The organism is Ramlibacter sp. GCM10027632, assembly GCF_042675325.1.
Lineage (GTDB): Bacteria > Pseudomonadota > Gammaproteobacteria > Burkholderiales > Burkholderiaceae_C > Ramlibacter.
On the sequence record NZ_JBHTGW010000004.1, the window covers coordinates 221,957 to 279,336 of the forward strand.

Sequence of the window (57,380 nt, forward strand, 5' to 3'; positions counted from 1 at the left end):
CATGGATGGAGCACGGGCCGATGACGACCAGCAGGCGGTCGTCGGTGCCATTCATGATGTCGTGGATGCGCCGGCGGGTGTCCGCGATCAGCTTCTCGACGGGCGAGCCGCTGATCGGGAAGAACCGGATCAGGTGTTCGGGAGGAGGCAGCACGGTGATGTCCTTGATGCGCTGGTCGTCGGTCTGGCCGGTCTTGTCGACGGGGTGCGCATACCAGGCGTCGCTGGCGGGGGTGGACTTCGCGGACATCGGGGGCTCCTTCCTCAAGTGTTCAAAAAAAGAAATCGGATCAAGGGGACGAAAAAAAACCGCCGGTGGGGACCGGCGGTTTTTTCGGGATTCCTGTGTGCGTCTTGCTTCTGGGTACGCTCAGGTCTCTCGGCCGCCGGTGGGGCTGGAGAAAAACCAAAAGTAGCCAAAAAAGAAAACGCTGCTGCGAGGCATGGGGGGGCAATCTACCACAGGTTCCTGACGCGGCCGCGTCAGGCCGTTCCGCCCACGGTCAGGCCGTCGATGCGCAGCGTGGGCTGGCCCACGCCCACCGGCACGCTCTGGCCCTCCTTGCCGCAGGTGCCCACGCCGCTGTCCAGGCGCATGTCGTTGCCGATCAGGCTCACGCGGGTCAGCGCGTCGGGGCCGTTGCCGACGATGGTGGCGCCCTTGACCGGGTAGAGGACCTTGCCGTTCTCGACCCAGTAGGCCTCGCTCGCGGAGAACACGAACTTGCCCGAGGTGATGTCGACCTGGCCGCCGCCGAAGTTGGTGGCGTACAGGCCCTTCTTGATGGAAGCCACGATCTCGTCGGGCGACTTGTCGCCGCCGAGCATGTAGGTGTTGGTCATGCGCGGCATGGGCACGTGGGCGTAGCTCTCGCGGCGGCCGTTGCCGGTGGGCTTGACGCCCATGAGGCGGGCGTTGAGCGAGTCCTGCATGTAGGCGCGCAGGATGCCGTCCTCGATCAGCACGTTGCGCTGGGTGGCATGGCCCTCGTCGTCGACATTGAGCGAGCCGCGGCGGTCGGCGATGGTGCCGTCGTCGAGCACGGTGACGCCCTTGGCCGCCACGCGCTGGCCGATGCGGCCGGAGAAGGCGCTGGAGCCCTTGCGGTTGAAGTCGCCCTCCAGGCCGTGGCCGATGGCCTCGTGCAGCAGGATGCCGGGCCAGCCCGAGCCCAGGACCACGGTCATCTCGCCGGCGGGCGCGGGGCGGGACTCGAGGTTGGTGAGGGCCGCATGGACCGCATGGTCCACGTATTGCGTGACGCGCTCGTCGTCGAAATAGCCCAGGCCGAAGCGGCCGCCGCCGCCGTGCGAGCCGACCTCGCGGCGGCCGTTCTGCTCGGCGATGACGGTGAGGGACAGGCGCACCAGCGGGCGCACGTCGGCGGCCAGGGTGCCGTCGGCGCGGGCCACCAGCACCACGTCCCACTCGCTGGCCAGGCCGGCCATGACCTGCACGACGCGCGGGTCCTTGGCGCGGGCCATCTTCTCGGCCTTCTCGAGCAGTTTCACCTTGGCGGTGCTGTCCAGGGTGGCGATGGGGTCGAGCCCGGGGTAGAGGGCGCGGCTGGCCGCGACCTTGCGCGCCGGCACCTTGACCCGGCCCTTGCCGGCGGCCGCGCCGATCGCGCGCACGGTGCGCGCGGCGTCCAGCAGCGAGGCCTCGGAGATGTCGTCGGAATAGGCGAAGGCGGTCTTCTCGCCGCTGACCGCGCGCACGCCCACGCCCTGGTCGATGCTGAAGCTGCCGGTCTTGACGATGCCCTCCTCCAGGCTCCAGCCCTCGCTGCGGGTGTACTGGAAGTACAGGTCGGCGTCGTCGACGCGGTGGCTGCGGATCTCGGCCAGCGCGCGCGCGAGGTGGGACTCGTCCAGGCCGAAAGGCTCCAGCAGCAGGCCGCGGGCGGTGGCCAGGCGTTCGAGGGTGGGTTCGCGAGAGATCATCGGGTGATTCCAGGAAGGTTCGGGGCCGCGACACGCGCGGCATGGCCTCAAGTCTGCACGAGGCGCTTGGAACGTGCGATCGACATGAGGATGCCCAGCGCCAGGCCCAGGGTGACCATGGCCGTTCCGCCGTAGCTGATGAAGGGCAAGGGCACCCCCACCACCGGCAGGATGCCGCTGACCATGCCCATGTTCACGAAGGCATAGGTGAAGAAGATCATGGTCACCGCCCCGGCCAGCAGCCGCGAGAACAGCGACGAGGCCTCCAGCGCGATGGTGAAGCTGCGCAGGATCAGGAAGATGAAGCCGGCGATCAGCAGCAGGTTGCCCACCAGCCCGAACTCCTCGGAGTAGGCGGCGAAGATGAAGTCGGTGGTGCGCTCGGGGATGAACTCCAGGTGGGTCTGCGTGCCCTGCATGAAGCCCTTGCCGAAGAGGCCGCCCGAGCCGATGGCGATCATGCCCTGGATGATGTGGAAGCCCTTGCCCAGGGGGTCGCGGGTCGGGTCCAGCAGGGTGCACACGCGCTGCTGCTGGTAGTCGTGCAGCAGCGGCCAGTCCACGCCCGGCGCGCACAGCTGCGGCTCGAACACCACCAGCAGCAGGATGCCCACGCCGCCCAGGACCACCGGCGGGATGATCAGCTTCCAGGGCAGGCCGGCGAAGAAGATCACCGACAGGCCGGCCGCCATCACCAGCAGCGAGGTGCCCAGGTCCGGCTGCTTCATGATCAGGCCCACCGGCACCGCCAGCAGCACGCCGGCGATGAGGAAGTCGAGCGGGCGCATCTGGCCCTCGCGCTTCTGGAACCACCAGGCCAGCATCAGCGGCAGGCCGATCTTGAGGATCTCGCTGGGCTGGATCACGACGCCCACGTTGACCCAGCGCCGGGCGCCCTTCTTGGTGATGCCGAACAGGGCCACGGCGATCAGCAGCGCCACCCCGATGAGGTAGATCGGCACGGCCAGGGTCATCAGGCGCTGCGGCGGCACCTGCGCCACCACGAACAGGATGAACCCGGCGATCAGCATGTTGCGGCCGTGGTCCATGAAGCGCGTGCCATGGTCGAAGCCGGAGGAAAACATGGTGACCAGCCCGGCGCACGCCAGCAGGAAGATGGCGAAGGCGAGCGGGCCGTCGAACCCCTCCAGCAAGGGCGCGGCGCGCCGCCAGAGCGGGGGTTTCTCGAACACGGCGGACATAAGCCGAAATTATCGCCGCTGGCATGATCGCCCCCATGACCTTCCACCCCCCGGGGCCTTCGCCCCAGCCGCCCGTGACGCATTTGCTGTACCTGCACGGTTTCCGCTCCTCGCCGCGCTCGGCCAAGGCGGTGAAGGTGGCGCAGCGGATCGCGCAGCGCCACCCCGGCGTCACGTGGTGGTGCCCGCAGATGCCGCCCTCCCCGCGCGAGGCGATGGCGCAGGTGATGGCGGGCATCGCCGGCTGGCCGCGCGCCACCCTGGGCGTGATCGGCTCCTCACTCGGCGGCTTCTATGCCACCTGCGTGGCCGAGGCCACCGGCTGCCGCGCCGTGGTGCTCAACCCCGCGGTCGACCCGGCACGCGACCTGGCGAAGTACATCGGTGAGCAGACCGCCTGGCACGACCCGGCCGAGCGCTTCTTCTTCGAGCCGCGATTCGTCGATGAACTGCGCGCCCTCACGCCGGGGCCGGGCGTGGGGGCCCCACTCACGCGCCTGGAGCGCTACTTCGCCGTCATCGCCCGGGGCGACGAGGTGCTGGACTGGCGCGAGATGGCGGCCCGCTACGCCGGCGCCCGCATCAAGCTGCTGCCGGCCGGCGACCATGCCCTGAGCGATTTCGACGACCACATCGACGAGGTCTTCGCCGCCCTCGGCCTGGGGCCGGCCGCCTAGGTGGCCCATGGGACAATCCGTCCCATGTTCGTATTGTTTGAAGAAGCCGGCAAATTCCAGGCCGGCCGGGTGCTGTCCGAGGCCGAGGCCTCGGCGCAGGTGGAGCTGGAGACCGGCAAGCGCGTCAAGGTCAAGGCCGCCCACATCCTGCTGAAGTTCGAGAAGCCCTCGCCCGCCGACCTGGTGGCGCAGGCCCAGGCCGTGGCCCAGGAGATCGAGCTGCAGCTGGCGTGGGAGTTCGCCCCCGAGGAGGAGTTCGGCTTCGCCGACCTCGCGCGTGATTATTTCAGCGCCAACGCCAGCCTCGAGCAGCAGGCCGGCGCCCTGTTCCGGCTGTTCGAGGCGCCGCACTATTTCCGCCGCGCCGGCAAGGGCCGCTTCCGCAAGGCCCCGGCGGAGGTCGTGCAGCAGGCCCTGGCCGCGATCGAGAAGAAGAAGCAGCAGCTGGCTCAGATCGCCGCCTGGGCCGGGGAGCTGGCCGAGGGCCGCTGCCCCGCCCCGATCCGCGAGCAGCTCTATCGCATCCTGTTCAAGCCGGACAAGAACGCGCCCGAGTACAAGGCCGTGGTCGAGGCCGCCCGCAGCACCCACCTGGCGCCGCTGGCGCTGCTGCAGCGGGCCGGTGCGATCGAGTCGGCCTACCAGTTCCACTGGAAGCGCTTCCTGTTCGAGCACTTCCCCAAGGGCACGGGCTTCCCTGCCCTCACGGCCCCCGCGATCACCGAGGACCTGTCGGTGGCCGCCGGCGTGCGGGCCTACTCGATCGACGACTCGCACACCACCGAGATCGACGACGCGCTGTCGGTGCAGGGCCTGGGCTCGGGCACGGTCACCGTCGGCATCCACATCGCGGCGCCGGGCCTGGCGCTGCAGCCGTCCACCCCGGCGGACGCGGTGGCGCGCCAGCGCCTGTCCACCGTCTACATGCCGGGCTACAAGATCACCATGCTGCCGGACGACGTGGTGCAGGCCTACACCCTGCAGGAGGGCCGGGACTGCCCCGCCGTCTCGCTGTACGTGCGTTTCGACGAGGCCACGCTGGAGATCCAGGGCAGCGAGACGAAGCTGGAGCGCGTGCCGATCGTGGCCAACCTGCGCCACGACCAGCTCGATGACAGCGTCACCGAGGCCTGGCTGACGGACCCGGCCCATGCCGGCGACGCCGTGCCGCCGGTGGCGGCGCAGGCGCGCGAGCCGCTGATGTTCCTGTTCCGCCTGGCGCGCGAGCTCAAGGCCCGGCGCGAGGTGGTGCGCGGCAAGCCCGAGACCTTCAACCGGCCCGACTACACCTTCCGCCTGGAAGGCAACGACGGCGCCGAGCCCACCGGCGCGGAGGCCGTGCGCATCGGCGTGCGCCGCCGCGGGGCGCCGCTGGACCTGATCGTGGCCGAGGCCATGATCCTCGCCAACAGCACCTGGGGCCAGTGGCTGGCCGACCTGGGCGTGCCCGGCATCTACCGCAGCCAGGCCAGCCTGGCGCCCGGCATGAAGGTGCGCATGTCGACCAAGGCCGCGCCGCACGCCGGCATCGGCGTGAAGTGCTACGCCTGGAGCACCTCGCCCCTGCGCCGCTACACCGACCTGGTGAACCAGTGGCAGATCATCGCCTGCGCCCGCCACGGCCGCACCGCCGCCCTGGCCGCGCCCTTCAAGCCGAAGGACGCGGAGCTGTTCTCCATCATCTCCGGCTTCGACGCCGCCTACTCCGCGTACAACGCCTACCAGGCCGGCATGGAGCGCTTCTGGACGCTGAAGTACCTGCACCAGAACGGCATCACCGAGCTGGTGGCCACCGTCTTCAAGGAAGGCCTGGTGCGCGCCGACGAGCTGCCCCTGGTGCTGCCGGTGATGGGCGCCAACGGCCTGGCGCGCGGCGCCAAGGTGCGGGTGAAGCTGGGCGAGGTCGACGAGATCGCGCTGGACGTGCACGGCACCGTGATCGAGCGCCTGGACGTGGAGCCCGCCGCCGATGCGGCGCAGGAGGACGCCGAGGACGACGAGGAGGCCGTGGCCGGCCCGATCGCCATCGCGGTGGACGTCAACGAGGCCGAGCCCGCGGCCGATAATCCGGCCTCGTGAAGCTCAAGCCCAAGCTCAGGTCCCTGACCACGCTGCAGGTCTCGCTGGCCGTTTCGGTGGCGGCCCATGCGGCCCTGCTGGCCGTGCGCTTCGTCGACCCCCAGCGCTTCGACCGCATGTTCCAGGACACGCCGCTGGAGGTGATCCTGGTGAATGCCCGCGGCAACGAGAAGGTGGACAAGGCCCAGGCCATCGCCCAGGCCTCGCTGGCCGGCGGCGGCGAGGCCGCGAAGGGCCGCGCCACCTCGCCCCTGCCCGCCTCCGCCCTGACCGAGCTGGGCGACGCGCCGGAGGAAGCGCAAAAGCGCGTGGAGGCGATGCAGCAGCAGCAGCAGATGCTGCTGGCGCAGGTGCGCCAGGCGCTGGCCAGCCTGCCGGTGCCCGACCCGCGCCAGCCCACCGACAACCCCGAGGGCCAGGCGCGCGAGGAAAAGCGCCGCCAGCTGGTCAAGCTGCTGGCCGAGATCGAGCGCCGGATCAACGAGGAAAACGCCCGCCCCAAGCGGCGCTACGTCAGCCCCTCGACGCGCGAGGAGGTCTACGCCGTCTACTACGACGCGCTGCGCCGGCGCATCGAGGACCGCGGCACGCAGAACTTCCCCGAGATGTCCGGCCAGAAGCTGTATGGCGAGCTGACCATGCTGCTCACGGTCAACCACGACGGCCGGGTGCTCGCGGCCGAGATCGTCGAGGGCTCGGGCAACGCCGCGCTGGACCGCCGCGCCCTGGGCATCGCCCGCGCCGCCGGGCCCTTCGGCCGCTTCAGCGACGGCATGCGCCAGCGGGCCGACCAGATCGTGGTGGTCTCGCGCTTCCGCTTCACGCACGACGAGACGCTGGAAACCAAGCTCACCAGCCGCTGACCCCCGGCCCCCCAAAAGAACCGCACAAGACAGACCCGCGAGGAACGACCATGGACCGCTTCTGCGTGATGGGCAACCCGGTGGCGCACAGCAAGTCGCCCTGGATCCACCACCGCTTCGCCGAACTCACCGGCCAGCCGATCGACTACCGCCACCACCTGGTGCCGCTGGACGGCTTCCAGCAGGCGGTGCGCGACTTCCGTGCCCAGGGCGGCCGGGGCTGCAACGTGACGGTGCCCTTCAAGTTCGACGCCTTCGCCGTGCCCGGCGTGCGCCACTCGGCCCGCGCCGAGCTGGCCGGCGCCTGCAACACGCTGAAGTTCGACGGCGAGCAGGCCTTCGCCGACAACACCGACGGGATCGGCCTGGTCCATGACATCACCGTCAACGCCGGCGTGCCCCTGGCCGGCGCGCGGGTGCTGCTGGTGGGCGCCGGCGGCGCGGCCTGCGGCGTGCTCGGCCCCTTCATCGAGGCGCGGCCCGCCGCCATCACCGTCGCCAACCGCACCCTGGACAAGGCCCAGGCCCTGGTCGAGCGCCACGCCGCGCTGGCCGCGGCCCAGGGCGTGCCGCTGCAGGCCTGCGCGCTGGACGACGTGGGCGCGGCCTATGACATCGTGGTCAACGGCACGGCCAGCAGCCTGGGCGGCGCCGAGGCGCCGGTGCCCGCGCGCGTGCTGCGCCCCGGCACGCTGGCGGTGGACATGATGTACGGCCCCGCCGCCGAGCCCTTCCTGGCCTGGGCCCGCGCCCATGGCGCAGTCGGCCGCGACGGCCTGGGCATGCTGGTGGAGCAGGCCGCCGAGTCCTACGCCATCTGGCGCGGCGTGCGCCCGCCCTCCGGGCAGGTGCTGCAGGAGCTGCGGGCCACGCTGGAGGCGGCGGCCGCATGAAGGCGCTGGCGCGCTGGCTGCTCCTGGCGGCGGCCGCCTTCCTGGCGCTGCAGCTGTATTTCGTCGGCCGCATCGCCCTGATGGCGGTGGTCGACCCGCAGTCCACCGCCTTCCAGCGCTCCGAGGCCTGGCGCATCGCCACCGAGAAGGGCCGCCTGCCCTGGCGCCAGCAATGGGTGCCCTACGCGCGGATCTCCGACAACCTCAAGCGCGCCGTCATCGCCGCCGAGGACGACAGCTTCGTCAACCACGAGGGCGTGGACTGGGAGGCGATGGAGAAGGCCTGGCAGAAGAACACCAAGGCCGAGGAGCAGGCCGCGCGCCGGGCCCAGCTCGCGCCCAACCGCGCCCGGCCGCCCAAGGTGGTGGGCGGCTCCACCATCACGCAGCAGCTGGCCAAGAACCTGTTCCTCTCGGGCGAGCGCACCCTGCTGCGCAAGGGCCAGGAGATCGTGCTGACCTTCGCGCTCGAGCGCCTGCTGTCGAAGGAGCGCATCCTGGAGATCTACCTGAACTCGGTGGAATGGGGCGAGGGCGTCTTCGGCGCCGAGGCCGCCGCGCAGCACTACTACCGCAAGCCCGCGGCGCGCCTCACGGCCTACGAGGCGGCGCGGCTGGCGGTGATGCTGCCGCGGCCGCGCTACTTCGAGAAGCTGCCCAACTCCGGTTACCTGGCCAGCCGGGCCTCGGTGATCGTGGGGCGCATGCCGAACGCCGAGCTGCCCTGAGGCAGCCCCGAGGCCGCCCTGAAGCCACCGGGCGGCCAGCCTGAGGCGGCGCCCCCCGGCCGGTGCCGCTCGCCGCCCGGCGAACCCGCCCCCGGTCACGACACGCCGCCCCCCGGCTTCCCCTGCCCCCCGGCCTTGGCAGGCGCCCCGCCGCTGCCCAGCACCGTGGCGACACGGTCCGTGACCGCCTTCATGTCGTACAGCGAGGGCGCCTGCTTCGGCCGCCAGGCCCGCCGCCCCGGCGCCAGCCACCAGCGGGCCTCGTCCAGCCGGAAGGCGTCGCGGGCCACATAGCCGGTCCGCGTCACCTGCCACGACAGCGCCTCGAAAAGGGCCAGGGCCGCGGCCGCGCCCTCACGGGACTCGACGCACCAGCCCGGCTGCGTCGCCGCCTCCCTGCGCTGCAGGGCGGCGATCTCGGCCTCGAGGTCGACCACGCCGAGCGCCCGGGTGGCGGCCGCGCCGCCCCAGCCGTCCTCGTCGTCGATGACGAGCACCGGGTCCTTCTTGCGCTGCAGCAGGGCCACGACCTCCTCGTGCCGGCGGCGCTGGCGCGCCAGGTCGCCGGCGGGCAGCAGCGCCCCCAGCTTGCGCAGCAGCCGGTCGATCGGCAGGTGCAGGATCGCGTCGCGGGCGTCGGCGTCGATCAGCCGCGGCGGGTCGGCGCGGGAGTACCAGGGGCAGCCGCTGGCGGCCACCTGGCGGCCGAAACTCAGGTCGTGGTCGAACGCCGTCACGCCGGCCGCGCCCTCGGCGTCCTGCCAGGCCACGTAGTTGCCCGGGTTCGGGTCGACCTCGCCGATCAGGGTATGCAGCCACTGCAGCCGGGTGAGCTCCCGGCGCAGGCGCGGCGCGCCGTAGTCGATCGCCGCCACGGCCCTGCGGGGCTCGAGCGCGACGGACCCCAGGCCCTTGCGTTCCGCGCGGTGCCCGTTGGTCAGGCTCAGGTGGTCCCGGGCCAGGACGCTCCCCAGCCACCCGAGGTCCTGCGCCAGGGTGGCGAGGGCCTGGGGGCGGCCCCGCAGGCGGGCGAGGTCGGCTGCAGGCAGCGTGAGCTGCAGGGCCCCCCGGACCTCGGGCGACTGGCCCGCCGCGAACGACATCAGCAGGCCCGGGATCGGCTTGCCGCCCTGCTCGCAGGTGGCCAGCGCGGTGAAGGGCAGCAGGTCGAAGCCCAGCGCCCGGTCCACCACGAACGCGGCGACGTTGCGCTCATTGCGCCGGGGCTGCGCCCCGTCGATGCCGGCGAGGCGGAAGGCCTCGGCGACGGCCTCGCCGGCGGGCGATCCGCCCGGAGGGGGCGGCGCCGCGGCCGTCCCGGCGAAGGGCCGGAACACCGCGCCGACGCGCTCGCTGCCGTCGAGGAACTCGATGCGGTAGACCCGGTTGTTCTCCCCCGCGCCCAGCTCACGGACCTGCGTGACGACGCAGGTCTCGTCACCGACCCGCAGCAGGTCCCGGCGCGGGGGCGGGACCTTGCCGGCCGGCGACGGCGGCGGCCGCGGCGGCGCGGCCGCCGGCAGGGACCTGGCTTCGCGCGCGGCCCGGAACGCGGTCCCGGGTCGGGCCGGGTCCTTGGCTTCGGGCTTGGCTTCGGGCTTGGCTTCGGGCTTGGCTTCGGGCTTGGCGTCCGGCTTGGCTTCGGGCTTGGCTTCCGGCTTGGCTTCGGGCCGCTGCGTCACGGTGCGGGGCATCGCGACGGAGGGCCGCGGCAGGCTGGAGGACGGCGGCTGCGGCACGCCGGGGGGGTGGGGCGGCGGCCGGGGCGGCAGCACGCCGGAGGAAGGCGGCTGTGGGCGTGGCACCTCGGGGCGTTGCGGCTGGGGGCGGGGCGCGCCGGAGGACGGCGGCAGGGCGCGGGCTGGCGCGGAAGACTTCATCGAGACCGCTCCCTCAGCCGGACCCTGCCCCGTCCTCCGACCGGGACGACTCGCTGCTGCGGCGCGGGCTGTCCGGGGTCATCGGCGTGGGTTCGCCGGAGCTGGACACGGTGACTTCGCCCGTGACCTGCAGCGCAGCCTGGACCGCACTGCCCTCGGCGCCATGGCCCTGCGCGCCGGCCGGCTGCGGCGGCAGGTGCCAGGTGGCCACGCTGCGCACCAGCGCCCCGCCCTGGCCGATGGGCCCGGCATCCTCCTCGTCCGACGCTTCGCCCGGGAGGCCGTTCGTGCCGGACTCGCCGTTCGCGCCCGGGGTGCGGAAGGCGGACGCCTCGGGTGCCTCGGCGCCGTCGCTGTCCTCCTCCGGATCGCCCAGGTCGCCCAGGTCGCCCAGGTCGCCCAGCGACAGCGGCACGATCAGGCCCGCCTGGGTCGGCGCCAGCCGCTGGCGCACCTCACGCAGCAGTTGCTCCATCTCGGGCTCGGCCCGCGAGTCGAGCAGGGGAATGCGCAGGCGGCCGAGGTAGGCCGAGAGGGACCGCTCCAGCTGCTCCAGGTGGGCCGTGTTGGTCTTCTCGAGGCGCGAGAGCGCGGTCGCGAGGTTGCGCTCGCCGACCACGCCCTTCGCGTCGGCGGGAGCGGCCCGGCACTGGGCCCGGTGCCGGAGGTACGCCACCAGGGCCGCGCGCATCTCGTCGTAGCGCCCGCCGCGGTGGGTGCCGGGCAGGGCGTCGAGCAGGAGCGGCAGGTCGTCCCGGTCGAGGAGGTGGGCCAGCGCCGGGTGGACCTGGCTCGCACCCGCCAGCCCGCCCGCGACGCCGACGCCGACGCCGCCCGCCAACCCGCCCCCGCCGTGCTTCGACTCGGCGACCGCCGCGGACCGGGGGGAGGCCCCGCCCTCCTGCGGTGCGACGCTGACCTGCCAGCGGCCGAACGCCACGTCGGCCTCCCGCGGCGAAGCGGGCGGCGAGGAGGTCGTCAGGGGCGGGTGCTGGGTCGTCGTGCCGGGGCTGCTGGTCGTCGTGCTGGAACTGCTGGTCGTCGACGGCGAAGCCTGCGTGCCCGGGGGACGCACGCCGCGGGGGCTGTGGATCATGGTGTCCTTTCCGGGCGGCGGAGGGCCGCCCGGCGGACTTATAGGACCGTGCGGGGCCGGGCCCGGCAGCTGCCGGCCGATGCCCGGACCACCGGTTCCCCGCGTCAGTCCTGCGGTGCCTTGCGCAGGATCTCGACGACCGGCCGGGTCAGCACCTCGCGCAGCCCCCACCAGCCGGCGGCCAGGGCCAGCAGGGCGCCGGCCGCGCCGCCGGCCAGCGGCACCAGGGGGGAGGCGCGCCACTCGAAGTCGAACGCGTAGCGCGCCAGGGCCCAGCCCACCGCGCTGGCCACCCCGCTCGCCAGCAGGCCCGCCAGCAGTCCCACCCCGGCGAGCTCCGCGCGCTGCACCTGCCGCAGCAGCGAGGCACGGGCGCCGACGGCGCGCATCACCGCGAACTCGCGCGCGCGCTCCTCGCGGGTGGCGGTGACGGCCGCGAACAGCACCACCACGCCCGCCGCCAGGGTGAAGCCGAAGAGGAACTCCACCGCGCGGATCACCTGGTCCAGCACCGACTGCACCTGCGTCAGCGTGGCCGACATGTCCACGCTGGTGATGTTGGGGAAGGCCCGCACCAGGGCGTTGTCGAAGCCGCGCTGCGCCGGGGCCCGGAACGAGGTCATGTAGGTGGACGGCGTGCCCGGCATCTCGGCGACCGGGAACATCACGAAGAAGTTGGCGCGCATCGAGCCCCAGTCCACCTTGCGCAGCGAGGTGATGCGCGACTCGTGCACCAGCCCGCCGATGTCGAAGCGCAGCGTGTCCCCCAGCTGCAGGCCCAGGGTGCGGGCCAGGCCCTCCTCCACGCTGGCGCCATCGCGCTCCTGCGGCACCCAGCGGCCGGCCACCACCGGGTTGTGCGGCGGCTGCGCCGCGCTGTGGGAGAGGTTGAACTCGCGGTCCACCAGGCGGCGCGCGCGGTCCTCGGCGTAGTCATCGGGCGAGACCGCGCGGCCGTTCACCGCGACGAGGCGGCCGCGGATCATGGGGTACCAGTCGTAGCGCGCCACGCCGGCCGACTCGAGCATGGCGCGGAAGGCGGCGGCCTGGTCCGGCTGCACGTTGATCACGAAGCGGTTGGGCGCGTCGGGCGGGGTGGCGCGGCGCCAGCTGTCGACGAGGTCGGTGCGAAGCAGCACCAGCAGCACCAGCGCCAGCAGGCCCACCGCCAGCGCGCTGACCTGCACCACCGCGTAGGCCGGGCGGGCCGAGACCTGGCGCGTGGCCAGCACCAGCCAGCGCGGCGCGGTGGCCTCGTTGACCACCGCGCGCAGCGCCTTCACCGCCACCCAGCCCAGGCCGGCGAACAGCACCACGGCGCCGGCGAAGCCGCCCACCGCGATGGCGCCCAGCTTCAGGTCGCTGCTGGCGGCCAGCAGCAGGGCGGCGAAGCCCGCCACACCCAGGCCCAGCACCGCCAGCGAGGCCGGCTTCAGCCCGCCCACGTCACGGCGGATCACGCGCAGCGGCGGCACCTGCGCCAGCTGCAGCACCGGCGGCAGGCCGAAGGCGGCCAGCAGGGTCAGGCCCATGCCCAGGCCGAAAACGGCGGGCCAGGCGCCCGGCGGCGGCAGGCCGGCGTCGACCAGCCCCGCGAGCAGCCGCACGAAGACGAAGTGCACCGCCCACCCCAGCGCTACGCCCAGCGCGCTGGCGCCCGCCCCGACCACGCCGAACTCGAAGGCGTAGGCCAGCGCGATGGTGCGCTGGCGCAGGCCCAGCACGCGCAGCATGGCGCAGTCATCGAGGTGGCTGGCGGCGAAGCCGCGCGCGGCCAGGGCCACCGCCACCGCGCTCAGGAGCGCGGCGAGCAGGGCCACGAGGTTGAGGAATTTCTGCGCGCGATCGAGCACCTGGCGCATCTCGGGTCGGCCGCTGTCCAGCGACTCCAGCCGCAGGCCGCGCAGGTCCTGCGCCTTGACCTGGGCCTGGGTCCAGTCGGAGAAGCGGCGCACCGCGGCGTCGGGGCCGGTCACGGCCAGGCGGTAGGTCAAGCGGCTGGCCGGCTGCACCAGGCGGGTGGCGGCGAGGTCGGCCTCGCCGATCATCACGCGCGGCGCGAAGCTCATGAAGCCGGCGCCGCGGTCGGGCTCCGTCACCAGGATCCGCGCGATGCGCAGCTTCGCATCGCCGAGCCACAGGGGCTGGCCCACCTGCAGGCCCAGCGCGTCGAGCAGCGGCGCGTCGACCCAGGCCTCGCCCGCGGCGGGCACCTCGCGCGTGGGCTCGGCCGGCGCGTCGGGCGCGGGGGCCACGGTGAGGCGGCCGCGCAGCGGGTAGCCGGGGGGCACGGCCTTGAGGGCGACGAGGCGGCTGGCGCCGCCCTGCGCGTCGTCGGCGCGGGCCATGGTGGGGAAGCTCACCGTGGTGGCGGCCTGCAGGCCCAGCGCCCTCGCCTGCTGCGCGAAGGCCGGCGGCGCCGGCTGGTCGCTGGCGACGACCGCGTCGCCTCCCAGCAGCTGGCGCGCGTCGCGCGCGAGGCCGGCCTGCAGCCGGTCGGCGAAGAAGCCCACCGCGGCCAGCGCGGCGACGGCCAGGGTCACGGCCACGATCACCAGGCGCAGCTCGCCGGCGCGCAGGTCGCGGCGCAGCGTGCGCCAGCCCAGGCGCCAGGAGGAGGTCGAAGTCATGGGACTGAAGGTACCCCAAAAGCAATGGGGGCCGCAGCGGCGGGGGCGGCGCCGTCGGCCTGCGCCAGCGCCCGCCGCAGGCCCTGCGCCAGCGCCTCCAGCCCCGGGCCGGCCATGACCTCCAGGTGGGCGCCCGGCAGCGGCACGACCTCGATCGCGCCGCGCACGCGCGCCTCCCAGCCCAGGCGGGGGCCGGCGGCGAGCTGGCGCAGGTCGGCGTCGCGGGCCTTGAACAGCCACAGCGGGCCCGCCCAGTCACCGGGGTCGTGGCGCGCCTGCAGGCCCATGAAATGGCGGTACAGGGACTCCTCCACCAGCTCCGGCGGCAGCGGCTCGCCGCGCGAGCGCAGGGCCTCGGCCTGGGCGTGGCGGGCCAGCGCCGGGCGGGCCGCCCGCTGGCGGGCGACCCAGGCGCGGGCGTGCTGCCAGGGCCGGCGGCGGGCCAGCCACAGCTTGCGCCAGGGCGCGATCGCGGCGCGCGCGGCGGCGGGCTCGAGGGTGTCGATCATTGCCAGCAGGTCCACGCCCTGGCCCCGGGCCTGCAGCTGCCGCGCCATCGCGAGGGCCACCAGCCCGCCGCCGGAGTAGCCGACGAGGCGGTACGGCCCCCGCGGCGCCACCGCGCGCAGCGCCTCCAGGTACTGGGCCGCCATGGCCTCGATGGACGCCAGCGGGGGCAGGCGGCCGTCCACGCCCTGGGCCTGCAGACCGTACACCGGCTGGTGTGCGCCGAGGCGGTCGGCCAGCGGGCGGAAGTTCAGCACGTGGCCGCCGGCGCCGTGGACGCAGAACAGCGGCGGCCGGGCGGGGTCGCCGGGCCGCAGGGTGACGAGGGGAGACCAGGGCGGCGGGGTGGCGGCGGGTGCGCGTGCCGCATCGCAGGTTGCTGGCGCTACCGGGGCTGCGGCCCCGGCCTGTGCCAGCCGGCGCGCCAGCCCGCCCAGGGTCGGCGCCTCGAACAGGATGGACAGGGGCAGGTCCACCCCGAACTGCCGGCGCAGGCGCGCGAACAGCCGCACCGCGACCAGCGAGTGACCGCCGAGCGTGAAGAAATCGTCGTGCCGCCCGGGATCCGCGACACCGAGCAGGTCGCGCCAGATCGCCGCAATGCCCGACTCCAGCGGGGTGAGGGCGGCGCACGGCGATGCCGGCCCTTCCGACGGGGCAGGCATGCGAGCCGGAACGTCGGCGCGCGAAGCGGCGGCGGGCGCTGTGGGCGCTGTGGGCGCTGTGGGCGCTGTGGGCGCTGTGGGCGCTGTGGGCGCTGTGGGCGATGTGGGCGATGTGGGCGATGTGGGCGATGTGGGCGATGTGGGCGATGTGGGCGATGTGGCGGCCGGGGCGGGGGCGGATGCGCGGCCTGTCCCGGCGTCGGCCGTCGGGAGCTCCTGCGCCGCCTCCCGCGCCGTGGCGATCACGAGCGGCGCGCCGGCCGCGAGCGCGCGCTCGAACAGCGCGGGTGCGTCGCCGGCCCGCAGCCCCTCGCCGAGCCGGGCCCGCAGCATCGAGGCCGGCCGCGCCGCGGGCATCGCCAGCACCGCGGGGTCGACCGCACGCAGGCGCAGGCCCTGCAGCGCGGCCAGGAGCGAGCCGCCGGGCGCGAACAGCCAGGCATCGAACGACGCGTCGCCGCCTGCCCCGGCGCCGCGGAGGCGGACGCGGCACTCGAAGCGCGCCGGCAGCGGGGCCCGCAGGACTGCGCGCTCGAGCGAGACCGGCGCGAACAGGCGGCCCTGGCCGGGCGCCGGCAGCAGGTGCAGCCCGAGGGTGGCGGCGGCGTCGAGCAGCGCCGCGTGGCAGGCGAAGGTGTCGAGGTCGCGGGCGAACGCGGCGGGCAGCGCGAGCCGGCCCTCGGCCGCCCAGGGGCCGAGGCGCTGCGCCTCCAGGCAGTCCCAGCGCGGACCGAAAGCCAGCGCCACATGCCCGCCCTGCGGCGCGCGCCCGGGGACCCAGGGGCCTTCCAGCGGCGGTGGCGGTTCGCCCTCACCCTTGCCCTTGCCCTTGCCCTTGCCCTTGCCCTTGCCCTCGCCCTTGCCCTCGCCCTCGCCCTCGCCCTCGCCCTCGCCCTCGCCCTCGCCCTCGCCCTCGCCCTCGCCCTCGCCCTCGCCCTCGCCCTCGCCCTCGCCCTCGCCCTCGCCAGCGCCCTCGCCAGCGCCAGCGCCCTCGCCAGCGGCAGCGGCAGCGGCATCACCCCCGGGCGCCAGCAGCGCGCGCGCATGGACCCGCCAGCCGGCCTCGCCGGGGCCGCGGCTGCGGGCCTCGAGGGCCAGGCCCTCGCCGGCCGGGCGCAGCAGCACCTGCAGGCGGCGCGGCGCGGCGTCGAACGCCAGCGCGGCGTCGAGCGCGAGCTCGCGCACCGCCAGCGGGCCGGGGCCGCGCAGCGCGGTCCAGGCGGCCCGAGCCACCTCCAGCCATGCCACGCCGGGCAGCACCGGCCGGCCGGCGACCCGGTGCTCGGCCAGCGGCCACAGGCGCGCCGGATCGGGCTGCGACTCGAAGGCGAGGGCCCCCTCCACCGGCTCACGGCGGGCGCCGAGCAGGGGGTGGGTGGCGGCTGGCGGCGGCGGGGCCATCGCCGCCGGCGCGAGGCCCCAGGCGCGCGCCGCCATGCCGGTGTCGGCCCACAGGCCCCAGCGCAGCACCCGCCCGTCGGGCCGGGCGCGGGCGACGGCCTCGGCACAGGCGTTGGCGGCGACGTAGTCCACCTGGCCGGGCGGCGCGAGGTCCACGCTGGTGGAGGAGAACACCGCGAACAGGTCCAGCGGCCGCGGCAGCAGTCGGTGCAGCACCCACGCGCCGCCGGCCTTGCCCGCGAGCAGCCGGTGCATGTCGGCCAGGGGCTTGGTGGCCAGGGGCGCATCGTCCACCTCGCCGGCGGCGTGGAACACACCATGCAGCGTTCCCCAGCGCGCGGCGGCGCCCGCCAGCACCTGCGCCATGCGGGCCGGGTCGGCCACGTCGGCCGCCTCGACCTGCACCTCGCCGCCGTCCCGCGTGATGGCCAGCAGGCGGCGCAGGAGGCGGGCCAGCGGCGCATCGTCGCCACGGGCCGCCAGCACCGCCCACTGCGCCGGCGGCGGCAACGCGCGGCGCGACACCAGCACGAGCCGCGCATGGCAGCGGCGCGCGAGCCAGTGCGCCAGCGCGAGGCCGAGGTCGCCCAGGCCGCCGGTGACGAGGTACACGCCGGCCTCGCGAAGGCCGGCCCCTGCACCTACACCTGCACCTACACCTGCACCTGCACCTGCACCTGCACCTGCACCTGCACCTGCACTGGCACTGGCACCCGCACTGGCACCGGGGACAGCGCCGGGACCGCCGGCCACCGCCCTCGGCGCGGCCAAGCGTTCCCGGCGCGGCGTCCAGCGCTCGCCGTCGCGCCAGCCGGCGAGGGCCGGCCCTTCGACGCGGCCGGAGGCGAGGTCGGAGGCCTCGGCCAGGAGATGGCGCGCCGCACCCGCCGCGCCCGCTGCAGGATCGAGGTCGACCATGCGAGCCCCCAGCCCCGCGACTTCACGCGGCGCGACCCGGGCCGGCCCCAGCGCCAGCGCCTGCAGCGGCGACACGGGGGCCTGGCCCGCCACCGCCTGCGCCCCGGCGGTCGCCACCAGGAGCCGGGGCGGCTGCGCGAGGTCCAGCCACTGCAGGGCGCGCGCGAGCCGCACCGGGCCGTCGAACGCCTCGGCCCGCAACGGCAGCGGCTCCCCGGGCCGGCGCAGCGGCGCAAGGGCTCCGGCATGGACCACGATGTCGGGCAGTCGGCCCTCGGCCTGCAGTGCCTCCAGCACCTGCCGCAGGTCGTCCTCGCCGCCGGGCGCGATGCACCAGTGCGACGGGCCGAGGCGCACGAAGCCCCCGCCGTGATCGGCACGCAGCAGCTCGCGGCCCGGGCCGCGGAAGCGGCGGCCCAGCGCGCGCGCGAGCGAAGGTCCGGCACCGACGAGGAGCCAGCGGCCCCGGGGCGGCACGACGGCGGTCAGGTCCTCGCGCCCCCACCGCTCGGTGGACAGCCGGCTGGGCGGATCCCCCGCGGCGGGAGCGGTCGCGGCAGGCCCACCCGCCGGGGCGCCGCCGGCGGCAGGGGGACCGGCAGGCGTTTCGGCGGCATCGGGATCGGCATCGGCGCCGTCGAAGCCGGGACCGGACGGCTCGACGGGGGCCGGCGGCTCGATCCAGTGCCTCGTCGACTCGAACGCGCAGGTCGGCAGCGGCTGCCGCCGGCGCCGGCCCGTCCCCCCCACCGCTCGCCCGTCGATCGCGACACCGCGGCACCACAGCGCGCCGGCGCTGGCCAACATGACCGGCAGGTCCTCCCCGGGCGCACCTGCCGCACCTGCCGCACCTGCCGCACCTGCCGCACCTGCCGCACCTGCCGCACCTGCCGCACCTGCCGCACCTGCCGCAGCTGATGCACTGGATGCACGGGCCGCGGCCCGCGTGCTGGCGAGCACCTCGCGCGAGCGGCCCGGCCCCTGCGCGCGGGCGAGTGCGGCCAGCCCCTGCCCCGGCCCCACCTCCACCCACACCGCGCCCGGCAGCGAACGCCGCAGCAGCCGCAGCGCGCGGGCGAAGCGCACCGGCTCGCGCAGGTGGCGCGGCCAGTAGCCGGGTGGCAGGGCCTCGCCCGGCCGGACCCAGCAGCCCGTGACGGCGGAGAGGAACGGCCGCTGCGCGGGCCGCGCGGCGAGCGTGCGGGTGAACGCCTCCAGCTGCGGGAGCAGCGGCTCGACCGCGCGCGAATGCGCCGGCGCGCCCACCGGAAGCCAGCGCGCCTCGACGCCCTCGGCCTCGAGCTGCGCCGCCAGACGCGCCAGCGCCGGCCCGGGACCGCTGGCGGTGCACAGCGCGGGCGCGTTGAGGGCAGCGAGGTCCAGCCCCAGCGGCGCGAGGCGGGGCCGCAGCAGGGCCTCGGGCAGGGCCACCGCCAGCAGCCCGCCCGGCGGCGCGGCCTCGAGCAGGCGGCCGCGCAGGCAGGCCAGGGCCAGCGCGTCCTCCAGCGACAGCAGGCCCGCAAGGCAGGCCGCAGCCACCTCGCCCGCGCTGTGGCCGAGGACGGCAGCCGGCTGCACGCCCCAGTGCGCCCACAGGGCCGCCAGCGCGAACTGCAGGACGAACAGTGCGGGCAGCGCGAGGTGCGGCTGCTGCAGCCAGTGGGTCCCCCCTGCGGCCCCGGCACCGCGGCCATCCGCCCCGGGCCCCAGCAGCGCCTCGCGCACCCGCGGCCCGACCTCGGCGGGCAGCGCCCGGCAGCAGGACGCCACGGCCTCGCCGGCGGCCGGCCACGCCAGCAGGTCCAGCGCCGCGCCGGGGAACTGCGCTCCCCCGCCGGGCAGCAGGAAGGCCACGGGCGGGGACGCACCGGCCGGCGCGGCGGAAGCGGCCGGGACCCGCGCCCGCAGCGCCTCGCGCAGTCCCGCCGCGTCGCGCGCGACCAGGGCGACGCGGTGCGGGAAGGCCCGGCGGCCGATGCGGGTGGTGAAGGCCGCGTCGGCCAGCGCGAAGTCGGCCGGCGGGTCGTCCAGGAAGGCGCACCACTTCGCGGCCAGCGCCTGCAGCGAGGCCTCGCTGCGCGCCGACAGCGTGAACAGCTGCCAGGCCAGGGCGGCCTCGGCCGGCGCCTGCGGCGCCTCCTCCAGCACCAGGTGGGCGTTGGTGCCGCCCACGCCCAGCGAATGCACCGCCGCGCGCCGCACGCGCGGGCCGCGGGGCCAGGGGCGCGGCGCCACGGGCACGGTGAACGGCAGGCCCTCGTGCGCCCAGCGCGGGTTGGGCCGCCGGAAATGCAGTTGCGCCGGCCACAGCCCGTGGCGCAGCGCAAGGCAGACCTTGACCAGCGAGGCCGCGCCGGCGGCGGTGTCCAGGTGACCGATGTGCGCCTTCAGCGAGCCGAGCGCGATGGTGCCCGGCGCCGCCGCGCCATAGGCCTGCGCCAGCGCCGCGACCTCGATCGGGTCGCCCACCGCGGTGCCGGTGCCGTGGGCCTCGACCGCGTCGATGTCGGCGGGGCGCAGGCCGGCGACCGCCAGGGCCTCGGCGGCGCAGCGCGCCTGCCCGTCGACGCCGGGCGCCAGGTAGCCGGCCTTGCCACGGCCGTCGTTGTTGACGGCGCTGCCGCGGATCACGGCATGGATGAAGTCGCCATCGGCCAGCGCGTCCTCCAGCCGGCGCAGCACGACGACCGCGACGCCGCTGCCGAAGACGGTGCCCGCCGCGTCGGCATCGAAGGCGCGGCAGCGCCCGTCGGGCGAAAGGATCTCGCCAGGCGCGTGGCGGTAGCCCGCGCGGTGCGGCAGCTCGATGCTGGCGCCGCCGGCCAGGGCCAGGTCGCACTCGCCGGCCAGCAGGGCCTGGCAGGCCAGGTGCACCGCCACCAGCGAGGTGGAGCACGCGGTCTGCACCGCCACGCTGGGGCCGCGCAGGTCCAGCAGGTACGACACGCGCGAGGTGAGGAAGTCCTTGTCGTTGCCGGTGTGCCGCAGCAGGAACAGGCCCATGGACCGCAGCAGCGCCGCGTGGGGCAGCAGGTGGCGCGCGAAATACAGCTGCGCGCCGCAGCCGCCATACACGCCGATGGCGCCGGTCCCGCCGCCGAAGGTCTCGGGCAGGTGGCCCGCATCCTCCAGCGCCTCCCAGGCGCATTCGAGGAAGTGGCGGTGCTGCGGGTCCATCACCGCGGCATCACGCGGCGCCAGGCCGAAGAAGCCGGCGTCGAAGTCCTCCATGCCGGCCAGCGGCAGGCAGGCGCGCACGTAGGCCGGGTCGGCGGCCTCGGCGGGCGGCACGCCGGCGGCGCGCAGTTCGGCGTCGGTGGGGCGGTGGGTCGCGTCGCGGCCCTCGCGCAGCAGGCGCCACAGCGCCGCGGCGTCGGGCGCGCCGGGAAAGCGCCCGGCCAGGCCGATGATGGCGACGGCCCCGGCCGGGGCCTCAGGCGGCCGGGACATGGGCGCGGCGCTGGCGGCGCGCCTGGGCGCGGTCCTGGCCCTGCGCCACCGCCCCCGGGCCCACCGGTGCGCCCGCGGCCGGCGTGCCGCGCGAGGCGAGGTGCCGGGCCAGCGCGGCGACCGTGGTGTGGCGGAACAGGTCGGCCACCCCCAGCTCGCGGCCGGTGGCCTCGCGCAGGCGGCGCTGCACCTGGACCACGGCCAGCGAGTGGCCGCCCAGGTCGAAGAAATTGCAGTCGCGGCCGACCTCGTCGACGCCGAGGACCTCGCGCCAGGTGGCGGCGACGAGCCGCTCCAGCGCGCCAGCCGTCTCATGCGCTTCATGCGCTTCACGCGTGCCTTGCGTGCCTTGCGTGCCTTGCGTGCCTTGCGTGCCTTGCGTGGCGCGTTGCGCCAGCGCGAGCCGGTCGACCTTGCCGTTGGCATTGAGCGGCAGGCGCGCGACCACCGTGAGCGAGGCCGGCAGCATCGCCTCGGGCAGTTCGAGCGCGAGCCGGCGGCGCAGCGTGCGCGGCTCGGGCGGGCGGCCAGGGTCGCCCGCCGTGACCCAGGCCCGCAGCGACGGGGCCTGCCCGCCCTCCGCGCCGACGACGACCACCGCCGCCTCGCGCACGCCGGGCTGGCGCGCGAGCGCGGCCTCGACCTCGGCCGGCTCGACGCGGTGGCCGCGGATCTTCACCTGCTGGTCCAGCCGGCCGAGGAACTCGAGGCGGCCGTCCGGGTGGCGGCAGACGCGGTCGCCGGTGCGGTACAGGCGCCGCCCCGGGTGCGCCGGGTCGGCCACGAAGCGCTGCGCCTGCAGCGCCGGCAGGCCGACATAGCCGCGCGCCACGCCCGCGCCGCCGATCCACAGCTCGCCGGGCACCAGGGCCGGGCATTCCTGCCCCCAGGCATTGCGCACGTGCAGCGTGGTGTTGGCCAGGGCCTCGCCCAGCGGCACGAAGCCATCGGCCGGCCCCAGCTCGCCGACCTCGCCGCAGGCCGACCACACCGTGGTCTCGGTGGGGCCGTACATCTGCAGCACGCGGCCCGGCACCAGCGCGCGCAACTCGCGCGCCAGCGGCACCGGCAGCGCCTCGCCGCCCACCAGCAGCACCGACAGCCGCCGCAGCGCCTCGCGCCCCGTCTCGTCGGCCACCAGCAGCGCCGCCAGCGAGGGCGTGCATTGCAGGTGGGTGATGCCCTCGCTGCGCATCTGCGCGGCGACGTCCGCGACGTCCCCAACACCACCAACACCACCAACACCACCAACACCACCAACACCACCAACACCACCAACACCACCAACACCACCAACACCACCAACACTCGCAGCACCCGCAGCACCGTCCGACCCTTCCGCCCCCCCCGCAACCGTGGCACCCGCGGCACCCTCCGTCCCCTCCGCACCCGCGGCACCCGCGGCACTCCCTTGCGCATGCGAAAGCGGCGGCGGCAGGCGCCGGGGCCGCTGGGCCAGGGCCATCAGGCGGCGCAGGTCCTCGAGGTGGGCGAGCACGGTGTCCTCGGGCAGGCCGAAGTCGATGAGGCAGGCGATCTCGTCGACGCCCGCGGCACGGAGCCGGCGCACCAGCGGCAGGCAACGCTCCGGGCTGCCGATGAGGGCGCCGCCGTCGGCGTAGCGGCGGAACGCGTGTTCGAGCAGGGCCTCCATCTCGTCGTCCTGCAGCGGCTGCGCCTGCATCACCTCCAGCGGCGTGCGGCCGTCCGCGGCGGCGCGCTGCACGAAGGTGGGGAAGGTCCAAGCGGCTTGGCGCACCAGGTCCACCGCGTCGCGCAGGTAGGCCTTCATCGGGCCGCGCGCGGCCTCGCGCGCCGCCTCGTGGTCCTCGCCGACGAAGGCATGGACCATGAGCGTGACCTGCCCGCGCCCGGGATGGCCCGCGGCCCGCCGCGCCGCGCGGTAGGCCGCCACCTTGGCCGCGACCTCCTCCACCGTCTGCCCCAGCAGGTGCGTGAGCACGTGGCAGCCGGCGCGGCCCGCCGACTCGAAGGTGGCAGGGTGCGAGGCGGCGGTGATCCACACCGGCAGCTCGGACTGCACCGGCGCGGGCAGCGCGCGCAGGCGCAGCGCCTCGCCCTGCGGCCCGGCGCAGGCGAGGGCCTCGCCGCGCCACAGCGCGCGCACCGTGTCGACGCCCTCGAACAGCAGGCGCCGGCGCTCGGCGAAGGCCTGGGGCGCGAGCGCGAAGTCCTGCGGCTGCCAGCCCGAGGCGAAGGCCACGCCGGCGCGGCCGCCCGAGAGGTTGTCGACCACGGCCCACTCCTCGGCGACGCGCAGCGGGTGGTGCAGCGGCAGCACGCAGCTGCCGGCGCGCACCTTGACGCGGGTGGTGATGGCGGCGACCGCGGCGCCGGTGACCGCCGGGTTGGGGTAGAGGCCGCCGAAGGCATGGAAGTGGCGCTCCGGCGTCCACACCGCCTCGAAGCCGTGGCGGTCGGCGAAGCGCGCGGCCTCGAGCAGCAGGCGGTAGCGGTCGCCGCCGCCGGGCGCCTGCGAGGCATCGCTGGCAAAGTGGAATAGGCTGAACGCGGGGCCCGCCGGACGCCCGGGTGGGTCAGCCCTCGCCCCCTCGTGTGTCCCATGTGCCCCCTGTTCACCCTGCGCACCCCGCGTGCCCTGCGTGCCCTGCGTGCCCTGCGTGCCCTGCGTGCCCTGCGTGCCCTGCGTGCCCTGCGTGCCCTGGGTGTCGTGTGCCCCCTCGCCCGCAACGTCGTGTGCACTGGTGCGCGGGCCGGGCGCGAGGACCACGGTGAATCCGCGCGAGAGCGTCCACAGCAGTTCAAGCACGGCAATGTCGAACGACAGCCGCGTGACCGCGAGCCAGCGGCCGCCGCCCGCGTGCGGCACGCGCGCGTCCAGCCCGGCGAAGAGATTGAGCAGGCCGGCGTGGGTGACGGCCACGCCCTTGGGACGGCCGGTGGAGCCGGAGGTGTAGATCACGTAGGCCTCGTGGCCGCCCTCGACGCGCGGCCAGGGGACGCCTTCGCCTTCGCCCTCGCCCTCGCCCTCGCCCTCGCCCTCGCCCTCGCCCTCGCCCTCCGCTGCACCTGCACCTGCACCTGCACCTGCACCTGCACCTGCAAAGGGGTCCCGGCCGTCGTCCACGTCCCCCGGCACCACCACGGCCTCCTCCGGCACCCCCAGCAGGGCCGCGGCCTGCGCATGGCCCACGACCAGGCGCACCCCGGCATCCTCCCGCATCAGGCGCAGCCGCGGGGCCGGCTGGTCCGGGTCCAGCGGCACCCACGAAGCGCCGCAACGCAGGAGGGCCAGCAGGGACGCCACCAGGTCCGGCGTGCGGGTCAGGCACACGCCGACGCGGTCGCCGGGCCCGGCGCCGCGCGCGCGCAGCGCCCGGGCGAGCACCAGCGCGCGCCGCTGCAGCGCCGCCTGCGTGACGCGCTCGCGCCCCCAGGCGATGGCGGTGGCGCCGGGCCGTGACTGCGCGGCCCGGGCCACGGCCTCGTGCACGCCCAGGCCCATGTCCACCGCCAGCGCGGTGTCGTTGGCGGCCAGGCACTGCGCGGCCTCGATCGGCGGCTGCAGCGGGACCTCCCCCACCCGGCCGTCGGCGCGGGCGAACGCCTGCAGCCAGGCTTCCAAGTGGCGCGCCATCACATGGGCCACCGGCGGCGCGAAGGCGGCGGCGTCGACATGCAGGGCCAGCGGCTGGCCCGGCGCGGCGGCATGCAGCACCAGCGCCAGCCCGGGGACCGGGCCGCGCCCGCCCAGGCAGAGACCGGCGCGCAGCGGACCGGCGCTGCCGGCCGCGCGCCCCAGCCGCAGCGGCAGGTCACGCGTCATGGGGCCGGCGTCACGGGCGCGGGCGACGTGCACCGCGGCCCGCGCCCGGGCATGCCGCACGCGGCGCGCGGCCGGCGTGCGCAGCACCAGCGGCACCCAGGCCGAGGCCCAGGGCTCCAGGCCCTCGGCCTGGCCGGCGAGGACGGCATCGGTGTAGAACACCCCCACCGCATCCTGCCCGGTGAGCGCCGAGAGCCAGGCGCAGAAGGCAGCGACGGTGTCGCTGCCGGCCTCGGCCGCATCCAGCGGCAGGCGCAGCGGCGAGGGCAGGCCGGCCGGCGCGCCAGCCGCCGCACGCCGGTACGGCAGTTCCAGCGGCGGCAGGTCCTCGAGGGCGCGCCGCCAGGGCACCTCGGCCCGCGCCAGGCGCGGCTGGGCCTGGGCCAGGCGTTCGCGCAGCGCGGGATCCAGCGCGGGCAGCACCTGCCCCGCGGCCAGGCCCCGCAGCGGCGGCGACGGGTCCGCATCGAGCGCGCGCAGGCCCTCCACGCGCAGCACGCCCTGCGCGGTGGCCACGCGCAGGCCGCCGTCCTCCACCGCCAGCACCGTGCCGGGCACGACGCGCGGGGCCTCGGCCGCGCCGGCAGGCCCCGCGCTGGCCCGGCCCACCGCCAGCAGGCGCGTGCCGGTCCACAGCTTGGGCAGGGCCAGCGGGTTGGGGTAGTCCTCCACCGTCAGCCCGCGCACCAGCGCGCACAGCTGCGGCGCGCGCCAGCTCCAGTCGAGGGTGGCCAGGGCCGGCGGGCGCAGGTGGCGGCCGAAGCCGCTGGCGGGGCCGCGCTGCGGCGCGAGTACGGCCCCGCCCGCGGCGAGGTCGTCCATGAGCGCGAGGAAGGTGGTGAAGCCAGCCTCGTAGCAGCGCGCGTTCAGGCTCTGCGCGGTTTCGTCCGGTGCGAGGTCGAACAGCTGCTGGCGGGCGATGCGGCCGCGGTCCACCGCCTCCGTCATCTCGTGCCAGGTGACGCCGTGGCGGGTCTCGCTGCAGATCAGGGCCCAGTGCGGGGCATGCAGTCCGGCATAGCGCGGCAGCGGGCCATCGTGGAAGTTGAAGGCCTGCCGCGCCCGGCGCAGCAGCGCCGGCGGCAGCACGCGCAGGTTGGCGACGCTGAACAGGCAGTCGGCCTCGGGCAGGCTGGCGGCCTGCGCCAGGGGACCGGCCGGCAGCGCACGGCCCCGGGCCCAGCCGAGCACGGCCGCGTCGGCGCTGGCGACCGCCGCCACCGCATGCCCGGCCGCGAGCCAGGCCTCGGCGCATCGGACCAGGAGCGTGCCGTCACCGATGAAGACGGCCCGGATCGCAGCAGACATCGCATCGCCTCCCTGCAGGAGCGCGCATCGTAGGCATCCGCCCTGCCGGAGTCCGGGCCGCGCTTACAACTGGAAATGCCTTTTTGGTGAACCCTCGCCTGCTTGGCCGCTCTCGCCCGCGCCGGGCCTCGTTCACGTGCGGAAGTGCATGTTCTTGCCCAGCAATTGGCAAGGCCTTGTCCGACGTTTCGATACGCTTGTTGCCGACACGAGAATCCGGCCTCGGGCCACAGGATTCGCGGGCCCTCACTGCTTGCCCGCCATGACCCACCCTCCCGCGCCGTCCACGGCTGGCCTTCCTCCGCCCCCCATCCTGCGCTACGGCCAGGTCGCGCCGATGCCCGCAGGCGTGGAGCGCAACCAGTGGCCCTCCACCCCGCCCGAGGAGTTCGCCCAGCAGATGGGCTGGCTGCGCGAGGCCGGCTACACCGCCCTGGCCATGCGCGACCTGGAGCCCTACCTGCGCGGCGAGCGCAGCGGCCGCGTGGTGGGGCTGGCGGTGGATGCGGCGGTGTCCGCCACCGAGCATGTGCTGCCGGTGCTGCGCAAGCACGGCTTCACCGCCACCGGCTTCGCGGTCAGCGCCCGCCTGGGCGAGACCTGGGACGGCAACCGGGGCGGCCCGCCCTATCCCATGATGGACGCGCGGCAGCTGCGCGACTGGGTGGCGGCCGGCCAGGAGGTGGGCGCGCACAGCCGCCACCACGTGGACCTGCGGACGCTGGACGAGTGGTCCGCCTGGTCCGAGATCGCCGGCTGCAAGGACGACCTCGAGTGCGCCGTGGGCCTGCCGGTGCGGCACTACTGCTACCCCTTCGGCCGCGTCGCCCCCGTGCTGGCGGCGATGGCGCGCGCGGCGGGCTATGCGACCGCGGCCACCGTCGTGCCGCACCGCCCCGGCCGAGCGCACGACCTGTTCGCGCTGCCGATGCTGGCGGTGGGGTCCACCCCGGCGCCGGCGGCGGTGTGGCTGCGCCTCACGCTGGGCATCGAGGCGGCCGAGGGCGGCGCGACGGCCCCGGCGCCGCCCGCGACGCGCTGAAGCGCTGACGCCGGAGCCGGAGCCGGAGCCGGAGCCGGAGCCGGACCCCGGCCCGTCAGGCGCGTCGCCCGGCCAGCTCCGGCTGCAGCAGCAGGCGCTGCGGCGCCGAGTAGCACAGGAAGTGCCGGTTCGTGGCGCGGCCGATGGCGCACAGTCCGAGCTGCTGCGCGACCTGGTGGCCCATCTGGGTGATGCCGCTGCGCGAGACCACGAGGGCCACGCCCATCTGGGCCGACTTGATCACCATTTCGCTGGTCAGGCGGCCGGTGGTGTAGAAGACGAAGGGCGCCTCGGGCGCGGCGCCGGAGGTCTCCACGCCGTGCATCCACATCCAGCCGGCGATGGTGTCGATGGCGTTGTGGCGGCCCACATCCTCGACGAAGACCAGCATCTCCTCGCCCCGGAACAGCGCGCAGCCGTGCACCGAGCCGGCCGACTTGTACGTGCTCTCCTGCAGCCGGATCGCGTTGACGATGGCGTACAGCTGCGCCTGCGTGAGCCGCGCCTGCGGCAGCGCGATCGAGGCCACGTCGTCCATCAGCGCGCCGAACACGCTGCCCTGGCCGCAGCCGGTGGTGACCACGCGGCGCGCGGTGCGCTCCTCGATGCGGTCGATGCCGGCGCGGGTCTTCACCGCCGCCGACTGCACCTCCCAGTCCACGGTGACCGACTCCACCTCGGCGGCCGAGGCGACGAGGCGCTGGTTGCGCAGGTACCCCAGGACCAGCCACTCGGGGTGGGCGCCCAGGGTCATGAGGGTGACCAGCTCGCGCTTGTCGACGTAGACCGTGAGGTCCCGCTCGGCGGGGATCTGCAGCGGCTCGCGCTCGCCGTGCTCGTTGACCGCCTCGATCTCGCGGGTGAGCGGGGCGCGGGCTTCGGTGAGGCGGGGCAGCGGCATGGCGGGCAGGCTACAGCAAAAAGGGCCAGCCGATGCCGGCTGGCCCTGGGATGGAAGCGGGAACGCTCAGGCCTTCTTCGCCGAGGCCGGGGCCGCAGGCTTGGAGGCCGCCGGGGCCGAAGCGCCCGCCGCGGGCGCGGCGGTGTAGACGAAGGGGCCCGGGTCCGCGCAGGGCGCCGGCGCGGCCGCGGCGGGCGCCGCAGCGGCGGACGCACCGGAAGCCGGCTTGGCGGCCGGTGCGGCCTTGGCCACCGGCGCGCCCTTGCGGTAGTGCGCCGCCACCTTGTCCTGCGACTTGCAGAGCTGGAAGGCGTCGACCTTGGCCTGCCAGGCCGTCTTGGCGGCGGCCTCGGCGGCCTTGGCCTTGGCCGCGTCGTCGGGCGCGGGCAGCTTGGCCAGCGCCAGCGGCGCGGCGGCAGCGATCAGCAGGGGAACGAGGAGCTGTTTCATCGGTGTCTCTCTTCTCAAGCGCTCAAGCGGCGCGCGTGTCGCCGGCCGGCGCGGCCGGGCCCGGCAGCGCGCTGCGCTGCGCGGGGATCTTGCCGGCCTTGACGTCGTCGTACCAGTACTCGTGGTGTTCCTTGGCCCAGGTCTCGTCGACATAGCCGGTGCGCATGGCGCTGTAGGCGCCGCGCATGCCGAGGGTGCCCATGTAGATGTGGCCCAGGAACATGGCCATCATCAGCACGGTGGCCACCGCGTGGACCATGTGGGCCACCTGCATCGTGGCGCGCTCGTAAATCAGGCCGGGGATCAGCTTGTCCAGCACCAGGCCGGAGGCGACGACGATCGCGCCCAGGAGGAACACGCCGCCCCAGAACAGGCCCTTCTCGCCGGCGTTGAAGCGGTGCGAGGGCACCTCCTTGCCGCCGAACAGGCCGCCAGCGCGCAGGATCCACTGCAGGTCGCCGCGGCCCGGCAGGTTGTCCTTGACGAAGGTGATGAAGACGATCACCAGCGACACGACGAACAGCGGGCCGACGAAGTTGTGCACGTTCTTCAGCACGTACGTCAGCCACCCGAACAGGGTGCCGCCGATGACGGGCTGGATGAAGAACTTGCCGAAGGCCATCACGATGCCCGAGACGGCCAGCGCCACGAAGGCGATGGCGTTGGTCCAGTGGGCCGCACGCTCGAACGGGGTGAAGCGCTCGATCTTGCGGCCGGTCTCCGCGCCGTGCAGCTCGATGGTGCCCTTGCCGAAGTAGAACAGGCCCAGGGCCAGCACCACGATGGCGAGCAGCGCCGCGCCGTAGGGAATGATCCACTGGTTGCGCACCTGCCGCCAGGCCTCGCCGGCGGTGGTCAGGCGCGAGCCCGGGTACTGCACGAACGGCTGGATCAGCACGCCGGCCTCGGGCGCATCGGCCTTGGGCAGGCTGGTGTAGCCCTCGACCCCGCTGCCCACCGCGCGCCACATGGGCGCGTTGTTGCCCGGCTGGACCCGGGCCCGCTCGGCGTTGGACTGCTTGAGGTAGTTGGGGTCCTGGCTGGCCTCGGGCTTCACATCCATGATGTTCTGCCCCTGGATGCCAGGCATGGCCGCCGCCGCAGCGGCGGGGGCGGCCGCAGCCGCAGCCTTGTCCTGGGCGAATGCCGCACCCGCGGCCCCGCCCGCGATCAGCAGGCCGGCCGCCAGGGCGCGCGCCGCGCGCAGCAGGGTGTCACTGGGCCTTTGCATAGTCGTTCTGCCCCTGGCCACGGGTCTTGAGCTGCTGTTCCCAGCTGGTCTTGTCGCCGGGCTTCCAACCGGGCGCGGTGAAGTTCGAGCCGGTGCCCTGGAAGGCGGGCACGTCGGACTTCACGCCGCCCAGCGTCTGCGGCTTCTCGGAGCAGCCGGCCAGCGCCAGCAGCGAGGCGATGAGTGCGAGGGTGCGGATCACGACTTGCCTCCTTGCGGGGGCTGGCCCGCGGTCTTGCTGCCATAGGCCGTGCCCCAGCCCCAGACCTCGGCGCCGGTGCCGCGCTTGACCACGCGCGAGCGCAGCACGTCGGCCACCATGTCGCCGTCGCCGGCGAGCAGGGCCTTCGTCGAGCACATCTCGGCGCAGGCCGGCAGCTTGCCTTCGGCCAGGCGGTTGCGGCCGTACTTCTCGAACTCGGCCTGCGAGCCGTTGGCCTCGGGGCCGCCGGCGCAGAACGTGCACTTGTCCATCTTGCCGCGCACGCCGAAGGTGCCCTTGGAGGGGAACTGGGGCGCGCCGAAGGGGCAGGCGTAGCTGCAGTAGCCGCAGCCGATGCAGATGTCCTTGTCGTGGAGCACCACGCCTTCGTCGGTCTTGTAGAAGCAGTTGACCGGGCACACCGCCATGCAGGGCGCGTCCGAGCAGTGCATGCACGCGACGGAGATGGACTTCTCGCCGGGGACGCCGTCATTGAGCGTGACCACGCGGCGGCGGTTCACGCCCCAGGGCACCTCGTGCTCGTTCTTGCAGGCGGTGACGCAGCTGTTGCACTCGATGCAGCGCTCGGCGTCGCAGATGAATTTCATTCGTGCCATGTGCGCTGTCTCCTTACGCCGTGGCGCGCTCGATGTTGCAGATCGTGGTCTTCGTCTCCTGCATCATCGTCACGCTGTCATAACCATAGGTCGTGGCCGTGTTGACGGCCTCGCCGCGCACCACCGGCGCGGCGCCGGCGGGATAGTGCGCGAGCATGTCCGCACCCTGCCAGCGACCCGAGAAGTGGAACGGCATCCACACCGTCTCGGCGTCGACGCGCTCGGTCACCAGGGCCTGCACGTTCAGGCGCGCGCCGGTGGGGCTGACCAGCCACACGCGCTCGCCGTTGCGGATGCCGCGGGCGGCGGCGGCCTTCGGGTTGATCTCCACGTAGGCCTCCTGCTGCAGTTCCGCCAGCCAGGGGTTGGAGCGGGTCTCCTCGCCGCCGCCCTCGTACTCGACCAGCCGGCCGGAGGTGAGGATCAGCGGGAATTTCTCGTGCAGCTTGTCCTGGACGTTCTTGGCCTGAACCGACTTGTACAGGGTGGGCAGGCGCCAGAAGGCCTTGCGGTCGTCGTGCGTCGGGTACTTGGCCACCAGGTCCGGGCGGGTGGAGTACAGCGCCTCGCGGTGCTGCGGGATCGGGTCCGGGAAGTTCCAGACCACGGCGCGCGCCTTGGCGTTGCCGAAGGGGTGGCAGCCATGCTTCATGGCCACGCGGATGATCGCGCCCGAGGGGTCGGTCTTCCAGTTCTTGCCCTCGGCCGCGGCCTGCTCCTCGGCGCTGAGGTCGCCCCACCAGCCGAGCTTCTTCAGCAGCACGTGGTCGAACTCGGGGTAGCCGGTGGTGATCTCGCAGCCCTTGGAGAAGGAGCCGTCGGCCGCCAGCAGGCTCTGGCCGTCACGCTCCACGCCGAAGTTCGCGCGGAAGTTGCCGCCGCCGTCCATCACGTGCTTGGAGGTGTCGTACAGGTTGGGCGAGCCGGGGTGCTTGAGTTCCGGCGTGCCGTAGCAGGGCCAGGGCAGGCCGAAGTAGTCGCCGGTGGTGTCGTAGCCCGTCTCCTTGTCGACGCCGCCCTTGGACTTGAGCGTCTTCACGTCGAACAGGTGCATGTTGCGCATGTGCGCCTTCAGGCGCTCGGGCGACTGGCCGGTGTAGCCGATGGTCCAGACCGACTTGTTGATCTCGCGCAGGATGTCCTCGACCATGGGCTCGTCCATGCCCTTGACCTTCTGCATCTTGTAGTTCTTGACCAGCTCCTTGCCGAAGCCGAGCTTGTCGGCCAGCTGGTACATGATCATGTGGTCGCTGCGGCTCTCCCACAGCGGCTCGATCACCTTCTCGCGCCACTGGATGGAGCGGTTGGACGCGGTGCACGAGCCCGAGGTCTCGAACTGCGTGGCGGCCGGCAGCAGGTACACGGCGCGGTTGGGGTTGCGGTCCTCGGGCTTGCCGGGCATGGCCGCCATGGCGGCGGTGGCCGAAGGGTACGGGTCCACCACGACCAGCAGGTCCAGCTTGTCCATGGCCCGCTTCATCTCCAGGCCGCGGGTCTGCGAGTTGGGCGCATGGCCCCAGAAGAACACCGCGCGCAGGTTCGGGTCCTGGTCGATGTTCTCGTTCTTCTCCAGGATGCCGTCGATCCAGCGCGAGACGGTGATGCCGGGCTTGCCCATCATCGCCGGGCTGGCGAAGCGGCCCTTGATCCAGTCGAACTCGACGCCCCAGGTCTTGGCGAAGTGCTTCCACGAACCTTCGGCCAGGCCGTAGTAGCCGGGCAGCGAGTCGGGGTTGGGGCCCACGTCGGTGGCGCCCTGCACGTTGTCGTGGCCGCGGAAGATGTTGGCGCCGCCGCCGGACACGCCGATGTTGCCCAGCGACAGCTGCAGCAGGCAGGAGGCGCGCACCATCGCGTTGCCGATGGTGTGCTGGGTCTGGCCCATGCACCACACGATGGTGCCGGGGCGGTGCTCGTGCATCTGCTTGGCGACGTCGAACATCACCGCCTCGGGCACGCCGCAGGCCTCCTCGACCTTGTCGGGCGTCCACTTGGCGAGGACTTCCTCGCGCACCTTCTCCATGCCCCAGACGCGGTCGGCGATGTACTTCTTGTCCTCCCAGCCGTTCTTGAAGATGTGGTACATCAGGCCGAACAGGAAGGGGATGTCCGAACCGGAGCGGATGCGGACATGCTGGTGCGCGCGGGCGGCGGTGCGGGTGAAGCGCGGGTCGACCACGATCCAGCGCGCGCCGTTCTCCTTGGCGTGCAGCATGTGCATCATCGACACCGGGTGCGCCTCGGCCGCGTTGGAACCGATGTACAACGCCAGCTTGGTGTTCTGCATGTCGTTGTACGAGTTCGTCATCGCACCGTAGCCCCAGGTGTTGGCAACACCGGCCACCGTGGTGGAGTGGCAGATGCGCGCCTGGTGGTCGCAGTTGTTGCTGCCCCAGTAGCTGACGAACTTGCGAAGCAGGTAGGCCTGCTCGTTGTTGTGCTTGGACGAGCCGATCCAGTACACCGAGTCGGGGCCGCTTTCCTTGCGCAGGGCCTGCAGGCGCTCGGTGATTTCCTTGAGCGCCTGGTCCCAGGAGATGCGCTGGTACTTGCCGTCCACCAGCTTCATCGGGTAGCGCAGGCGGTACTCGCCGTGGCCGTGCTCACGCAGGGCCGCGCCCTTGGCGCAGTGGGCGCCGAGGTTGATCGGGGAGTCGAACACCGGCTCCTGGCGCACCCAGACGCCGTTCTCGACGACGGCATCGACCGCGCAGCCCACCGAGCAGTGGGTGCAGACGGTGCGCTTGACCTCGATCTTGCCCTTGCCCTCGAGCGGCGCGCCGCCGGCGGCGTGCGACTTCTTCACCAGGGTCAGGGACGAGGCGGCGATGCCCGCGCCCACGCCCAGGCCGGAGCGGCGCAGGAAGGCGCGGCGATCCATCGTGGGAATGGCATGCGCGAGGCCGCGCTGCAGGCTGTGGACGAAGGACGGGCGGGCACTGCCGGCGGCAGCGCCCGATTTCTTGGTTAGCAACATGGAACGCTCCAAACCCGGGGGCCGGTCAGATGCGGGTGGTCTTGAAATAACGCTGGACGTGCTCGGTCAGCTGGTAGCCGCCGCCCCGCTCGGGAGGGGCCTTGGGCGTGGGCGCCTGCGCGGATTCGCGCGCGGCAGGCAGCAGGCTCGCGGCCGCAGCCAGCGCGCCGGCAGTGCCGGCACCCGCGAACACGACGCGCCGCGACACCTTGGGGGCGGATTGGGTCATCTGATCTCCTCGTCTTGGCTATGCAGTCAAGTGCATAGCATTCGCTAAATGTAATTCCCTGCTGAGCGCGCGGCAATTAAGGCGCACCCTGATAGCTGATGAGCGTAAACATTCGAATTAGCAATTGGCGTCCTCGTGTCGCAGCCGGGACACGAAACGCGGGCAGGCGTCACGCCAGCATGTCGAAACCCTGCTGCTCGACGTTCATGAAGGCCTGCGCGAAACCGGCCAGGGCGGCGAAGAAGCGGGCCCGGGGATGGGCCGCGACGGCCTCGCACAGGGCCATCACCCAGGGCTGCAGGTGGGCGCCGAAGAACTCGCGCTGGCGGGTGAGGTTGGACACGGTGACATCGTCGCCGGCGATCAGGTAGCGCATCACCTCGCACAGGTAGGCGATGTGGTCCTCGGTCTCGGGCATGGCCTCGTCGCGCGTGAGGCCCAGGGCGGCCAGGTCGTCGCGCAGGGCGGCCAGCGGGCGCTCGTTCAGGAAGCCGGTGAGGTAGTGCGACCCGAACAGGTAGACCTCGGGCTTGCCGACGCCGCCGAACAGCGCGTCGAACTCGGCCGCCACCTCGGCGTCGCCCATCGCCCGGGCCAGGCCCACCAGCGCGCGCCAGGGCTCCTCCAGGAAGCCGCCGGCGGCGGGCGCCTCGGTGGGCGCCACGCGCAGGGCCGCCAGGAGCTCGGGCGCGGGCGGCGCGTAGAACAACTGCGCCAGCAGGCCGTAGATCTCGGCGCGCGCGGTCTCCTCGTCGAGCGCAGTGGAGGTCGGAGGGGTCTGGCTCATAGGTCGGTGATCTTGGTTTCGTTCTGGCTGGAGTAGATGTCGATGACGCGGCAGTCACCGCACATCTTGAGGCGCTCCAGCGCGGCGCCCTGGAACATGGCGTGGCCGGCGAGCTTGGCCATCATGGCCTCGACGCCCTTGAGCGTGCCGAAGGGCTTGCCGCAGCGGATGCAGCCATAGGGCTGGGCCTCGTTCAGCACGCGCGCCTGCTTGCGCTCGGGCGCCAGCGACAGGCGCGGCTGCAGGGTGATGGCCTTCTCGGGGCAGGTGCCGGCGCACAGGCCGCACTGCACGCAGTTCTTCTCGATGAAGCGAAGCTGCGGCAGCTCGGTGTTGTCCTGCAGCGCGTTGGCCGGGCAGGCGCCGACGCAGGACAGGCACAGCGTGCACTTGTCCTTGTCCACCTCGATCGCGCCCAGCGGCGCGCCGGCGGGCAGCGCGATGGCCTCGGGCGTGAGCCGGGCCTGCGCGATCAGGTGGTCCAGCGCGAGTTCGAGCGTGGGGCGCTTCTCGCCGGTGAGGGCGAAGCGGCCGGCCGTGGCCGGCACCGCGCCCAGGCGGGCGGCGAGCAGCTGCAGCGCCTGGTCCAGGTCGGCGGGGTGGCGGCTTCGCAGCAGGCTGAAGTGCGTGCCCTCGTAGCCCAGGCCGGCGAGGATCGCCTGCGCCACGGCCATCTGCTGCTCGATCGCCTCGAGGTACTGCGGGGCCTCTTCCGCGGTGGCGAGCACCGCGACATGGCGCGCGCCGCCGGCCACCGCCGCGAGCCACAGCTCCAGGCCGGTGCTGGCGGTGTGCCACAGCGCCATCGGGATCACGTTGGCCGGCACGCCGTGGGCGGCACCCACGCGCGCGGCGCGGCCCAGGCCCTCGACCAGGGCGGTGCCCGCCTCCTGCGAATGCAGCAGCAGCACCGCCTCGCGGCCGCCGGCGCGGGCATAGGTGTTCAGGAGCGTGCGGATCTTCGTGCCCTGCTCGCTGGGGCGCGGGTAGGCATAGGTCAGCGCGCCGCTGGGGCAGGCGGTGGTGCAGGCGCCGCAGCCCACGCACAGGCTGGGGTTGACCTTGATCTGCTGGAGCGCCTTGTCCGAGCCCACCGCCTCGGCGGAGCAGATGTCGATGCAGGCGCTGCAGCCGACCCGGCCGTTGCGCGAGTGCGCGCACAGCGAGGGCTTGTAGGTGAAGAACTTGGGCTTCTCGAACTCGCCCACCCACTCGCGCAGCGCGAGCACGGCGGCCAGGCGCTCGTCGGGCGTGGCCGAGGGCGGCAGGTGCCGGTAGCCCTGCGGCTTGGCATGCTGCAGGAAGGCGGGCTGCTCGCGCAGGTCCAGCACCACGTCGAAGGACTGGGTGTCCGCGGCCGGCTCGCGCGAGAAGTCGATCGCTCCGGCGGCGCCGCAGGCCTTCACGCAGGCGCGGTGGCCGGTGCAGGCGGCGAGGTCGACCTGGTAGTCGAAACCGATCGCGTTCTCGGGGCAGGCCTCGATGCAGGCATTGCAGCGGGTGCACAGGTCCAGGTCGATCGGGTTGCCCTGCGTCCACGCCAGCTCGAAGGCGCCGAGCCAGCCGGTGAGGCGGTCGATGCGGCCGGACAGCACCGGCCAGCGGCGTGCCTGCGCGCCCTCCCCGCCCTGGGCGAAGAGGGTGACCTGCAGGGTGTCGTCCAGCGAGGCGGCGAGCTTCTCGGCAGCGTCGAGCGGGCCGATCACCAGGGCGCGGCCCTCGCTGCGGTAGGTGACGGTGGGCACCGGCTCGGGGTCGGGCAGGCGGGCGGCAGCCAGCAGCGCGGCGATCTTGGGCGTGGCGGCCCGGGCATCGCGGCTCCAGCCGCCGGTCTCGCGGATGTTGACGAAGCGCAGCGGCGCCCAGGCCGCGCCGCCCTGGGGCAGCTCGGTCTGCGCGGCGACCTCGGTGAACAGGGCCTGCTCCTGGGTGCAGGCCACCACCACCGTCTCGCCGCCCTGCACCGCCTGCTGGAAGGCGCCGGCCTCGCGGCGGCACAGGGTGGTGTGGAGCGTCAGCGCCTCATCGAGCGCCGTCCCCAGGGCCTTGGGGTCCAGGGGCTGGGTCTTGTTGCAGTCGCAGATCAGGGTCGGCATCGGTGGCGGGCGGGTCGGAAACCGCAGGGGCGGGAGCAGGAACGGCGGCGGGGGCAACGGGGTGGGCTGCGGGCGCGGCGGGTGCCGCGGCCTCGCCCTCCCCGCGATTGTCCTCGCGGAACAGGCCGAGGAATTCGGCGCTGGCCAGCGATTCGAGCATGCGCGTGGGAATCGGGTCGGGCTTGCCGTAATCGTCGATGTAGATGTCGAGCCCGTCCATCACATTGAAGTGCGGGTCGGCGAACAGCTTCTTCATCGCGGCGTTCTTCACCTCGGGCGTCACGTCGGCGGCGACGAAGCGGGTGAAGTCGGATTCGGGCGTGAGCGAGGCCACGTCGTCCAGGGTCGGTGGCGGGGCGGGGGCGGCCTCGGCCCGCGATTCGGCCCCGGGCACGGCGGCGGGCACGGCAGCGGGCGCCGGGGCAGCCACCTTAGCGGGGGCCGGCGCCGGCGGGTCCGCCTCCACCGGGCGGCCCTCCTTCACGTCGAGCTTGCGGCGGGACCAGCGCCCCAGGAAGCCGTCAGCCATGGCCGCCTCCTCTGCGGGTCTTGTCGGTGCTGACCGAGGCCGGGTTGCCGAAGCGGTCCGTCAGCGGCTGGAAGCTGGCCGGGCGCTTGCGCTTCTTCGGCTCCGGCACGTAGTTCGCCTCGGCGAACTCGCGCATCCAGGCCACCACCTCGGGCGGCGCGGGCACCTGTTCGACCGTCTCCTGCGCGTCGAGCCAGCGGCCGGCGTCGTGGTAGCTGACGGTGACGATCTCGGGCTTGGCGATCGGCTCGCTGGCGATGCGGGCCTCTTCCTCCATGCGCCACATCACGAACCAGCACGGGGCCTCGGTGGTGGCATTGAGGTAGTAGCCCTCGGCATCGTCGCGGAACAGTTCCACGGTGAAGCCGGGGTGCAGCCACAGCTGCGTCTGGCCGTCGTCGACCAGGAGGCGCGGCGCGTCGCCGAAGGCGGGCTCGTGCGGCACCACGTCGTGCAGCACCCAGCGCACCGGCTGCCAGCGGTTGTCGAGGATCTCGCGGCGCATCACCACCGCGACCTGGAGGCTGGGACGGGTCATGACAGCAACCTCACCGCGCAGTACTTGAACTCGGGAATCTTGCCGAACGGGTCCAGCGCCGGATTCGTCAGCAGGTTGGCCGCGGCCTCCCGGAACGCGAAGGGCATGAACACGGTGGCGTCGGGCGTGCCGTCGTCGCGGCGCAGGCGGCAGCGCACCTCACCGCGGCGCGATTGCAGCGTGACCTCCTGCCCCGCGACCAGGCCCAGGCGCTCCAGCTCGCGGCCGTTGAGGCTGCAGGTCGCCACCGGCTCCAGCGCGTCGAGCACCGTGGCACGGCGCGTCATGCTGCCGGTGTGCCAGTGCTCCAGCTGCCGGCCGGTGATCAGCACCAGCGGGTAGTCCGCGTCCGGCCGCTCGTTGGCGGGCAGCCGCTGCGTGGGCACCAGGTGCACCCGGCCGTCGTCGGTGGCGAAGTGCTCGGTGAACACCACCGGCTGGCCCGGGTCGTCCTCCGACAGGCAGGGGTAGACCACCGCGCCTTCGCGCTGCAGCCGCTCCCACGTGATGCCGGCGATGGCCGTGTGCATGGCCTGGCGCATCTCCTCGTAGACGGCGGCCACGCCGGCATCGGGGCCCTCGTAGCGCCAGTCCAGGCCCATGCGCCGGGCGATCTGCTGCACCAGCCAGAGGTCGGGCCTGGCCTCGCCCGGGGGCTCGATGGCCTGGCGCCCCAGCTGCACCAGCCGGTCGGTGTTGGTGACCGTGCCGGTCTTCTCCGGCCAGGCGGTGGCCGGCAGCACCACGTCGGCCAGCCAGGCGGTCTCGGTCAGGAAGATGTCCTGCACCACCAGGTGTTCCAGTGCTGCGAGGGCCTCGCGCGCGTGGTTCAGGTCGGGATCGCTCATCGCCGGGTTCTCGCCGGCGATGTACATGCCGCGCACCTTGTGCGGATCGGACTCGGGCGCGAGCGCCTTGTCCATGATCTCCACCACGGTGTAGCCGGGCGCGGCGTCGAGCTTCGCGCCCCAGAAGTCCTCGAACCAGGCATGGGCCTGCGGATTCGTCACCCGCTGGTAGTTGGGGAACATCATCGGGATCAGGCCGGCGTCGCTGGCGCCCTGCACGTTGTTCTGCCCGCGCAGCGGGTGCAGCCCGCTGCCGGGCTTGCCGATCTGGCCGGCCACCGTGCACAGCGCGATCAGCGCGCGCACGTTGTCGGTGCCGTGCACGTGCTGGCTCACGCCCATGCCCCACAGGATCATCGCGGACTTCGCGGTGGCAAAGGCCCGCGCCACCTCGCGGATGGTGGCCGCCGGGATGCCGCAGTCAGCCTGCACGGCCTCGGGGCTGAAGGCGGCGACGGCCGCCTGGATCGCCTCGTAGTTGCGGGCGCGCCGGGCGATGAAGGCCTGGTCCGCGAGCCCCTCCTCGATGACCGTGTGGACCATCGCGTTGACCAGCGCCACGTCCGCATCGGGCGTGAACTGCAGGGTGCGCCAGGCCAGGCGGCCGAGGTCGGTGACGCGCGGGTCGGCCAGCACGATCCTCGTGCCGCGCCGGGCCGCGTTCTTCATCCAGGTGGCGGCCACCGGGTGGTTGGAGGTCGGGTTGGAGCCGATCACCAGGACCAGCTCGGCCTGCTCCACGTCCATCACCGGGTTGCTCACCGCGCCCGAGCCCACGCCCTCGAGCAGGGCCGCCACGCTGGAGGCATGGCACAGGCGGGTGCAGTGGTCCACGTTGTTGCTGCCGAAGCCGGTGCGCACCAGCTTCTGGAACAGGTAGGCCTCCTCGTTCGTGCCCTTGGCCGAGCCGAAGCCGGCCAGCGACTTGGGGCCGTGGGTGTCGCGCAGGACCTTCAGGCCGTTCGCCGCCAGGTCCAGCGCCTCGTCCCAGCTGGCTTCGCGGAACACCTCGCGCCATTGCGAGGGATCGCGCAGCACGTTCGTGTCCTTGGGCACGCCGGGCTTGCGCACCAGGGGCCGGGTGAGCCGGTCGGCGTGGTGCACGTAGTCGAAGCCGAAGCGGCCCTTGACGCACAGGCGGCCGTGGTTGGCCGGGCCGTCACGGCCCTCCACGCCCACGATCCGGTTGTCCTTGACCTGGTAGGTGAGCTGGCAGCCCACGCCGCAGAAGGGGCAGACCGAGGCGACCGCGCGGTCCACCTGCGGTTGCTCGATCCTCGACTTGGGCATCAGCGCCCCGGTGGGGCAGGCCTGCACGCACTCGCCGCAGGCCACGCAGGTGCTCTCGCCCATGGCGTCGCCCTGGTCGAAGACGATGCGGCTGTGGGCGCCGCGGCCGGCGTAGCCGATCACGTCGTTGACCTGCTCCTCGCGGCAGGCCCGCACGCAGCGGGTGCACTGGATGCAGGCGTCGAGGTTCACCGCCATGGCGGGGTGGGACAGGTCGGGCGCGGGCTGCTCGCGGCGCAGGGCGGTGAGCGCGGGGCGCGGGGTGACGCCCAGCGCGTTCGCCCAATGCGAGAGTTCGCCGTGCGGGGCCTCGGCCTCGGGCCGGTGGCCCGCCTCGGGCAGGTCCGCCAGCAGCATCTCCACCACCATCTTCTGGCTCTTGCGGGCGCGCTCGCTGGTCGCCCTGACGTCCATGCCGGGCACGACCGCGCGGCAGCAGCTGGCAGCCAGGGTGCGCTCGCCGGCCACCTCGACGACGCAGGCGCGGCAGTTGCCGTCGGGCCGCAGGCCGTCGGAGAAGCACAGGTGCGGGATGTCCACGCCGGCGCGCCGCGCGGCCAGGAGGATGCTCTCGCCCTCGACGGCCTGCACCGTGCGGCCGTCCAGCGTGAAGTCCACGAGCGGGAGGTCAGGCGACTTCATCGGGGAAATACTCCTGCACGCAGCGGATCGGGTTCGGGGCGGCCTGGCCCAGGCCGCAGATGGAGGCATCGGCCATGACCTGCGAGAGGTCGGACAGCAGCGCCTGGTCCCACTGCGGGGCCTGCATCAGCGTGGCCGCCTTGTCCGTGCCCACGCGGCACGGCGTGCACTGGCCGCAGCTCTCGTCGGCGAAGAAGCGCATCACGTTCAGCGCCGCGTCGCGCGCCTTGTCCCGGTGGCCCAGCACGACCACCGCGGCGGAGCCGATGAAGCAGCCATGCGGCTGCAGGGTGTCGAAGTCCAGCGGCACGTCGGCCAGGCGCGCGGGCAGGATGCCGCCGGAGGCGCCGCCGGGCAGGTAGGCGTACAGCGCGTGGCCCTCGGCCATGCCGCCGCAGTACTCGTCGACCAGCTCGCGCAGGGTGATGCCGGCCGGGGCCAGCTTCACCCCCGGCTGCCTGACCCGCCCGCTGACGCTGAAGGAGCGCAGTCCCTGGCGGCCGTGGCGGCCATGGCCGGCGAACCAGCCGCCGCCCTGCTCCAGGATCTCGCGCACCCAGTGCAGGGTCTCGAAGTTGTGTTCCAGCGTGGGCCGCCCGAACAGGCCCTTCTCGGCGATGTAGGGCGGGCGCAGGCGCGGCTCGCCGCGCTTGCCCTCGATCGACTCGATCATGGCCGACTCCTCGCCGCAGATGTACGCGCCCGCGCCCCGGCGCAGGTGGATGGCGGGCAAGGGGCACGGCGGGTCGGCCTGCAGCCTGGCCAGCTCGCCTTCGAGCAGGCGGCGGCAGTCGTGGTATTCGTCACGCAGGTAGATGTAGACCGCATCGATGCCCGCCACCGAAGCGGCGATGAGCGCGCCCTCCAGGAAGCGGTGCGGGTCGCGCTCGAGGTAGGTGCGGTCCTTGAAGGTGCCGGGCTCGCCCTCGTCGATGTTGATCGCCATCAGGCGCGGGGCGGGCTGGGCGCGCACGATGCGCCACTTGCGCCCGGCCGGGAAGCCCGCGCCGCCCAGGCCGCGCAGGCCGGCGTGTTCGAGCGTGGCGATGACCGATTCATGATCGCGCTCGCCGCGCGCCACGGCGGCGGCGAGCTGGTAGCCGCCGGCGGCGCGGTAGGCCTCATAGCCGAGGGCGGCGGGCACCGGGTCGGCCCGCCCGGCCAGGGCGTCCTGAACCCGCTGCGGCGTGGCCCGCGGCACGGCCACCTGCCCGGCGAGGGCGGCGGGGGCCTGCTCGCAGCGGCCGATGCAGGGTGCGGCGATGACCTTCACCTCGCGACCGAGGATCGCGGGCAGCCGGTCCAGGAGCTCGCGCGCGCCGGCCAGCTCGCAGGACAACCCCTCGCACACGCGCACGGTGAGGGCCGGGCCCGGCTCGCCCTCGCCCAGGATCTCGAAGTGGTGATAGAAGCTCGCGACCTCGAACACCTCGGCCTGGCCCAGGCGCATCTCGTGCGCCAGCGCCGCGAGGTGCCGCGGCTGCAGGCCGTGGAAGCGGTCGTTCAGGCGGTGCAGGAACTCGATCAGCAGGTCCCGCGCATGGCCGTCCGCCGGCCGCGGCCCGAGGAGGGCGCGCACGTCCTCCAGGGCGGCGGACTCGAGCTGCCGGCCCTTGAGGTGGCCGGCGCGTTCGCCGCGGCGCGGCATGCGAACCGGCGCTTGCTGCATCAGGTGTCCTTGGAGACGGTGATGGTCGGGAACTTCGCGGAGAAGTCCTTGGCCTTGGCGGCGATGCGGATCGCCACCTGGCGGGCGATGTCCTTGTAGATGCCGGCGACCTTGCCTTCGGGGTCGGCCACCACGGTGGGCTGGCCGCCGTCGGCTTGCAGGCGGATCTGCATGTCCAGGGGCAGCGCGCCCAGGTAGTCGATGCCGCGCTCGGCGGCGTAGCGCTGGCCGCCGCCCTCGCCGAAGATGTGCTCCACGTGGCCGCAGTTCGTGCAGACATGGGCCGCCATGTTCTCCACCAGGCCGAGGATGGGAACGCCCACCTTCTCGAACATGGCCACGCCTTTGCGGGCGTCGAGCAGGGCGATGTCCTGCGGGGTGGTGACGATGACCGCGCCGGTCATGGGCACGCGCTGCGAGAGCGTGAGCTGGATGTCGCCGGTGCCCGGGGGCATGTCGACCACGAGGTAGTCGAGGTCGCGCCAGTTGGTCTGGCGCAGCAGCTGCTCCAGCGCCTGGGTGGCCATGGGGCCGCGCCAGATCATGGCCTGGTCGGGGTCGACCAGGAAGCCGATGGACATGACCTGCACGCCGTGGTTTTCCAGCGGGTCCATGGTCTTGCCGTCGGCGCTGGCGGGGCGGCCTTCGATGCCCATCATCATGGGCTGGCTGGGGCCGTAGATGTCGGCGTCCAGCACGCCGACCGAGGCGCCCTCGGCGGCCAGGGCCAGGGCCAGGTTGGCGGCGGTGGTGCTCTTGCCCACCCCGCCCTTGCCGGAGGCCACGGCGATGATGTTCTTCACCTGGGGCAGCAGCTGCACGCCGCGCTGCACCGCGTGGGCCAGCACCTTGGTGGCGAGGTTCGCCTGCACCTCGGTCACGCCGGCGACGCTGCGGGCGGCGGCCACCAGGGCCTGGCGCAGGGCGGGAACCTGGCTCTTGGCGGGGTAGCCGAGCTCCACGTCGAAGCTCACGCGGCCGCCGTCGACCTTCAGGTTCTTCAGGGCCCTGGTGGACACGAAGTCCTTGCCGGTGTTGGGATCGATGACGGCGGCAAGGGCCGCGAGGAGCTGGTCAGGGGTGGCCATGGTGGGAGCAATCTACAACCGGCCAGTGTAACGAGGCCTCGCCTGTCTGCCCGAGGGTAGGGTTACGGCGGAGACACAGCCTAAAATCGCCGGTTCCCTTCCGGTAGCCCCCATGTCCAAGCGCAAGCTCTTCGTCACCACCGCCCTGCCCTACGCCAACGGCAAGTTCCACATCGGCCACATCATGGAGTACATCCAGGCCGACATCTGGGTGCGGTTCCAGCGAATGCAGGGCCACATGGTCCACTTCGTGGGGGCGGACGACGCGCACGGCGCGCCGATCATGATCGCCGCCGAGAAGGCCGGCGTCAGCCCGCAGGAGTTCGTGGGCGCGATCGCCGCCGGCCGCAAGGAGTACCTCGATGGTTTCCATGTGCGCTTCGACAACTGGCACTCCACCGACAGCGCCGAGAACACCGAGCTGGCCCAGGGCATCTACAAGGCCCTGAAGGCCAACGGCATGATCGCCACGCGCACGATCGAGCAGTTCTACGACCCGGTCAAGGGCATGTTCCTGCCCGACCGCTACATCAAGGGCGAGTGCCCCACCTGCCACGCCAAGGACCAGTACGGCGACAGCTGCGAGGTGTGCTCCAGCGTCTACTCGCCCACCGACCTGATCTCGCCCTACTCCACCCTCACCGGCGCCACCCCGGAGCTGCGCAGCTCCGAGCACTTCTTCTTCCGGCTCTCCGACCCGCAGGTGGTGGACTTCCTGAAGTCGTGGACGCAAGACGGCAAGCTGCAGGCCGAGATGGCCAAGAAGGCCAGCGAGTGGTTCGAGGCCGGCATGGCCGACTGGGACATCTCCCGCGAGGCGCCCTACTTCGGCATCGAGATCCCCGACGCCCCGGGCAAGTACTTCTACGTCTGGCTGGATGCGCCCGTGGGCTACCTCGCCAGCCTGAAGAACCACTTCGACAAGGGCCAGGCCAAAAACCACTGGCACGAGGCCTCCCGCACCGACGCCAGCTTCGACGACTTCGTGGCCGACCCCGCGGTGGAACAGGTCCACTTCATCGGCAAGGACATCGTGTACTTCCACACGCTGTTCTGGCCCGCCATGCTGAAGTTCTCCGGCCGCAAGACGCCCAGCCAGGTGAACGTGCACGGCTTCATCACCGTCAGCGGCGAGAAGATGTCCAAGAGCCGCGGCACCGGCATCGACCCGCTCAAGTACCTCTCCCTCGGCATGAACCCCGAGTGGCTTCGCTACTACATCGCCGCCAAGCTCAATGGCCGCGTGGAAGACGTCGACTTCAACCCCGACGACTTCGTGGCCCGCGTCAACGCCGACCTGGTCGGCAAGTACGTGAACATCGCCTCGCGCGCGGTGAAGTTCATCCCCGAAGGCAAGCTGGTCGCCAACGACGCCGCCAGCCTGAACCCCGCCAAGCTGGTCGATAGCGTGGCCCACCTGTACGAGACCCGCGAGTACGGCAAGGCCCTGCGCGAGATCATGGCCTACGCCGACGAGGTCAACCTGCGCTTCGACGGCGCCGCCCCCTGGAAGCTGGTCAAGGAAGGCAAGGGCGCCGAGGCCGCCGCCATCTGCTCCGAGTGCGTGGAGCACTTCAAGGTGCTGACCGCCTGCCTGAAGCCGGTGCTGCCCGCCCTGGCGGCCCAGGCCGAGGCCTTCCTGCAATGCGCCCCGCTGGACTTCACCAACGCCGCCACCCCGCTGCCCGCCGGCCACCAGGTCGGCGCCTACCAGCACCTGATGCAGCGCGTGGACCCCAAGCTGCTCGACGCCCTGTTCGAGCCGCCGGCCCCCGCGGCCCCCGAAGTCACCGTCCCCGGCGGCGAGGAGCTGGCCCCCACCATCTCCATCGACGACTTCGCCAAGGTCGACCTGCGCATCGCGCAGATCGTCAACTGCGAGCCGGTGGAAGGCTCCACCAAGCTGCTGCGCCTCACGCTGGACGTGGGCGAAGGCAAGACCCGCAACGTCTTCTCCGGCATCGCCTCGGCCTACAAGCCGGAGGACCTCGTGGGCAAGCTGACCGTGATGGTGGCCAACCTCGCCCCGCGCAAGATGAAGTTCGGCATCTCGGAGGGCATGGTGCTGGCCGCCAGCCACGCCGACGAGAAGGCCAACCCCGGCATCTACGTGCTCAATCCCTGGCCCGGCGCGCAGCCCGGCATGCGGGTGCGCTAACGATGCGCCGCCTCATGACCCTGCTCGCGGCCGCCCTGCTGGCGGCCGGCCTCGGCGGCTGCGCGGTGATCGCGGTCGCCGACGCCGCCGTCAGCGTGACCGCCGGCGCCGTGGGCCTGGCGGCTGACGCCGCCATCGGCACCGCGCGCATCGCCGGCAAGGCGGTGGGCGCCGCAGCCGACGCGGTGATCCCCGCCAAGCCCTGAGCCCAGCGCGCCAGCCCCGGCGGGCCGCCGCCCGCCCGGCCGGGGTCCGCCGCGCTTGATCCACAATGGGGGCATGGCCTTTTCCTTCCCCCTGGCCGCCTTCCGGCCACGCATCGCCGCGGCCCTGAAGGACTACGGTGGCAAGACCCTCCAGAACGACCTCGGCGCCGGCCTCACCGTCGCCATCGTCGCCCTGCCCCTGGCCATGGCCTTCGCCATCGCCTCCGGCCTCTCGCCCCAGGCCGGCCTGTGGACCGCGATCATCGCGGGCGCCCTGGTGGCAGTGCTGGGTGGCTCCAACGTGCAGATCGCCGGGCCGGCGGGGGCCTTCATCGTCATCGTCTACGGCATCGTCGAGCGCCACGGCCTGGCCAACCTGCTGATCGCCACCGCCTGCGCCGGCGTGCTGCTGTTCCTCCTGGGCCTGCTGCGACTGGGCAGCCTGGTGCGCTACGTACCGGTGAGCATCGTCGTGGGCTTCACCAACGGCATCGCGGTGCTGATCGCGCTGTCCCAGGTGAAGGACTGGCTGGGCCTGCAGGTGGCCCGGATGCCGGCCGACTTCTTCGCCCAGATCGGCGTCATCGCCAGCCACATCGGCAGCTTCAACCCCTGGGCCTTCGCCCTGGGCACCGCCTGCTTCGCCGGCCTGTGGCTGTGGCCGCGCCTGTGGGGCACGCGGGCCGCCGCCCCGCCCGCGGCGGACCAGCCGCTGGCGCACAGCATCGCGGTGGTGGGCGCGCGCATCCCCGGCCCGATCGTGGCCCTGGTCACGCTGACCGGCCTGGCCTATGCGCTGCACCTGCCGGTGGAGACCATCGGCTCGCGCTTCGGCGGCATCCCGCAGACCCTGCCCGCCTTCGCCCTGCCCGCGTTCTCCTGGGAGGGCGTCAAGCAGCTGGTCTCGCCGATCCTCACCATCGCCCTGCTCGGCGCGATCGAGTCCCTGCTATGCGCGCGGGTGGCCGACCAGGTCAGCGACCTGCCCCGGCACGACCCGAACCAGGAGCTGATGGCCCAGGGCGTGGCCAACCTGGTGGTGCCCTTCTTCGGCGGCATGCCCGCCACGGGCACCATCGCCCGCACCGTGACCAACGTGCGCGCCGGCGCCCGTACGCCGGTGGCCGGCCTGTTCCACGCCGTCGCCCTCGCCGCCGTGGTGCTGCTGGCCGCGCCGCTGGCGCTGCACGTGCCCCTGGCAGTCCTCGCCGGCATCCTGCTCTCGGTGGCGATGAACATGGGCGAGTGGCACGAGTTCGCGCAGCTGCGCCGCCACAGCCGCCATTACCGGGTGGTGATGCTCGGCACCTTCTTCCTGACCGTGGTGTTCGACCTCACCGTGGCCCTGGAGGTGGGGCTGGTGGCGGCCTGCGCCCTCTTCATCCGCAGCATGGGTTCGCAGTTCCGGGTGGAGCCGGCGCCGGCCGAGGGGCGCGCCCTGCGCTTTCGCCTCTATGGCTCGCTGTTCTTCGGCGCGGTGACGCAGATCGACCGCGCGGTGCAGGCGGTCGAGGCCGGCCCGGACTGCGCCGAGGTGACGCTGGACGCCTTGCAGCTGGTGTACGCGGACGTCACCGGCGTCGACGCCCTGCGCCAGTTGCACCGGGTGGTGCTGCAAAAGGGCGGCACCCTGGCGGTGGTGAACCTGCAGGAGCAGCCCGCCGACACGTTCGCGCGCACCGGCTTCGCCGACGAACTGCGCCGGCACGCCCCCTCGCAGGACGTCACGGCCTGACCCCGGGCCCGCCGGGGGCGCGCGCCCCCGCCCGGTAGAATTCGGCGCAGAGAGGAACCCCGCCATGGCCTTGCTGCGCATCTTCCGCCGCCCCGACTACAACTCCGAGATCACCCGCTTCATTTCCGACCTCAAGGCCGCCAAGCCGGACCTGGAGGCCCAGCAGCGCGCCGGCCGCGCCCTGCTCTGGGACAAGCACCCGGACCCGGAACTGCGCAAGGAGTTCAGCGCCGGCCGCGTCGCCCAGAAGCCGTACGTCTACGGCAGCTACGGCGACCGGTAAGCAGCCCCGCCCCGCACGATGAGCGACACCCCCGCCGCCCCCGACACCCTGCCGGCCCCGCCCGCCGACGGCGTGCCGGGCCTGCCCGAGGTAGTGGACCAAGTCGCCATCGCCCGCCTCTACGGCGAGCCCCTGTTCCAGGTCCCCACCGACCTGTACATCCCGCCCGACGCGCTCGAGGTGTTCCTCGAGGCCTTCGAAGGCCCGCTGGACCTGCTGCTGTACCTGATTCGCAAGCAGAACTTCAACATCCTCGACATCCCGATGGCGGGCGTGACCCGCCAGTACCTGCAGTACGTCGACGAGATTCGCAGCCGCAACCTGGAGCTGGCCGCCGAGTACCTGCTGATGGCGGCGATGCTGATCGAGATCAAGTCGCGGATGCTGCTGCCGCCCAAGAAGACGGCGCAGGGCGAGGAGCCCGAGGACCCGCGCGCCGAGCTGGTGCGCCGCCTGCTCGAGTACGAGCAGATGAAGCTGGCCGCCGCCCGCCTGAACGAGCTGCCCCACATGGGCCGCGACGTGCTCAAGGCCCAGGTCTACATCGAGCAGTCGCTGCAGCCTCGCTTCCCGGACGTGAGCATCGGCGACCTGCAGGAGGCCTGGCGCGACATCCTCAAGCGCGCCCGCCTGGTGCAGCACCACAAGATCTCGCGCGAGGAGCTGTCGGTGCGCGAGCACATGTCCATCGTGCTGCGCAAGCTGCAGGGCCGCAAGTTCATCGAGTTCGAGCACCTGTTCGACACCAGCCGCGGCGTGCCGGTGCTGGTGGTCACCTTCATCGCGATGCTGGAGCTGGCCAAGGAATCGCTGGTCGAAGTGACCCAGGCCGAGGCCTTCGCCCCCATCTACGTGCGCCTGGCCTACCAGCCGGCCTGACCTTCCCTTTCCCCTGCTTCCCATGCCCGAGAACCCGTCGCTGGACTTCGACGTCCTCATCGTCGGCAGCGGCCTGGCCGGCCTGTCCGCCGCCCTGCACCTGGCGCCCACGCGCCGCGTCGCCCTGATCACCAAGCGCCAGCTGGCCGACGGCTCCAGCGGCTGGGCCCAGGGCGGCATCGCCGCGGTGATGGACCCGGCGGACACCGTCGAGTCCCATGTGCAGGACACCTTCATCGCCGGCGCCGGCCTGTGCGACCCCGCGGCCACCCGCTTCGTGGTCGAGAACTCGCCGCCCAGCATCGCCTGGCTGCAGTCGCTGGGTGTGCCCTTCACGCTGGAGGGCGACCACCTGCACCTCACGCGCGAAGGCGGCCACAGCGCGCGGCGCATCGTGCATGCCGACGACGCCACCGGCGCCGCGGTGCAGCGCACGCTGATCGAGCGGGTCAAGGCCACGCCGAACATCACGGTGTTCGAGCGGCACATGCTGGTCGACCTGGTCACCACCGGCAAGCTGGGCGTATCGCCCCAGCGCTGCGTAGGCCTGTACGCGCTGGACGAGGCGCGCGACGAGGTCGTCACCCTGCGCGCGCCGCACACCCTGCTGGCCACCGGCGGCGCGGGCAAGGTGTACCTCTACACCACCAACCCCGACACCGCCACCGGCGACGGCATCGCCGCCGCCTGGCGCGCCGGCTGCCGGGTGACGAACATGGAGTTCATCCAGTTCCACCCGACCTGCCTGTACCACCCCCACGTCAAGAACTTCCTGATCTCCGAGGCGGTGCGCGGCGAGGGCGGCCGGCTGCTGCTGCCCGACGGCACCCGCTTCATGCCCGCGCACGATGCGCGCGGCGAGCTGGCCCCGCGCGACATCGTGGCCCGCGCCATCGACTTCGAGATGAAGAAGCAGGGCCTGGACTGCGTGCACCTGGACATCTCGCACCAGCCGCCGGAGTTCGTCCGCGCGCATTTCCCCATGATCCACGCCCGCTGCCTGGAGCTGGGGATCGACATCACCCGCGAGCCGATCCCGGTGGTGCCGGCGGCCCACTACACCTGCGGCGGCGTGCACACCGACCTGGCCGGCCGCACCGACCTCGAGGGCCTCTACGCCATCGGCGAGACCGCCTACACCGGCCTGCACGGCGCCAACCGCCTCGCCAGCAACTCGCTGGTGGAGTGCATGGTCTTCGCCCGCTCGGCGGCGCAGGACATCCTGGCCAAGCCGGCCCCCGCGCTGCCCGCCGTGCCGGCCTGGGACGAGAGCCGCGTGACCGACGCCGACGAGGCCGTGGTCATCTCGCACAACTGGGACGAGCTGCGCCGCTTCATGTGGGACTACGTGGGCATCGTGCGGACCAACAAGCGCCTGGAGCGCGCGGCGCACCGCATCGCGCTGCTGCAGCAGGAGATCCAGGAGTTCTACGGCGCCTTCCACGTCACCAGCGACCTGCTGGAGCTGCGCAACCTGGTGACCGTGGCCGACCTGATCGTGCGCAGCGCGCAGCAACGCCGCGAGAGCCGCGGGCTGCATTACAGCCGCGACTACCCGCAGACGCTGGACGAGGCGAAGCCGACGACGCTGCGGCCCTGACCGCGGGCCGCAGGCAGGGGCCGGTCCGCAGCCCTCAGGCCGCGCCGATGTTGGGCACCAGCGCGCCGGCCGGACGGCCGTCCTTGAGGGCGGCGGTGAAGGCCAGCATCCGGTCGATCGGCAGTCGGGCGCGATCGATCAGCGCCGGGTCGACCTGGATCTCGTTCAGGCCCTTCTCCAGCACCTCGGCCACGCCGGCCAGGCCGTTCATGGCCATCCAGGGGCAGTGCGCGCAGCTCTTGCAGGTGGCGCTGTTGCCGGCGGTGGGCGCCTCGATGAACACCTTGCCGGGGTTCAGCGTGCGCAGCTTGTGCATCATGCCGTTGTCGGTGGCCACGATGAACTCGCGCGCGTCCAGCTCGCGCGCCGCCTTCAGGATGGCGGAGGTCGAGCCCACGGCGTCGGCCAGGGCCACCACCTCGGCGGGCGACTCCGGGTGCACCAGCACCTTGGCGCCCGGGTGCTCCTTGATCAGGGCCTCCAGCTCGAAGGACTTGAACTCGTCGTGCACGATGCACGAGCCGTTCCAGAACACCATGTCGGCGCCGGTCTCGCGCTGGATGTAGCCGCCCAGGTGGCGGTCGGGGGCCCACAGGATCTTGTGGCCCTTGGCATGCAGCTCGCGCACGATGTCCAGCGCGCAGCTGGAGGTGACGAGCCAGTCGGCGCGCGCCTTGACCGCGGCGCTCGTATTGGCATAAACCACCACGGTGCGGTCCGGGTGCGCATCGCAGAAGGCGCTGAACTCGTCGATCGGGCAGCCCAGGTCCAGCGAGCAGGTGGCGTCCAGGTCGGGCATCAGGACCCGCTTCTCGGGCGAGAGGATCTTGGCCGTCTCCCCCATGAAGCGCACGCCCGAGACCACCAGGGTCTGGGCCGGATGGTTGCGGCCGAAGCGGGCCATCTCCAGCGAGTCGCTGACCAGGCCGCCGGTTTCCTCGGCCAGGTCCTGCAGGTCGGGGTGCACGTAGTAGTGCGAGACCATCACCGCATTGCGCTCCTTCAGCAGGCGGCGGATGCGGTCCTTGAGAGCGGCGCGCTCGGCCTGCGAAGGCTCGGGCGGCACGCGGGCCCAGGCGTGCTTGGTGCTGCAGGCGTCACCCTGCGGCTGCTCGTACTCGACATCGACGATCGGGATCACGGCGCTCATGAAAATTCCTCTACCCCGGATTGTCGCCGCTGGGACGCCTGCCCCCGCGCACTGCGCCAGAATGCCCGCATGAACAGCGCATTCCCCACCTCGTACGCCGAGGACGAGCCTGCCCGCGAGGCGGTCGACGCCCTGCCGGGCACCACGGTCCTGGAGTTCGGCGCGGACTGGTGCGGCTGGTGCCAGGGCGCCCAGCCCCACATCGCGCAGGCCCTCGCGGGACAACCGGGTCTTCGCCACATGAAGGTGGCCGATGGAAAGGGCAAGCCCCTGGGCCGGTCCTTCCGCGTGAAGCTGTGGCCCACGCTGGTCTTCCTGAAGGACGGCCGGGAGGTCGCCCGGGTGGTGAGGCCCGCCGGGCCGCAGCCCCTGCGCGAGGCGCTCGCGCAGGTCACGGGCTGATCCGGGCGCGGGGGCTCAATGCTCGGGCCGGGCCTCTCGGCCCATGAGGGCCGCCAGGCCCTGGGCCGGCGTGAGCTGGCCATCGAGCAGGGCCACCACGGCGCTGGCGATCGGCATGTCCACCCCCAGCTGCGCGGCGCGCTGCACCACGGTGCGGGCGCAGTACACGCCCTCGGCCACATGCCCGAGCGACTCCACTGCCTGCGCCAGGGTCTTGCCCTCGGCCAGCAGCAGGCCCACCTTGCGGTTGCGACTGAGGTCACCGGTGGCGGTGAGCACCAGGTCGCCCAGGCCGGACAGGCCCATGAAGGTCTCGGCGCGCGCGCCCAGCGCCAGGCCCAGGCGGGTGATCTCAGCCAGGCCACGGGTGATCAGCGCGGCGCGGGCATTCAGCCCCAGGCCCAGGCCGTCGCACAGGCCGGTGGCGATGGCCAGCACGTTCTTCACCGCGCCGCCGACCTCGACGCCGGGCAGGTCGTCGTTGGCGTAGACACGCAGGCTGGGGTTGTGGAAGCCGGCCACCAGCGCGTCGCGCACGGCGGCGTGGCGGCTGGCCGCCACCAGGGCGGTGGGCTGCCCGCGCGCCACTTCCTGGGCGAAGCTGGGACCGCTCAGGGCGCCCCCCAGCAGGCGGGGCGCGACCTCGGCCTGGATCTCGTGGCCGAGGCGGCCGGTGCCGGCCTCGAAGCCCTTGCACAGCCAGGCCACCGGCACGCCGGCGTCCTTCAGCTGCGACAGCATGCCGCGCAGGCCGGCCATGGGCGTGGCCACGATGGCCAGGTCATGCCGGCGCGCCAGCGCGGGCACGTCGGCCTCGTCGCTCACCGCCAGGCGCGGCGGCAGGGCCGCGCCGGGCAGGTAGCGGCGGTTCTCGCCGTCGGCGCGCAGGGCCGCGGCCTGCGCGGGATCGCGCAGCCACAGGGTGAGGTCGTGGTGGGCGGCGGCGTTGACCGCCAGGGCCGTGCCCCAGGCGCCGGCGCCGAGGACCAGGATCTTCATCGCGGGGCGGCCCGGACGCCGATCAGGCCTGGGTGATGATGCCGGAGCCTTGCTGGGCGGCCTGCTGCTGCTCGTACATGGCCTGGAAGTTGATCTCGGCCAGGTGCACCGGCGGGAAGCCGGCGCGGGTGATCAGGTCGGCGACGCTGGCGCGCAGGTAGGGGTAGACGATCTGCGGGCAGGCGATGCCCATGATCGCGCCCATCTGGGATTCGTCGATGTTGCGGATCTCGAAGATGCCGGCCTGCTTGCACTCGGCCAGGAACACGGTGCGGTCCTTGATCTTCGTGGTGACGGTGGCGGTGACGGCCACTTCGAACATGCCCTCGGCGGCCTGGCCGGCTTCCACGCCCAGCTGGATGTCGACGGTGGGCTGCTCCTGCTCCAGCAGGATCGCGGGCGAGTTCGGCTGCTCGAGCGAGGCCTCCTTCAGGTAGACGCGCTGGATCTGGAACACGGGTTCTTGGTTGTCGGCCATGGATTGCTTTCTTTTATGTAGAAACAGCCCGCCCGGCGAGCCGGACGGGCTGTGAACGGGGTTTGCAGCGGGCGATTATGTCAGGCGCCCTGCAGCAGAGGGACGAGGCCCCCGCGGCCGTCCAGGGCGATCAGGTCGTCGCAGCCGCCGACATGGGTGTCGCCGATGAAGATCTGCGGCACGGTGCGGCGGCCGGTGATCTGCATCATGTGGTCCCGCTGGGCGGGGTCGGTGTCGATGCGGACCTCCTCGATCTGCTCGACGCCCTTGGACTTGAGGACCTGCTTGGCGCGGATGCAGTAGGGGCACACGGCCGTCGTGTACATCTTCACGGCTTGCATGGCGTCCCCCTCAGGCCTTCTCGACGGGCAGGTTGGCCTCGCGCCAGGCACGCAGGCCGCCGGCCAGCACCTGGGCCTTCTCGTAGCCCAGGCCGCGGGCGATGCCCGCCGCGCCCTTGGCGCGCGTGCCGGTGCCGCACACCAGCACCAGGGGGACGGTCTTGTTCTTGGCGACTTCGGGCAGGCGGGCCTGCAGCTGCGACAGCGGCACGTTGCGCGCGCCGGCCACGTGGCCGGCGGCGAATTCCTGGGGCTCGCACACGTCCACCACGACCGCCTTCTCGCGGTTGATCAGTTGGACTGCGGCGTTGGGGTCCAGGCCGCCGGCGCCGCCGCGGGTGATGACGGGCCACAGCAGCATGCCGCCGGAGAGGAGCGCCACCGAAATCAGCGCCCAGTTGTCGATCAGGAACTTCACGAAATCTTCCCTGCAAAGGTTGGTCAGCCCGCGATTTTAAAATCTCGGCTCTTTCCCTCCATTGAACAGGCGCTTGCCCATGTACAAACTCGTGCTGATTCGCCACGGCGAATCGACCTGGAACCTCGAAAACCGCTTCACCGGCTGGACCGACGTGGACCTCACGCCCACCGGCGTCGAGCAGGCCAAGTCCGCCGGCCGCCTGCTGCGCGCCGAGGGCTACGACTTCGACCTGTGCTACACGAGCGTCCTCAAGCGCGCCACCCGCACCCTGTGGCACACCCTGGACGAACTCGATCGCACCTGGCTGCCGGTGGTCCACTCCTGGCGCCTGAACGAGCGCCACTACGGCGCCCTGCAGGGCCTGAACAAGGCCGACATGGCCAAGCAGTACGGCGACGACCAGGTGCTGGTCTGGCGCCGCAGCTACGACACCCCGCCGCCGGCCCTGGAGCCGACCGACCCGCGCTGTGAGCGCGGCGACGTGCGCTACGCCGGCCTGGCGGCCCACGAGGTGCCGCTGACCGAGTGCCTGAAGGACACCGTGGCCCGCGTCCTGCCGTTCTGGAACGAGCACATGGCGCCTGCCATCAAGTCCGGCAAGCGCATCGTGGTGGCCGCCCACGGCAACTCGATCCGCGCCCTGGTCAAGTACCTGGACGGCATCTCCGACTCGGACATCGTCGGCCTGAACATCCCCAACGGCATCCCCCTGGTCTACGAGCTGGACGCGTCCCTCAAGCCGATCCGCCACTACTACCTGGGCGACGCCGAGGCCGCCGCCAGGGCCGCCGCGGCCGTGGCCAGCCAGGGCAAGGCCTAAGCCGAATCCCTAAGGAGGCACTGCCTACATCCCTAGGCGGACGGGGCCGGCGGCGTCCAGACTGGAGCCATCGGTTCTCCCTAGTCTCCTCCTTGTGGGTTTGCCCGGGATCAGACGGCCCCCGACGGCCGCCAGACCCGGGCATTTTTTTGCCCTGGTAATACCAGCGTCGGCAGGGGAACCACTCGACGCCAGCGGCGTCTGACGCTCATCGCGGGTGTATATTGCCCGCCCAGAGGACACGCCTTTCCCATGAGCCAGAAACTCAAGATCGCCGGTTGGATTTCCGTGGGCGCGCTCGCCGGCGCGCTCACCACGGTCTCGCTGCAGACCGTGGCCCGCGGCTCCTTGGCCCCCCTGCCCCTGGAGGAGCTGCAGCAGCTCGCCGCGGTGTTCGGCATGGTCAAGACCGATTACGTCGAGCCGGTCGACGAGAAGAAGCTGATCACCGACGCCATCTCCGGCATGGTCGCCAGCCTCGACCCGCACTCCCAGTATTTCGACAAGAAGTCCTTCAAGGAATTCCGCGAGGGCACCTCGGGCCGCTTCGTCGGCGTGGGCATCGAGATCACCCAGGAAGACGGCGTGGTCAAGGTGGTCTCCCCGATCGAGGGCTCGCCCGCCTTCCGCGCCGGCCTGCAGCCCGGTGACCTGATCACCAAGGTCGACGACACCGCGGTCAAGGGCCTGTCCCTGAACGAGGCCGTCAAGCGCATGCGCGGCGAGCCGAACACCAAGGTGACCCTGACCATCTTCCGCAAGGACGAAAACCGCACCTTCCCGGTCACCATCACCCGCGAGGAAATCAAGACCGTCTCGGTCAAGGGCAAGGTGGTCGAGCCGGGTTACGGCTGGATCCGCCTGTCCCAGTTCCAGGAGCGCACCGTCGAGGACTTCGTGCGCAAGGTCGAGGAGGTCTACAAGGCCGAGCCCAACCTCAAGGGCCTGGTGCTGGACCTGCGCAACGACCCGGGCGGCCTGCTCGATGCCGCCGTCGCCGTGTCCGCCGCCTTCCTGCCCGAGGGCGTGCCGGTGGTCTCCACCAACGGCCAGCTGGCCGAGAGCAAGTTCACCTACAAGGCTGCGCCGGAGTTCTACCAGCGCCGCCCCGGCAATGACCCGCTGCGCCGCCTGCCCGCCGCCCTCAAGTCCGTGCCCCTGGTGGTCCTGGTCAACGAAGGCTCGGCCTCGGCCAGCGAGATCGTGGCCGGCGCCCTGCAGGACCACAAGCGTGCCACCATCCTGGGCAGCCAGACCTTCGGCAAGGGCTCGGTGCAGACCGTGCGCCCGCTCGGCCCCGATACCGCGCTGAAGATCACCACGGCCCGCTACTACACCCCCAGCGGCAAGTCCATCCAGGCCCGCGGCATCGTCCCCGACGTCCTGGTCGACGAGAGCCCGGAGGGCAACATCTTCGCCGCCCTGCGCACCCGCGAGGCCGACCTCGACAAGCACCTGACCTCCGGCCAGTCCGCCGAGCAGAAGGACGCGGCGCTCGAGAAGCTGCGCGAGGAGGCCCGCAAGAAGGCCGAACTCGAGGCGCTGAAGCCGCCGTCCGAACGCCTCAAGGTGCCCGAATTCGGCAGCGACAAGGACTTCCAGCTCGCCCAGGCCCTCAACCAGCTCAAGGGCCGCCCGGTGATCGTGAGCAAGACCCAGGTCATCGAGCGCAAGGACGAGAAAAAGGAAAACTGATCGTCCGGTATGCTCGGCAGGGCCGGCCTTCGCGAGAGGGCCGGCCCTTTCCATTGGCCCCGCTCCCACACGCGCCCGCACGCCCCATGACCGACGACGACCTGCTGCGCTACTCGCGCCATATCCTGCTGGAGGAGGTGGGCGTCGAGGGCCAGGAGCGCATCACGGCCGCCCGCGCGCTGGTGATCGGCGCCGGCGGCCTGGGCTCGCCGGCGGCCCTGTTCCTGGCCAGCGCCGGCGTGGGCCACCTCACCCTGGTCGACGCCGACGTGGTGGACCTCACCAACCTGCAACGGCAGATCGCCCACAGCATGGACCGCATCGGCCAGCCCAAGGTGCAGTCCGCGCGCACCGCGATCGCCGCGCTCAACCCCGGCATCGAGGTCCAGGCCGTGGCCCGCCGCGCCGACGCCGCGCTGCTCGACGAACTCGTGCCGCAGGCCCAGGTGGTGCTCGATTGCACCGACAACTTCAGCACCCGCCACGCCATCAACGCCGCCTGCGTGCGCCACCGCGTGCCCCTGGTCTCGGGCGCGGCCATCCGCTTCGACGGCCAGCTGGCCGTGTTCGACCCGCGCGACGCCGCCGCCCCCTGCTACGCCTGCATGTTCCCGCCGCAGCAGGCCTTCGAGGAGACGCGCTGCGCCACGATGGGCGTGTTCGCGCCGCTGGTGGGGGTGATCGGCAGCCTGCAGGCCGCCGAGGCGCTCAAGCTGCTGGCGCACGCCGGCACGCCCATGACCGGCCGCCTGCTGATGCTCGACGGCCTGCGCATGGAGTGGAACGAGATCCGGGTGCCGCGCGACGCCGGCTGCCCGGTGTGCGGCTCAGCGCCGGCCGCCTGAAGCGGGCGCCGCCGCGGCCGGCGCCGCGGCCTGCCGCAGCACGGCGGCGCAGTCCACGTCCTTGCCCGGGCCGGTCTCCACCGTGGCCGCCAGGCCGAGCAGCGGGTTGATCGCACCCAGCGCCAGGGCCACCCCCGCCCGGGCCGCGACGGCACCCGCGTCGACCCCGGCCTGCGGCCGGCC

44 protein-coding genes (2 of these 44 running past the window's edge) are annotated in these 57,380 nt (G+C 73.1%); 16 read left to right on the forward strand and 28 right to left on the reverse strand.

Going from position 1 to position 57,380, the window contains the following annotated elements; translation table 11 throughout:
- The 3 genes from ACFQZY_RS08535 to rodA form a co-directional block, all read right to left on the reverse strand.
- Positions 1-250, reverse strand: partial view of a 3-deoxy-7-phosphoheptulonate synthase gene (locus ACFQZY_RS08535; protein WP_377415084.1) — the 5' portion only. It extends 872 nt beyond the left edge of the window; 250 of the gene's 1,122 nt are visible here — the first part of the coding sequence; the start codon lies at positions 248-250; its stop codon lies off the left edge, out of view.
- Between the two features lie 233 nt (positions 251-483).
- Positions 484-1,944 (reverse strand): metalloprotease TldD, encoded by a 1,461-nt coding sequence (gene tldD, locus ACFQZY_RS08540; protein WP_377415086.1) that lies wholly within the window; start codon positions 1,942-1,944, stop codon positions 484-486.
- A 47-nt stretch (positions 1,945-1,991) separates the two neighbouring features.
- Positions 1,992-3,146 (reverse strand): rod shape-determining protein RodA, encoded by a 1,155-nt coding sequence (rodA, locus tag ACFQZY_RS08545; RefSeq protein WP_377415088.1) that lies wholly within the window; start codon positions 3,144-3,146, stop codon positions 1,992-1,994.
- Between the two features lie 35 nt (positions 3,147-3,181).
- On the opposite strand from rodA, the gene ACFQZY_RS08550 reads away from it, so the two are divergent.
- The 5 genes from ACFQZY_RS08550 to mtgA are packed head-to-tail and all read left to right on the forward strand — an operon-like array spanning position 3,182 to position 8,386.
- Positions 3,182-3,823, forward strand: a complete 642-nt coding sequence (locus tag ACFQZY_RS08550) for a YqiA/YcfP family alpha/beta fold hydrolase (RefSeq protein ID WP_377415091.1) — start codon at positions 3,182-3,184, stop codon at positions 3,821-3,823.
- Between the two features lie 24 nt (positions 3,824-3,847).
- A complete protein-coding gene (locus ACFQZY_RS08555) occupies positions 3,848-5,902 on the forward strand; it encodes a ribonuclease catalytic domain-containing protein (RefSeq protein ID WP_377415093.1) in 2,055 nt (684 codons plus the stop codon).
- The gene (locus ACFQZY_RS08560) at positions 5,899-6,765 is read left to right on the forward strand and encodes an energy transducer TonB (RefSeq protein WP_377415095.1); all 867 of its coding nucleotides are present in this window, start codon (positions 5,899-5,901) and stop codon (positions 6,763-6,765) included. The genes ACFQZY_RS08555 and ACFQZY_RS08560 overlap by 4 nt, the downstream gene beginning before the upstream one ends.
- Positions 6,766-6,815: 50 nt before the next feature.
- Positions 6,816-7,658: a shikimate dehydrogenase gene (aroE, locus tag ACFQZY_RS08565; protein WP_377415097.1), complete on the forward strand. Its 843-nt coding sequence runs from the start codon at positions 6,816-6,818 to the stop codon at positions 7,656-7,658.
- Positions 7,655-8,386 carry a monofunctional biosynthetic peptidoglycan transglycosylase gene (gene mtgA / locus ACFQZY_RS08570; RefSeq protein WP_377415099.1) on the forward strand — a complete coding sequence of 244 codons (732 nt, stop codon included), beginning with the start codon at positions 7,655-7,657 and terminating at the stop codon, positions 8,384-8,386. The genes aroE and mtgA overlap by 4 nt, the downstream gene beginning before the upstream one ends.
- 95 nt (positions 8,387-8,481) lie before the next feature.
- Here the strand turns inward: mtgA and ACFQZY_RS08575 are convergent, their stop codons facing one another.
- The 5 genes from ACFQZY_RS08575 to ACFQZY_RS08595 all read right to left on the reverse strand — a co-directional run bounded on the left by ACFQZY_RS08575 (position 8,482) and on the right by ACFQZY_RS08595 (position 26,049).
- Positions 8,482-10,266, reverse strand: coding sequence for a hypothetical protein (locus ACFQZY_RS08575; RefSeq protein ID WP_377415102.1), 1,785 nt, complete (start codon positions 10,264-10,266; stop codon positions 8,482-8,484).
- Positions 10,267-10,279: 13 nt separating this feature from the next.
- A complete protein-coding gene (locus tag ACFQZY_RS08580) occupies positions 10,280-11,362 on the reverse strand; it encodes a hypothetical protein (RefSeq protein WP_377415104.1) in 1,083 nt (360 codons plus the stop codon).
- A 104-nt stretch (positions 11,363-11,466) separates the two neighbouring features.
- Positions 11,467-13,992 (reverse strand): ABC transporter permease, encoded by a 2,526-nt coding sequence (locus ACFQZY_RS08585; protein ID WP_377415106.1) that lies wholly within the window; start codon positions 13,990-13,992, stop codon positions 11,467-11,469.
- On the reverse strand, positions 13,989-20,933 hold the full coding sequence (locus ACFQZY_RS08590) for a beta-ketoacyl synthase N-terminal-like domain-containing protein (protein WP_377415108.1): 6,945 nt from the start codon (positions 20,931-20,933) through the stop codon (positions 13,989-13,991). Before ACFQZY_RS08590 ends, ACFQZY_RS08585 begins: the two co-directional genes overlap by 4 nt.
- Positions 20,917-26,049 (reverse strand): MupA/Atu3671 family FMN-dependent luciferase-like monooxygenase, encoded by a 5,133-nt coding sequence (locus ACFQZY_RS08595; protein ID WP_377415110.1) that lies wholly within the window; start codon positions 26,047-26,049, stop codon positions 20,917-20,919. Before ACFQZY_RS08595 ends, ACFQZY_RS08590 begins: the two co-directional genes overlap by 17 nt.
- A 262-nt stretch (positions 26,050-26,311) precedes the next feature.
- Between ACFQZY_RS08595 and ACFQZY_RS08600 the strand changes: the two genes are divergently transcribed.
- Positions 26,312-27,091 carry a polysaccharide deacetylase family protein gene (locus ACFQZY_RS08600; protein ID WP_377415112.1) on the forward strand — a complete coding sequence of 260 codons (780 nt, stop codon included), beginning with the start codon at positions 26,312-26,314 and terminating at the stop codon, positions 27,089-27,091.
- A gap of 55 nt (positions 27,092-27,146) precedes the next feature.
- On the opposite strand, the gene ACFQZY_RS08605 is transcribed toward ACFQZY_RS08600, so the two are convergent.
- The 14 genes from ACFQZY_RS08605 to apbC all read right to left on the reverse strand — a co-directional run bounded on the left by ACFQZY_RS08605 (position 27,147) and on the right by apbC (position 43,185).
- Positions 27,147-27,992: a formate dehydrogenase accessory sulfurtransferase FdhD gene (locus ACFQZY_RS08605; RefSeq protein ID WP_377415115.1), complete on the reverse strand. Its 846-nt coding sequence runs from the start codon at positions 27,990-27,992 to the stop codon at positions 27,147-27,149.
- Positions 27,993-28,058: 66 nt separating this feature from the next.
- Complete coding sequence (locus ACFQZY_RS08610) at positions 28,059-28,442, reverse strand: hypothetical protein (protein WP_377415117.1); 384 nt, start codon at positions 28,440-28,442, stop codon at positions 28,059-28,061.
- Positions 28,443-28,464: 22 nt separating this feature from the next.
- Positions 28,465-29,673, reverse strand: coding sequence for a formate dehydrogenase subunit gamma (locus ACFQZY_RS08615; protein ID WP_377415120.1), 1,209 nt, complete (start codon positions 29,671-29,673; stop codon positions 28,465-28,467).
- Positions 29,657-29,875, reverse strand: a complete 219-nt coding sequence (locus ACFQZY_RS08620; protein WP_377415122.1) for a hypothetical protein — start codon at positions 29,873-29,875, stop codon at positions 29,657-29,659. The genes ACFQZY_RS08615 and ACFQZY_RS08620 overlap by 17 nt, the downstream gene beginning before the upstream one ends.
- Complete coding sequence (gene fdh3B / locus ACFQZY_RS08625) at positions 29,872-30,492, reverse strand: formate dehydrogenase FDH3 subunit beta (RefSeq protein WP_377415124.1); 621 nt, start codon at positions 30,490-30,492, stop codon at positions 29,872-29,874. The genes ACFQZY_RS08620 and fdh3B overlap by 4 nt, the downstream gene beginning before the upstream one ends.
- 13 nt (positions 30,493-30,505) lie before the next feature.
- A complete protein-coding gene (locus ACFQZY_RS08630) occupies positions 30,506-33,469 on the reverse strand; it encodes a formate dehydrogenase subunit alpha (protein ID WP_377415126.1) in 2,964 nt (987 codons plus the stop codon).
- A 25-nt stretch (positions 33,470-33,494) separates the two neighbouring features.
- Complete coding sequence (locus ACFQZY_RS08635; protein ID WP_377415128.1) at positions 33,495-33,698, reverse strand: formate dehydrogenase; 204 nt, start codon at positions 33,696-33,698, stop codon at positions 33,495-33,497.
- A 169-nt stretch (positions 33,699-33,867) separates the two neighbouring features.
- Positions 33,868-34,485 carry a molecular chaperone gene (locus tag ACFQZY_RS08640; RefSeq protein WP_377415130.1) on the reverse strand — a complete coding sequence of 206 codons (618 nt, stop codon included), beginning with the start codon at positions 34,483-34,485 and terminating at the stop codon, positions 33,868-33,870.
- Positions 34,482-36,581: a 4Fe-4S binding protein gene (locus ACFQZY_RS08645; protein WP_377415133.1), complete on the reverse strand. Its 2,100-nt coding sequence runs from the start codon at positions 36,579-36,581 to the stop codon at positions 34,482-34,484. The genes ACFQZY_RS08640 and ACFQZY_RS08645 overlap by 4 nt, the downstream gene beginning before the upstream one ends.
- Complete coding sequence (locus tag ACFQZY_RS08650; protein ID WP_377415135.1) at positions 36,508-37,110, reverse strand: DUF3306 domain-containing protein; 603 nt, start codon at positions 37,108-37,110, stop codon at positions 36,508-36,510. Before ACFQZY_RS08650 ends, ACFQZY_RS08645 begins: the two co-directional genes overlap by 74 nt.
- Positions 37,103-37,648, reverse strand: coding sequence for a DUF3305 domain-containing protein (locus tag ACFQZY_RS08655; protein ID WP_377415138.1), 546 nt, complete (start codon positions 37,646-37,648; stop codon positions 37,103-37,105). The genes ACFQZY_RS08650 and ACFQZY_RS08655 overlap by 8 nt, the downstream gene beginning before the upstream one ends.
- Complete coding sequence (gene fdhF, locus ACFQZY_RS08660) at positions 37,645-40,428, reverse strand: formate dehydrogenase subunit alpha (protein WP_377415141.1); 2,784 nt, start codon at positions 40,426-40,428, stop codon at positions 37,645-37,647. The genes ACFQZY_RS08655 and fdhF overlap by 4 nt, the downstream gene beginning before the upstream one ends.
- Positions 40,415-42,097 (reverse strand): NADH-ubiquinone oxidoreductase-F iron-sulfur binding region domain-containing protein, encoded by a 1,683-nt coding sequence (locus ACFQZY_RS08665; RefSeq protein ID WP_377415143.1) that lies wholly within the window; start codon positions 42,095-42,097, stop codon positions 40,415-40,417. The genes fdhF and ACFQZY_RS08665 overlap by 14 nt, the downstream gene beginning before the upstream one ends.
- Positions 42,097-43,185 carry an iron-sulfur cluster carrier protein ApbC gene (gene apbC, locus ACFQZY_RS08670; protein ID WP_377415145.1) on the reverse strand — a complete coding sequence of 363 codons (1,089 nt, stop codon included), beginning with the start codon at positions 43,183-43,185 and terminating at the stop codon, positions 42,097-42,099. Before apbC ends, ACFQZY_RS08665 begins: the two co-directional genes overlap by 1 nt.
- 112 nt (positions 43,186-43,297) lie before the next feature.
- On the opposite strand from apbC, the gene metG reads away from it, so the two are divergent.
- From metG to nadB, 6 genes are all read left to right on the forward strand, one after another.
- The gene (metG, locus tag ACFQZY_RS08675; RefSeq protein ID WP_377415148.1) at positions 43,298-45,343 is read left to right on the forward strand and encodes a methionine--tRNA ligase; all 2,046 of its coding nucleotides are present in this window, start codon (positions 43,298-43,300) and stop codon (positions 45,341-45,343) included.
- Between the two features lie 14 nt (positions 45,344-45,357).
- Positions 45,358-45,549 (forward strand): hypothetical protein, encoded by a 192-nt coding sequence (locus ACFQZY_RS08680; RefSeq protein ID WP_377415150.1) that lies wholly within the window; start codon positions 45,358-45,360, stop codon positions 45,547-45,549.
- Positions 45,550-45,622: 73 nt separating this feature from the next.
- Complete coding sequence (locus ACFQZY_RS08685) at positions 45,623-47,284, forward strand: SulP family inorganic anion transporter (protein ID WP_377415152.1); 1,662 nt, start codon at positions 45,623-45,625, stop codon at positions 47,282-47,284.
- 73 nt (positions 47,285-47,357) lie between these two features.
- Positions 47,358-47,567: a DUF3460 family protein gene (locus tag ACFQZY_RS08690; protein WP_377415253.1), complete on the forward strand. Its 210-nt coding sequence runs from the start codon at positions 47,358-47,360 to the stop codon at positions 47,565-47,567.
- A gap of 18 nt (positions 47,568-47,585) precedes the next feature.
- Complete coding sequence (locus ACFQZY_RS08695; RefSeq protein WP_377415155.1) at positions 47,586-48,446, forward strand: segregation and condensation protein A; 861 nt, start codon at positions 47,586-47,588, stop codon at positions 48,444-48,446.
- A gap of 22 nt (positions 48,447-48,468) precedes the next feature.
- Entirely contained in the window at positions 48,469-50,046 is a 1,578-nt protein-coding gene (gene nadB, locus ACFQZY_RS08700; protein ID WP_377415158.1) for an L-aspartate oxidase, read from the forward strand.
- Between the two features lie 34 nt (positions 50,047-50,080).
- Here nadB and nadA read toward each other — a convergent pair whose 3' ends face one another.
- Complete coding sequence (gene nadA / locus ACFQZY_RS08705; RefSeq protein WP_377415161.1) at positions 50,081-51,196, reverse strand: quinolinate synthase NadA; 1,116 nt, start codon at positions 51,194-51,196, stop codon at positions 50,081-50,083.
- Between the two features lie 69 nt (positions 51,197-51,265).
- On the opposite strand from nadA, the gene ACFQZY_RS08710 reads away from it, so the two are divergent.
- Positions 51,266-51,598 (forward strand): thioredoxin family protein, encoded by a 333-nt coding sequence (locus ACFQZY_RS08710; protein WP_377415164.1) that lies wholly within the window; start codon positions 51,266-51,268, stop codon positions 51,596-51,598.
- Between the two features lie 15 nt (positions 51,599-51,613).
- Here ACFQZY_RS08710 and ACFQZY_RS08715 read toward each other — a convergent pair whose 3' ends face one another.
- The 4 genes from ACFQZY_RS08715 to ACFQZY_RS08730 form a co-directional block, all read right to left on the reverse strand.
- Positions 51,614-52,597 carry an NAD(P)H-dependent glycerol-3-phosphate dehydrogenase gene (locus ACFQZY_RS08715; RefSeq protein WP_377415166.1) on the reverse strand — a complete coding sequence of 328 codons (984 nt, stop codon included), beginning with the start codon at positions 52,595-52,597 and terminating at the stop codon, positions 51,614-51,616.
- 22 nt (positions 52,598-52,619) lie between these two features.
- On the reverse strand, positions 52,620-53,075 hold the full coding sequence (gene secB, locus ACFQZY_RS08720) for a protein-export chaperone SecB (RefSeq protein ID WP_377415168.1): 456 nt from the start codon (positions 53,073-53,075) through the stop codon (positions 52,620-52,622).
- 80 nt (positions 53,076-53,155) lie between these two features.
- A complete protein-coding gene (grxC, locus tag ACFQZY_RS08725; RefSeq protein ID WP_377415170.1) occupies positions 53,156-53,416 on the reverse strand; it encodes a glutaredoxin 3 in 261 nt (86 codons plus the stop codon).
- Positions 53,417-53,426: 10 nt separating this feature from the next.
- Positions 53,427-53,834, reverse strand: coding sequence for a rhodanese-like domain-containing protein (locus ACFQZY_RS08730; protein WP_377415172.1), 408 nt, complete (start codon positions 53,832-53,834; stop codon positions 53,427-53,429).
- A gap of 79 nt (positions 53,835-53,913) precedes the next feature.
- Here ACFQZY_RS08730 and gpmA point away from each other — a divergent pair, with 79 nt between their 5' ends.
- From gpmA to ACFQZY_RS08745, 3 genes are all read left to right on the forward strand, one after another.
- Complete coding sequence (gene gpmA, locus ACFQZY_RS08735; RefSeq protein ID WP_377415174.1) at positions 53,914-54,657, forward strand: 2,3-diphosphoglycerate-dependent phosphoglycerate mutase; 744 nt, start codon at positions 53,914-53,916, stop codon at positions 54,655-54,657.
- Positions 54,658-54,909: 252 nt separating this feature from the next.
- Positions 54,910-56,352, forward strand: coding sequence for a S41 family peptidase (locus ACFQZY_RS08740; protein ID WP_377415177.1), 1,443 nt, complete (start codon positions 54,910-54,912; stop codon positions 56,350-56,352).
- Between the two features lie 86 nt (positions 56,353-56,438).
- The gene (locus tag ACFQZY_RS08745; protein WP_377415179.1) at positions 56,439-57,197 is read left to right on the forward strand and encodes a HesA/MoeB/ThiF family protein; all 759 of its coding nucleotides are present in this window, start codon (positions 56,439-56,441) and stop codon (positions 57,195-57,197) included.
- On the opposite strand, the gene ACFQZY_RS08750 is transcribed toward ACFQZY_RS08745, so the two are convergent.
- Positions 57,180-57,380 carry the final stretch of an AsmA family protein gene (locus ACFQZY_RS08750; protein WP_377415181.1) on the reverse strand. The gene runs 1,746 nt beyond the window's last position, so 201 of the gene's 1,947 nt are visible here — the last part of the coding sequence; the start codon falls outside the window, past its right edge — the gene reads right to left on this strand; the stop codon is at positions 57,180-57,182. The genes ACFQZY_RS08745 and ACFQZY_RS08750 overlap by 18 nt on opposite strands.

Bases quoted from the DNA above. Each gene is read 5' to 3' on its own strand.
- tldD (WP_377415086.1), bottom strand. From the start codon at position 1,944: ATGATCTCTCGCGAACCCACCCTCGAACGCCTGGCCACCGCCCGCGGC.
- rodA (WP_377415088.1), bottom strand. From the start codon at position 3,146: ATGTCCGCCGTGTTCGAGAAACCCCCGCTCTGGCGGCGCGCCGCGCCC.
- ACFQZY_RS08550 (WP_377415091.1), top strand. From the start codon at position 3,182: ATGACCTTCCACCCCCCGGGGCCTTCGCCCCAGCCGCCCGTGACGCAT.
- ACFQZY_RS08555 (WP_377415093.1), top strand. From the start codon at position 3,848: ATGTTCGTATTGTTTGAAGAAGCCGGCAAATTCCAGGCCGGCCGGGTG.
- aroE (WP_377415097.1), top strand. From the start codon at position 6,816: ATGGACCGCTTCTGCGTGATGGGCAACCCGGTGGCGCACAGCAAGTCG.
- mtgA (WP_377415099.1), top strand. From the start codon at position 7,655: ATGAAGGCGCTGGCGCGCTGGCTGCTCCTGGCGGCGGCCGCCTTCCTG.
- ACFQZY_RS08575 (WP_377415102.1), bottom strand. From the start codon at position 10,266: ATGAAGTCTTCCGCGCCAGCCCGCGCCCTGCCGCCGTCCTCCGGCGCG.
- ACFQZY_RS08580 (WP_377415104.1), bottom strand. From the start codon at position 11,362: ATGATCCACAGCCCCCGCGGCGTGCGTCCCCCGGGCACGCAGGCTTCG.
- ACFQZY_RS08585 (WP_377415106.1), bottom strand. From the start codon at position 13,992: ATGACTTCGACCTCCTCCTGGCGCCTGGGCTGGCGCACGCTGCGCCGC.
- ACFQZY_RS08590 (WP_377415108.1), bottom strand. From the start codon at position 20,933: ATGTCCCGGCCGCCTGAGGCCCCGGCCGGGGCCGTCGCCATCATCGGC.
- ACFQZY_RS08595 (WP_377415110.1), bottom strand. From the start codon at position 26,049: ATGTCTGCTGCGATCCGGGCCGTCTTCATCGGTGACGGCACGCTCCTG.
- ACFQZY_RS08600 (WP_377415112.1), top strand. From the start codon at position 26,312: ATGACCCACCCTCCCGCGCCGTCCACGGCTGGCCTTCCTCCGCCCCCC.
- ACFQZY_RS08605 (WP_377415115.1), bottom strand. From the start codon at position 27,992: ATGCCGCTGCCCCGCCTCACCGAAGCCCGCGCCCCGCTCACCCGCGAG.
- ACFQZY_RS08610 (WP_377415117.1), bottom strand. From the start codon at position 28,442: ATGAAACAGCTCCTCGTTCCCCTGCTGATCGCTGCCGCCGCGCCGCTG.
- ACFQZY_RS08615 (WP_377415120.1), bottom strand. From the start codon at position 29,673: ATGCAAAGGCCCAGTGACACCCTGCTGCGCGCGGCGCGCGCCCTGGCG.
- fdh3B (WP_377415124.1), bottom strand. From the start codon at position 30,492: ATGGCACGAATGAAATTCATCTGCGACGCCGAGCGCTGCATCGAGTGC.
- ACFQZY_RS08630 (WP_377415126.1), bottom strand. From the start codon at position 33,469: ATGTTGCTAACCAAGAAATCGGGCGCTGCCGCCGGCAGTGCCCGCCCG.
- ACFQZY_RS08635 (WP_377415128.1), bottom strand. From the start codon at position 33,698: ATGACCCAATCCGCCCCCAAGGTGTCGCGGCGCGTCGTGTTCGCGGGT.
- ACFQZY_RS08640 (WP_377415130.1), bottom strand. From the start codon at position 34,485: ATGAGCCAGACCCCTCCGACCTCCACTGCGCTCGACGAGGAGACCGCG.
- ACFQZY_RS08645 (WP_377415133.1), bottom strand. From the start codon at position 36,581: ATGCCGACCCTGATCTGCGACTGCAACAAGACCCAGCCCCTGGACCCC.
- ACFQZY_RS08650 (WP_377415135.1), bottom strand. From the start codon at position 37,110: ATGGCTGACGGCTTCCTGGGGCGCTGGTCCCGCCGCAAGCTCGACGTG.
- ACFQZY_RS08655 (WP_377415138.1), bottom strand. From the start codon at position 37,648: ATGACCCGTCCCAGCCTCCAGGTCGCGGTGGTGATGCGCCGCGAGATC.
- fdhF (WP_377415141.1), bottom strand. From the start codon at position 40,428: ATGAAGTCGCCTGACCTCCCGCTCGTGGACTTCACGCTGGACGGCCGC.
- ACFQZY_RS08665 (WP_377415143.1), bottom strand. From the start codon at position 42,097: ATGCAGCAAGCGCCGGTTCGCATGCCGCGCCGCGGCGAACGCGCCGGC.
- apbC (WP_377415145.1), bottom strand. From the start codon at position 43,185: ATGGCCACCCCTGACCAGCTCCTCGCGGCCCTTGCCGCCGTCATCGAT.
- metG (WP_377415148.1), top strand. From the start codon at position 43,298: ATGTCCAAGCGCAAGCTCTTCGTCACCACCGCCCTGCCCTACGCCAAC.
- ACFQZY_RS08680 (WP_377415150.1), top strand. From the start codon at position 45,358: ATGACCCTGCTCGCGGCCGCCCTGCTGGCGGCCGGCCTCGGCGGCTGC.
- ACFQZY_RS08685 (WP_377415152.1), top strand. From the start codon at position 45,623: ATGGCCTTTTCCTTCCCCCTGGCCGCCTTCCGGCCACGCATCGCCGCG.
- ACFQZY_RS08695 (WP_377415155.1), top strand. From the start codon at position 47,586: ATGAGCGACACCCCCGCCGCCCCCGACACCCTGCCGGCCCCGCCCGCC.
- nadB (WP_377415158.1), top strand. From the start codon at position 48,469: ATGCCCGAGAACCCGTCGCTGGACTTCGACGTCCTCATCGTCGGCAGC.
- nadA (WP_377415161.1), bottom strand. From the start codon at position 51,196: ATGAGCGCCGTGATCCCGATCGTCGATGTCGAGTACGAGCAGCCGCAG.
- ACFQZY_RS08710 (WP_377415164.1), top strand. From the start codon at position 51,266: ATGAACAGCGCATTCCCCACCTCGTACGCCGAGGACGAGCCTGCCCGC.
- ACFQZY_RS08715 (WP_377415166.1), bottom strand. From the start codon at position 52,597: ATGAAGATCCTGGTCCTCGGCGCCGGCGCCTGGGGCACGGCCCTGGCG.
- secB (WP_377415168.1), bottom strand. From the start codon at position 53,075: ATGGCCGACAACCAAGAACCCGTGTTCCAGATCCAGCGCGTCTACCTG.
- grxC (WP_377415170.1), bottom strand. From the start codon at position 53,416: ATGCAAGCCGTGAAGATGTACACGACGGCCGTGTGCCCCTACTGCATC.
- gpmA (WP_377415174.1), top strand. From the start codon at position 53,914: ATGTACAAACTCGTGCTGATTCGCCACGGCGAATCGACCTGGAACCTC.
- ACFQZY_RS08740 (WP_377415177.1), top strand. From the start codon at position 54,910: ATGAGCCAGAAACTCAAGATCGCCGGTTGGATTTCCGTGGGCGCGCTC.
- ACFQZY_RS08745 (WP_377415179.1), top strand. From the start codon at position 56,439: ATGACCGACGACGACCTGCTGCGCTACTCGCGCCATATCCTGCTGGAG.